This window comes from Streptomyces sp. NPDC007896, assembly GCF_042959425.1.
GTDB lineage: Bacteria > Actinomycetota > Actinomycetes > Streptomycetales > Streptomycetaceae > Streptomyces.
In genome coordinates this window covers 524,661-579,938 of the sequence record NZ_JBIBKX010000001.1, presented here as the reverse complement: position 1 = coordinate 579,938, position 55,278 = coordinate 524,661, and the positions used below count along the sequence as shown (strand labels likewise).

Sequence of the window (55,278 nt, the reverse complement as noted above, 5' to 3'; positions counted from 1 at the left end):
CGGGCTGACGCTGCACATGTCCGCCGAAGTGCGCGAGCTCGACCCGTCGTACCGGAAGTACGTGCAGTAACCGCTATGAGGCGGCCGGGGGCGAGGCCAGCGCGATCAGCCGGACGGCGAGGTCGGTGAACGGCCCGTCGCCCGGGTCGCCCTCGAGAGCCTTGCGCAGCACCGCGCCCAGCTCCTCGTCGTGCGTGGCGCTCACCGCCGCCAGCGCCGCGAAGTCCTGCACGAGCTGCACCTCCAGCTCGCCGCGCGGAATCCGCCGCCCGTCCAGCCAGATCAGCGCCGTCGACTCGACGAGCGAGATCCAGGAGCGGATCACCAGCTCCAGGCGGGCGGGCGGGTCCTCGACCTTCAGATGCGCCAGGATCTGGACGTAGGCGGCCTGCCGCACCGCGTCGACGAGCGCGTTGGTCTTCGAGGAGCCGACCGCGGGACCGCCGCGCATCAACGCCGCGAAACCGGGCCCGTGGTCGTCCACGAAGTCGAAGAAGCGGCGCATGACCCGCAGCAGCCGCGAGCCCAGCGAGCCCTCGTGCGGCTCCACGAACCGGCTCGCGAGATCGTCCGAGGCGCGCTGCAACGCCGCCTCGTACAGACTGAGTTTGCCGGGGAAGTAGTGGTAGACCAGCGGTCGTGAGATACCCGCGGCCGAGGCTATCTCGTCGATGGAGACCTCGTCGGGTGAGCGCCGGCTGAAGAGGTCGAGGGCGACGCCGATCAACTGCTGCCGCCGCTCCTCGACACCCATCCTGCGGCGTACCCCGGTTGTCATACGAACACCTTACCGATCGGATCCGGCCTCGAACGGGCCGGTCCGGCCGTGGTCGTTCACATGTCCAACACGATGCGATCACCGCGCGCCCGCGAAACACAGATCAGCATCGAGTCACCACGCTCCGTGTCGGTGAGCAGTTCGTCGCGGTGCTCGATCTCCCCTTCCAGCACCCGCTGTTGGCAGGTTCCGCAGAATCCCTGCTCGCAGGAGTAGGCGGTGTCGGGCAGTTCGGCGCGTACGGCGGCGAGCACGGTGGTGTCGGCGGCGACGCTCACCGTACGTCCGCTGCGGCGCAGTTCGACCTCGAAGGCGCCGTTGCCCTCGGCGGAGGTGCTCGGCGTGAACCGTTCCAGGTGCAGCGCCGCGGGGTCGGGCAGTCGGCGTCCGACCGCCTCCATCAGCCCCTCGGGGCCACAGCAGTGGACGGCCGCGTCCTTCGGCGCGTCCGCGAACAGCGCGTCGAGATCGGGCCGTCCGTCCTCGTCCTCGGCCACGACGGTGACCCGGCCGCCGCGCAGCTTCGCGATCTCCTCCAGGAACGGCATCGACGCGCGCGTCCGGCCGCCGTACAGCAGCCGCCACTGAGCGCGGTCCTGGACCGCCCGCAGCATCGGCAGGATCGGTGTGATCCCGATGCCGCCCGCGACGAAGACGTACGCGGGGGCCGGCGCGAGGGGGAACCGGTTGCGCGGTCCCCGCACCTCGACCTCCATGCCCTCCCGGAGCTGTTCGTGGACCTCGCGCGACCCGCCCCGCCCGTCCTCGACCAGCCGGGTCGCGACGGTGTACGACGAGGTGTCCTCCGGGTCCCCGCACAGCGAGTACTGCCGTACGAGCCCCGAGGGCAGGACGAGGTCGAGGTGGGCGCCGGGCTCCCAGCGCGGCAGGTCGTGCCCCTCCAGGCGCAGTTGTACGACCCCGTCGGCGACCCGCTCGTGCCGGGTGACCAGCAGCCGCAGCGCCCGGGAGCGCGGCCGGCCGGAGACCGGCTCCTCCAGGGCGGGCAGCGGCCACAGCGGCGAGGCCTCGATCCGGCGGCGCAGCGCCCGCCGGACGAGCAGGGCCGTACCGGCGACGGCGACGACCGTCCGCAGCCGGGGCGTCATACGGCTCCCCTCTCGGCAGCCGTCGCGGCTGTCGCCGCCGGTGACGAGGCGAGATAGGCGACCGCCTGCTCGGTCGAACCCTCCTGGGAGGGGTGGTAGGTCCGGCTGAGATAGCGGGGAATGGACTTGAGCATGTCGCCGGTCGCCGGCAGCACGCCCCGCCTCCCGCTCAGGTAGAAGTCCTTGAAGCTCGCCCTGCCCGCCGTGAGGGTCGGGTCGTTCTCCATGAAGAACCGCACCCCGCGCTGCCACAGGAAGACCAGGGCGGTGAAGGCCGTGGCCCAGGTCCGGGCGCGGCGACGGTAGCTCCCGTCGACATGGAGGAACAGCTCGAAGGCCACGGACCGGTGCTCGACCTCCTCCGCTCCGTGCCAGCGCATCAGGTCCAGCATGGTGGGATCGGCGCCGCGCCGGTCCAGCTCCTGAGCGTTCAGGATCCAGTCGCCGAGGAAGGCGGTGTAGTGCTCGATCGCCGCGATGATCGCGACGCGCTCCATCAGCCACCACTTGCGGGCCCTGCCGGGCGGCAGGGTGCGGTCGCCGAGCAGCTTCTCGAAGAACCAGTCGACCTGGGCGGTGTACGGCGTCGGGTCGAGCCCCAGTTCCCTGAGGTGGGGGAGTACCTCGTCGTGGGCCTGCGAGTGCATCGCCTCCTGCCCGATGAACCCGATGACGTCCGCGCGCAGCCGCTCGTCCCGGATGTGGGGCAGCACCTGCTTGTACACGTGCACGAACCAGCGCTCACCGGCCGGCAGCAGCAGGTGCAGCACGTTCATGGTGTGCGTGGCGAACGGCTCCCCCGGCACCCAGTGCAGCGGTGTGTCCTCCCACGAGAACGACACCTTCCGTGCCTTGAGCGGTATCCGTTCGGACTCGACCGGCCGGGGCAGCCGGGCGGCATGCTTATTAGACATGCCGTCAATGTACTGACGGGTAGGTGCCGGGAGAACCCCCGTGCGCCCACTTGTTGACGCGAAGGTCGGCTCTGGCGAGTCCGGGGACCGGCTAGCGCAGTCCGCTGACCGCCCGTCCGTCCGTCAGGGTGCCCTTCAGCTCCGCCTGATCCCCCTGCTTCGTGCGTACGGCGAGCAGCGCGCCCCGGGCCGACCCGCTCACCCTGCCCGTCGTGCTGATCGAGGCGGTGTCCTTGCTGCCCGCCGCGAGGAGGTACCAGTCGCCCGTGCCCGACTTCCACAGCACGCCCGCCAGCACATGGGGGTCACGGCCGCCGCACGCGGGCGAGTTCTCGGCCTTCGCCGCGACCGCCCCGTACGCCCCGCCCGCGGTGTGGAACTGGGCCAGGACAAGGGTGCCGTCGCCCCGCCAGGTGTCGGCCCGGGTGCACACCCAGGCGGCCTGCCCGCTCGCGTCGGGCAGCGGCTGCTGCGCGTACTGCCAGGCGTTCACGGACCGCACGCCCTGGGAACGCACGGCGGACAGGGAGCAGGCGAACGGCGCCCAGTTCCGCAGCGCCGCCGGGCCCGCGGCCTCGTGCGGTGCCGCGGGCGGTCCCGAGGTGAGGTGGGCCGGGATCAGCTCGCCGAGATCGGTCAGCAGGTGCGGGCCCGAGGCGTCGGTCGCCTCCATGACGTTCCATGAAGTACAGGTGCCGGTCTGGGCCGGGCCGGCCAGAGGCGTGCTGACACCCTCGGCCGACAGGGTGAGGGGCGTCGGGTCCGCGGTCGGCTTCATCAGGTCGCGCTCGGCTGCCCCGGTCACCCAGGGGGCGGTCAGATAGCGGACGTTGCCGTCGGCCCGGTCCAGGACCAGCGCTTCCGCCTCGGCCCCGGTCGCGCCGTCGACCCGGGCGAAGTCGAGGGCGGCGCCGCCCGTGCCGGCGCGCGGCTCGGCGTAGCGGGCGATGCGCAGTCCGTCGTAGAAGAGCACCACGCGCGCCTGGTCCACGTCACCGGCGTAGAGCAGTTGCGGCGGCCCGGCCGGGGCGCCCGAGGGGGTGCCGGGCGTCGCCGAGACCTGCACGGACTCGCCGGGCCGGGCCCAGACGGCGAGTGCCCGGCGCAGCAACGCGGTGTCCCCGGCGAGGTTGCCGCGCGCGGGCCACACGGAGAAGTCCGTGCGCGCGGACGACCGCCACGCCGTCGGGGCGACCCGCGTCACCTTCCCGGGGTCGAGGGCGGCCTCGGCGGCCGGGTTCTGCGCGTACGACGGCGCGGCGGCGCCGTCGGGTCCCCAGCCGCCGCTGGGCAGGGCGAGCAGCGCGCCGCAGACGGCCGCCGCGACGCCGGCGGCGAGCGCGGCCTTCGTGTGCTGCCTGCGTCGCATCAGGTCGGTGGGCCGGGCGTGCAGCGAACAGGGGTCGAACTCGGGGGACAGGAGCAGGGCGTCCTTGGCCTCGACGCCGCCCGCCTCCTTGAGCGCCGCGCCCGGGTTGTCGACGCCCGCCGCCGTCAGCACCTTGCGTACGTCGGAGTCGGGCAGCTTCTCCAGGCCGCGCAGGACGTATGCCGCGCGGGCGGCACTGGACAGGGCCGACAGCCGCTGGTCCAGGGCGAGTTCGTCGGCGCCGCCCGAGCGCGGGAAGAGCCTCAGGCCCCACACCTGGGGCAGCAGCGGCGGCAGTTGGGACCGCTTGGGCCAGGCCGCGCGCCGCAGCGGCACGCCCGCCTCCAGCGCCGTACGCACGACCTTGAGGCGTACGAGGGCGTAGCCGGGGTCGCCGTCGCGGCCGGTGGCCTGGGCCGGGATCAGGGTGGCGGTCGTGCGGCCCCGGGGCAGGGCGCGCTGGGTGAGGGCATGCGCGGTCAGCACCCGCCGGTTGCGGCCGAGGCTCGGCGGCAGCACCAGATAGGCGAGCCGGACGAGCCGCGGGTAGTGCTCGACGAGGGCGGCCTCGGCCTGCTCGACGTCGACGACCGGTCCTGGGGAGGCTGCGGAGCGCTGGGCTACATCCTGTGACTGCACGTTCAGCAAAACGAGCGAATCGGTGGATGGTCACCCCGGGGGCCGGAAGCCCGGAGGGGGCGTGTTCCGCCTCCGGGTCCAGCACAGGCGTGACTTTCCGCCCGTCCGGCGGTAGGTCCGCCAGCTGTGCTGATCGGACAACGTGACCGTAGCGCGAGTTGATCGACTCCGGAGCCTACGGGCCTACGGGTGTGGCGGTTTCCGCTCCAGGGTGTGACGCGGTGGGCTTAGGTTCGACTGAACTGTCCGTCCGTAACGGGGGAGATTGAGCACTTGGCGCGCCACAGCCGTATCGAAGACCAGGGCCCTCGCCGGGGCTCTCGACGGCGTGGGCGCCGACAGGCACCGGAGGAACGTATGAGGTTGACACGCGAAAAGCTGAGCGGGCACGGCCTTGTGGTCGTCGCGGCCGCGGCCCTGCTGGCCCTGACCGGCTGCGGCGGGTCGGGTGGGGGAGGGGCCAAGAGCGACTCGGCCGGCCAGGTCCCGGCCACCGCGACCGGCAGTCTGGAGGATCTGGCGGCCGAGGTGAAGTGCAAGCCGGACATACAGACGGACGCCGACGAGATCCGCCAGGCGATCTGCAAGAACACCGACGGCAAGTTCGTGCTCGCCACCTTCGCCACCGACCGCGGGCAGCGCGAGTGGATCAACGACGCGAAGGACTACGGCGGGTTCTACCTCGTCGGCGCCAAGTGGGTCGCCGTCGCCGACCAGAAGGTGGTCACGGAGCTGCGTGGCACGCTCGGCGGTGACATGGAGGTCGGGACCGACCACCACCAGCACTCCCACACCGGCTGAGCCGCACGCACGGCACACACGCAGAAGGCCGGTGGCGGGTTCTCCCGCCACCGGCCTTCTCAGTACCTTGCTAATTCTTCGGCGAAGCGACTACTGCCCTCGGTGAAGAGGCTGTTACCTGCACTGCTTGCCGGTGTTGATGCAGTTGGCGATCTTGTTCGCCAGGCCACCGGTGGTGACGCTGATGAAGTCGTCGTGGTCGGTCGCCGACTTGTGGAGCTGCTCCGGGAAGCCGTCCACCGCGAACGCGTTCTTCACCACGCCGTTCTGGAGGACCGGCGGCGTGATCTTGTAGACCAGGCGCATCGTCAGCTGCGGGATCGCCTTGAAGCCGTTGCCGCAGACGCCGCTCGCCGGATCGGCGAAGGCCACGTGCGTGCGGTGGTTGGCGCTGTCGATGTTCTGGCCGTCCCAGCAGCTCTGGAAGGCGAACGTGCGGACCACGTTGCTGCCCTGCGGGCAGATCGGGTACTGCGACGTCAGCTGGACCTTGTTCTCGAAGCCGGTGCAGCTCCAGTGCGCGTTGGCGTTCGCCAGACCGTTGGTGGTGGTCTTGGCGTCACCGGTGATGATGCGCAGGAACTGCGGCATCGCGACGACCTTGCTGGCCGGGCTGCCGACGTACTTGATCTGTGCCTGTACGGGCGTCAGGATCTTGCCGACGTTGCCTTCCTTGCCACCGCCGTCCGCGTTCTGGTCGAAGTCCTGCGAGCCGTCCTGGAGACGGACCACGGGCCAGTAGTACGACGACAGGTCGTTCTTGTTCTGGCAGCTGGTCCCGCCCTGCAGGAACGTGTTGTTGCTGGAGAACGCGTTGACCTTCTGGTTGCCGACGTAGTCGTGCAGGTGGTGCGCGCCGTTGGTCACGCCGGGCGCCACGATCACGTTGTCGGTGTTGTGGTTCTTGTTCGCGTTCACACCGCACGCGGTGGTGAACGTACCCCTTGAGGCGTTGGCGGACTTCTGCGGCTTGCCCTGGACGTTCGCCGCCACCTTCGTGATGTCGACGAAGTCCGCGGCGACGGGACCGTTTCCGGCCTGGCCGCCGATGTTGGCCGGTGCGCTCGCGCTCGGAGCCGCGCTGGCCGCGGCGCCGCCGTTGTTCTGCTGGCCGCCGTTCTGCTGGCCGCCGTTCTGCTGGCCACCGTTGTTCTGGCCGTTGTTGTTCTGACCCCCGTTGTTCTGCTGGCCGTTGTTCTGGCCGCCGGCGGTGGTCTGGGCCTGGTTGGCGGTGGTGCCGGTGCAGGCGGCGAGACCGTCCAGCGTGGTCGGCGCGGCGGCGCCCACCCGAGTGAAGTCGATCTTGATTCGGCCGATGACCGCGGATCGCTTGTCCTTGAGCGGCGACAGGATCGCGTTCTGGACGAAGCCCGCGTCATTGGCCTGAGCCTGACGCGACGAGGCCAGCCGGGCGTACGCCTCGGTGATCTGCTTGTCGAGCGTGGCCAGCTCCGCGTCGACGTTCGACTTGGCGTTGGCGGGCACGCTGGTCAGTTTCTGCCCGACATCGGGGCAGGAGATGGTGGCGACCTGGGCGGCGGCGGCCTTGGTGGTGTTCGGGCTCGAGTTGGTCTCGTGCGCCGAGGCGTAGAAATTCGCCCAGATCAATCCGCCCCCACCGATCGCGAGCGCCGCGGATGCGGCAACGGCGCGAACAGCCAGTGGCGAACGTCGTTTGCGAGTGTTGCGTCCCATGGAACTCCTCTGACTTCCTTGCGGGGCATCGAGGCGCCCGACAGGAGTGAAGCGGCGTCCATCAGTACGCAGGTGACTCCTGAGGCGTTCAGAAACCCTGGAAAATCTTAGAAGTTCGTGAGGTCATTTCCGGCACAATGGGCTCAGAACCGCATGTTTTTCGGGTAGTTGATCTCGAAAAAAAGGTTTGAACTATATTCAACGGCGTCGACGGGCGCTCCTTCTTCACTGGCTGCCGTGATCCAAATACGCCAGTACGGCGAGTACGCGCCGGTTGTCATCGTCGGAGACCTCCAGCCCCAGTTTGGTGAAGATGTTGGAGGTGTGTTTGGCGATCGCCCGTTCTGTGACGACGAGTTGGGCCGCGATCGCCGCGTTCGAGCGCCCCTGTGCCATCAGTTCGAGCACCTCCAGCTCGCGCGGGGTCAGCCGCCCGAGGGGCTGCGCGGTGTGTGAACGCCGCGCCAGCAGCTGCTGGATCACTTGCGGATCCATCGCGGTCCCGCCCGCGGCGACCCGCCGTACGGCGTCGATGAACTGCTCCGCCTCGAACACCCGGTCCTTGAGCAGATATCCCACCCCGCCCGTGCCGTCCGCGAGCAACTCCCGTGCGTACAGCTGCTCCACGTGCTGGGAGAGCACGAGCACCGGCAGCCCCGGCCGCTCCCGGCGGGCCTGAAGCGCGCACTGCAGCCCCTCGTCCGTGTGCGAGGGCGGCAGCCGTACGTCGACCACGGCGACGTCCGGCGCCAACTCGGCCAGCGCCCGGGTGAGTTCGGGCCCGCTCTCGACGGCGGCGGCGATCTCGAAGTCGTACGCCTCGAGCATCCGGACCAGTCCGTCGCGCAGCAGGAACAGGTCTTCGGCTAGGACAACGCGCAAGGGATCTCCATGGTGACCATGGTGGGACCGCCCGCGGGGCTGCTGACGGCCAGGACGCCGTCGAATGTACCGAGCCGCCGCTCGACGCCGGTGAGTCCCGAGCCCGCGCCGACCCGGGCGCCGCCCTCCCCGTCGTCGGTGACGGTGATGCGGAGCATTCCGTCCCTGTGCTGGAGGTCGACCCAGAGGCGCTCGGCGCCGGAGTGCTTGACCGCGTTGGTCAGCACCTCGCTGACGGCGAAGTACGCGGCGGACTCGACGGGCGCGTCGGCGCGGCCGTCCATGTCGACGTCCACCTCGCTGACGAGAGGCAACCGCAGCACCAACGCCCTTACCGCGTCGCCGAGTCCACGCTCGGCGAGCACGGGGGGATGAATACCCCGCACGAGGTCGCGCAGCTCGGTGAGCGCCTCCGCGGAGGACCGGCGGGCCTGGGCGAGCAGCTGTCGGGCCTTGGCCGGGTCCTTCTCGATGAGGACCTCGACGGTCCCCAGGTCCATCCCCATGGCGACCAGTCGCGCCTGCGCCCCGTCGTGCAAGTCCCTCTCGATGCGCCGGAGTTCGGCCGCCGACGTGTCCACGGCGGTGCGCCGGGTCTCGGTGAGGACGCGGACCCGTTCGACGAGTTCGCCGTCGCCGGAGGCGAGGACGGAGCGGGTGAGGAGGAAATGGACCCGCAGGAGGGCGGGGGAGAGGGCGTAGGAGGCGACGAGGAGCGCCGCGCCCAGTGCCCCCGCGAGGAGGGCGGAGCCCTGTCCCGACACCGGCACGAAGCCGTACCACCACCCCACGTGCGTGCCGTCCGTGAAGACCCGCCACAGGCCGGCCGCCAGCGCGAAGCCCTCCAGGGGGTAGAGGAGGAGGGCGGCGGGCAGCAGTGCGGTCACGAACCCGGCGGTCATGTCGACCACCAGCCAGCCGAGGTCGCGCCAGGTCGCCGGGTCTCCCAGCATGCGGAAGCAGCGCGTCCACGGGGGTGTGTCCGCGGGCAGGCTCCTGTACGTGGACGGAATCCGGATCCCGCACCACTCGGCGGCGATGATCCGCCGCCGGTCCGCGAAGGCCCGTACGCCGGTCAGGACCCAAGGGGTCGTGACGATCCCCACCCCCGCCGGCACCAGCAGGATCGACACGACGGACAGCACGAAGAGAACAACCGCTCCGGTGAACCCCCCGACGGCCAGCACCAGCCCTCGCCCGCCGGCGACCAGTACCTCCGGCCCGCGCGCCCGTACGCCCCTGCCGCTCCACATCTCCATACCGCCAGTCTCACCGACCCGCCCCGCGAGGTCACTGGGCCGAGCACCAGGGTGGGGGTGGTGCCAAGTGCACCCCGGGGCAGGGCTTTCCTCGCCCCGCCGCCCCTACCCGTCCCATCCCCAGGGGCTCCGCCCCTTCAACCCCGCATCGGCCTGAACGGCCTGCTGAAGGCCTTCCGGGCGGGCGGGAAACGCGGGGCGAAGCCCCCGCCCTGGGGGCGCGGGGAACTGCGCGACCAGCCCCCACCGGCCAGCAGTCGAAAGACCACCCCGCGGGGACTGGGGCGGAGCCCCAGGAGGATGGGACGGGTAGGGGCGGCGGGGGCGAGAACAGGGGGCGGCGCTACTGGGCGAGTACCTTTGTCTCCAGGTCCGGCGGGAGGCCCACCGGTGGGCGGTCCGGGCGTTGGGGGGCCACCCCGCCGATGCCCTGGAGCCAGGTCCACGTGTCCGCGACCGTCTCCGAGACGGGCCGGCACCGCAGCCCCGCCGCCACCGCACGGGACACGTCCGCCCGATGAAGAGCGTCATGCATGTCGGACCCCACCGGCACCCACACGGGCAACTGCGTCCACGGCTGAATACCGGCGTCGAGAACCACGGAAGGCTCGGTCCAACGGAGTTCCGCCCGCGCCCCGGTGACCTGGACGCACGCGTCGAGCAACTCCCCCATCGTCGTGTGCCCCTGCGGACTCATCAGGTTGTACGCCCCGCTCACCCCCGCATCCGCCGCCCCGAGGATCCACTCCGCGAGATCACGGACATCGACGTACTGGAGGGGGAGGGACCGGGGGCCGGGCGCGAGTACGGGACCGCCCCGGGCGACCCGGGTCAACCACCACGGCAGGCGGCCGATGTTCTCGTACGGCCCGAGGATCAGCCCGGACCGCACGAGCAACGAGCGCTCCGCGCCGAACGCGGACACGGCTGCCAGTTCGCCGCCCAGTTTGTCCCGCGCGTAGTCGGTCTGTTCCGCGTCCTCGGACGCCCCTTCCACGAGCGGCGCGTCCTCGGTGTAGTCGGCGGGCGGAGCCCACGCGTAGACCGAGCAGCTCGACACGTACACATACCGCCCGGCCCGGTCGGCCAACAGCCGTGCCGTGTCGCGAACGGCCCGCGGCGCCGCCGACCAGGTGTCGACGACGACATCCCACTCAGCATCGGTGGACGCGTCGGCGAGCGCCGCGAGCCCGTCGGGGGCGGTGCGGTCACCCAGCAAGGACCGCACCCCGGCGGGCGCCTCGCGGCGTCCGCGGTGGAAGACGGTCACCTCCCAGCCACGGCCGAGCGCCGCCTCCACCACGGCCCGCCCCGCGAAGTCCGTACCGCCCAGCATCAGCAGTTTCTTGGGTTTCATACGGACGACTCTGCCCGCACGGCCCGCCGGACGGAACGGGAATCTGCTGACAGAAGAGTTCCTGAGCGGCGCAGTGGCTCAACGCCCCGTCGCAGGCGCGTACTTGTACCCCACCCGCCGTACCGTCTGGATCGACTGCCGGTGCTGCGCCCCCAGCTTGCGCCGCAACCGCGCGACGTGGACGTCGACGGTCCGCCCGTCGCCCACGTGCCCGTAGCCCCACACGGTGGTGACCAGCTGGTCGCGGGTGTGCACCCGGTGCGGGTACGCGACGAGGTGCGCGAGCAGCTCGAACTCCAGATAGGTGAGGTCGAGCGGCCGCCCGTCGACCTCGGCGGTGCGCTGCACGGGGTCGATGCGGACGAGCGGGTCGTCCCCGACGGCGGCGTGGAGGGGGGCCGGGGAGTCCGGGACGGCGACCGGCAGCGGGGGCTGCTGGTCGGCCGGTACGAGGACCAGGTAGCCGATCATCGGCGGCTGGCCGGGGAGTACGGGCAGGGTGTGCGGGGGAGCGGGCAGCCAGGTGGCGCCCGGCGGTAGGAAGTCCGCGACGTCGACCACCTCGTCCCGGTGGACGGCACGGAGTCGGTGCCGCGCGGGGACGGGGGCGGGTGCCGGTGCGGGGGTGGTCGCGACGGACGAGAAGGAACGAGTGGTCGCCATGAGAGGTCAGCTCTTTCGCGCGAGAAGTTCGTCGGGAAGGTCGACGACCGCGAGTTCGTGGTCGGGGCCGTCGAGGACGTACGTCGTGCGCGCTGGCCGAAGGCCGGGGTGTACGGCTTTAGAGGGCCGGCGCGTTCGTCGCGCGGCAACACACCCGGTCGAAGTCGTGATGCTGACGGGAAGGCCAGAAGGGCTCCAGGTCGGGGCGACCCGTCGCGGTGTACTTCTGGAAGCTGGCCATACCCCCATTGAAGCAGAAGCCGGAGCCGGGCAGGAGACTCCTCTCACAGGTCGGACGCGTCCTTGGCGTGAACTTGACGTCGTACGACGAGGCTGACCTCGTACGACCGGGAACGGCCTCGTACGACGAGGCTGATGTCGCACAACGAGAGGAGGCGCCCACCGTGACGGTGGGCGCCTCCTCGTTCGCGTGTGGGGCGGATCAGACCTGGCCGGCCTTCTCCAGGGCGGTGCAGCAGGTGTCGACGAGCAGGCGCGTGACGACGTACGGGTCGACGTTGGCGTTCGGGCGGCGGTCCTCGATGTAACCCTTGCCGTCCTTCTCGACCTGCCACGGGATGCGGACCGAGGCGCCACGGTTGGAGACGCCGTAGGAGTACTCGTTCCACGGGGCGGTCTCGTGCAGACCCGTCAGGCGGTCGTCGATGCCGGCGCCGTAGTTCTTGACGTGGTCGAGCGGCTTCGAGCCCTCGCCCAGCGACTCGCACGCGGTGATGATCGCGTCGTAGCCCTCGCGCATCGCCTTGGTGGAGAAGTTGGTGTGCGCGCCGGCGCCGTTCCAGTCGCCCTTGACCGGCTTGGGGTCGAGGGTCGCGGAGATGTTGAAGTCCTCGGCGGTGCGGTAGAGCAGCCAGCGGGCCACCCACAGCTGGTCGGAGACCTCCAGCGGCGCCAGCGGGCCGACCTGGAACTCCCACTGGCCGGGCATGACCTCGGCGTTGATGCCGGAGATGCCGAGGCCCGCCTTGAGACAGTTCTCGAGGTGCGCCTCGACGACGTCACGGCCGAAGATCTCGTCCGCGCCGACGCCGCAGTAGTAGCCGCCCTGCGGGGCCGGGAAGCCGCCGACGGGGAAGCCGAGCGGGCGCTCCCCGTCGAAGAAGGTGTACTCCTGCTCGATACCGAAGATCGACTCCTGCGCGGCGAACTTCTCCGCCACCTCGGCCAGCGCGGCACGGGTGTTGGACTCGTGCGGCGTCATGTCGATGTTCAGGACCTCGCACATCACGAGGACGTCGTCGCCGCCGCGGATCGGGTCCGGGAAGGTCGCGACGGGCTTGAGTACGCGGTCCGAGGCGTGACCCTCGGCCTGGTTCGTGGAAGACCCGTCGAAGCCCCAGATCGGCAGCTCGGCACCCTTGGCGTCGTCGCCCAGAATCTTCGTCTTGGAACGGAGCTTGGCCGTCGGCTCGGTGCCGTCGATCCAGATGTACTCAGCCTTGAAGGTCACGGGCCACATCCTTCGGGGTGTGTCTTGGGCGCACTGCGGGTGCTGCGGCGCTGCGGCACTGGGGCGCCGCGGTAATGCCCGGCAGCCTGTCAACAGGCGATTTCCCGATCATTGCTCGAATGTGAACCCCGTGTTACCTGGTGTCTCTGTGCCGCGACTCACTCGCCGAGAGCGATTCGCGACCGCTATCGGCGGCCCGCTCGCGAAGTCCGCGCGCACATGCGTCGGCCCACCGTGATCCTCCCGGTCCCGGTGGCGGCGGCTCGTATGCGATGGGTTTGCGGGCGCGCACCGGGCTCCGTGACCGCCGGGTGCGGTATCGAACTCGCTCTACGTGCCGGTCCTGCTGTTCGTGGCCGCGAACAGCAGGACGCACGACCCGCTTCGAGGGCGGTCCGGGCCGCGGGGCTGCTGCCGTACGCGGCCCGGCCGGTACCGCCGTCCGGTCGGCGGAGTTCCTCAGTCGTCAGGTGTGGGCGCTCACCCCACCTTCTCGATCCGGGCCCGGCGGATCAGGAACTTGCCCGGCTCCCGGACCTGCTCGAACGCCGCGTTGTTGAGCAGTACGCAGCTGCCCGACACGGAGGTGACCTGCACGGTCGTGGACTTGTTGTTGTCCAGGTTCGTGACCTTGAGCTTGGTCCCGGCCGGGAACTGGTTGCTGGACGCGGCCGGGGCGCCGCCCTCACCCGAGAGGGTGACGGTCGAGCCGTTGCAGACCTGCTGACCGGTGGCGGCGCCACCACCACCCGTCCCCTGCGCGGGTGCGGTGGTCTGCTGCTGCGCGGGCGGGGTCTTCGCCGGCTGGGCGGACTGCGCGGGCTGCGTGGTCTGGGAGCCCTGAGCCGACTCCCCAACCGCGCAACCGGACGCCTTCTGCTGCACCTTGATCTGCGCGATGACCGCCTCGCGGTTGGCGATCCGCGCCGCCGACTGCGCGTCGGGATTGGCCCGTTGGCCGTCGATGAACTTCTGGTTGTTGCTGAGGGCGGTGGTGAGCCCCTGGCAGACCGTCGAGTCCGCGGCGGACAGGGTCCGGCCGTTCTCGGTCTGCGCCGCGTTCGAGGTGGCCGCCATGGCGAACGCGCCACCTCCGGCCACGGCAGCGGCACTGACCAGCAACGCGAGCTTCTTCTTGGGACTGAGAGTCCTTCTACGCGACATGCGCGCCTCCTGTCCGTGGCCGCCTCGTGCGGCGGCCGGATGCGATCCGTGTGCCGCTATGTACGAGATGCCGAACAGGGTTACTCAATGGTTAACACGAGTCAGCGAAGTGGCGTGGGTCACATGCGAGTCAAGGCGTCACGCACCGCTTCCTCCGTGCGTGCCACGACGGCCGTCCCGTCGTCCGCCGTGATGATCGGGCGCTGGATGAGCTTCGGGTGCTCGGCCAGTGCCTTGATCCACTGACCGCGCGAACTGTCGTCCCGCGCCCACGACTTCAGGTCGAGCTCCTTGGCGAGGGCCTCCTGTGTCCGCGTGATGTCCCACGGTTCGAGGTTCAGCCGCTCCAGTACGGCCCGGATCTCGTCCTCCGTGGGTACGTCCTCCAGGTAGCGGCGGACGGTGTATTCCGCACCCTCCGCGTCGAGCAGGCTGATGGCGCTGCGGCACTTCGAACAGGCCGGATTGATCCAGATCTCCATGCCGCACACGTTACGCGTGACTCCCTTTTCCACTGGCGTCACGCTCGCAAGCGCGTGGGGGCGGCCGGGATCCTCCTGTTCGGTCTGGGGGCCATGGGCGGTTCCCAGAGCGCGCAGGACGAGGTGAACGCGGCGAAGGCCGCGGCGGCCAGCCCCCGTCCGACGGTCACGGTGACCGCCGCCGCCGCCACCGCCACCGCCACCGTCACCGCGACGCCGAAGCCGCGGGTCACCGTCACCAAGACGGTGCGGACGCCGGGCCCGACCAGGACGGTCACCGAGGTCGCGCGGGATGCCGGGGCGGACACAAGCGGGAGCAGCGACACCGGCACCTGCTCGATCGTCTCCAACTCGGGCAACTGCTACGAGGCGGGGCAGTACTGCCGGAACAGCGACCACGGCGCTTCGACGACGGATGCCGGCGGTGCGGGCATCACGTGCGCCTACCGCAACGGGTGGCGCTGGACCTACTCCTGACGGCGCGAGCCGCGTCCTTCCCGGTGGGTGGTGGGCGGCTCCCCGTCGTTCCCACCGGAGGGTCTGTTCGAATTTGCCGCCGTCTCACGCACATCTCGCGGAACTGCTGTGACACGGCGGCAACTCCCTTGCTCACCTGGACGTTTGCCGGACTCTGTGGACTCCCTGGATGTCAGTGCCGGGCAGTAAACTAGAAGCAGTGTTCGAGGGTGTCGCCGGGGGGTCCGGATGGCGCCCTGACCGCGACAGGAGGATGCCTGTGCCCGCTGCCGCACTGAAGCCGCTGCCCACTCAGTCCACGTCCAAGAGGGCGGTCCTGATGGACCTGCCGTACGAGCCCGTGGCGAAGCGCCCGTTGCCGCCGGGGCGGCCTCGCGAGTGGTACGTCACGCACAACCGCCGGCTCAAGGCGATGCGTCTCGCGATCGCTCTGCTCGACTCCGGTGTGTACGTTCCGAATCAGGCCCGCGACGAGAAGATCCGCAGTACTGCGGAGGCGATCGGTGTTCATCCGCCGTCGGACACCACGTGCCACATGGTGCGCGCGCTGATGCGTTACGCGCGCTGAGCGGCGGGGGCGGCGGGGGTGACGTTCTTCGCCCCCGCCGCCCCTACCCGTCCCATCCTCGCTTGGGGGCTCCGCCCCCAAACCCCCGATCGGCCTGAACGGCCTCGTCCTCAAACGCCGGACGGGCTGAGTGATGCGGGCCGGGGTGGGTGGGGCCCCTCGAACGCCGACCAGGCCAAGGCTTTTAGGGGCGCGGGGAACTGCGCGCCCAGCCCCCACCGGCCGGCGGCCAAACGAATCGGGCGCCCGGCGGACGCGGGGCGAAGCCCCGCCCCAGGGGCGCGGGGAACTGCGCGAGCAACCCCCACCGGGCCCGCAGTCAAACGAATCGGGCGGCCGGGGGACGCGGGGCGAAGCCCCCGCTCCAGGGGCGCGGGGAACTGCGCGAGCAACCCCCACCGACCCGCAGCCAAACCAATCCGGGCGGCCCGGGAATGCGGGGCGTAGCCCCGTGCCCTTCGTTCCTAAGCCGTCGTCAGTTCCTTCTCCAGGGGGGTTCGGAAGCGCGGGGTGATCCGGGTCGGGCCCAGCCAGGCCCGTAGGCGGGCGGCCTCCGTCTCGATGGCGGTCAGTGCCTCCCGCCCCACCCCGGCAGGGTCCAGCACCCGCCACACCAGGGCCCCGTCGGCCCGCTGCGCCCACCCTCCGACCACCCGCCCGTCCCACCACACCGTCGGCCCGACATTCCCGCTGCCGTCGAAGAGGGCGGGGCGGAGGGAGGGGGAGAGGTACCAGTCCCGTTCCTGCCATCCCATGGCCGTCGGATCGAGCCCGGGGAGGAGCGCGGCCCACGGCGCGCCGGGGCCGGGGACGGGGGCGGTGTCGTCGGCGGTCACATATCCGGTGGCTCCGTCGTCGAGCGACACGGCCACCGCCCCGATCGCGGTCAGCGCCCGCCGCACATCGGTGACCTTCCACCCCGTCCACCACTTGAGGTCGGCCTCGGTGGCGGGCCCGCACACCGCGAGCCAGCGGCGCAGCAGCTCGGGCTGGGCCTCGGAGGTCGGGAGTTCGGGATGCGGCGGCGCCACGGCCCAGCGGAACTGGGTCGACGTCCAGGACCCCAGCGGGCGCCCACGCACCACCCGCCCCTCGACCCCGAGCACCCGCATCAGCCGGGACGACACGGTCTGCGCGCTCTCGTAACTGCGCCCCGCGCCGTACGTGAACTGCTCCCTCAACCGCGGCTCGTCCTGGGTGAGTTCGTTCACCGTGGCCTGCCCGCGCCGCGCCAGCGCGGCGAGCGCGGACGCCTCCACCTCGGTGAGCCACTCCTCGGTCAGCCGCCCGTCGCTGCCGCTCACCATGTCCTTGACCAGCCCGGCCCGGGCCTTCGCGGCGATCGCGAGCCCCGTCGAGGCGTGCACCACCGCGGCCAGCTCGGTGGGGAACACGAACACGGTGTGCCGCATGCCGTGCATCCGTACCAGCGTCCGGTCCTCGTACAGCGCCCGGTCGAGCTCCGCCACCGTCTTCCCGGCGTCCGCGAGCCGCGCGCCCACCGCCAGGTACACCGTCGCCGGATCGGTCCCGTGCAGTGCGACCAGGGACCCGGCGACCTCCTCGGGGCTCGCCGCGCGCGCCGTCCCCGCGAGCCGGTGCCGCAGGGCGAGCCGGGCCCGCCGCTCCGCCACTGTGATGTGCCGCCGCTCCTCGCCCACGCCGCCTCCCTCTCGTAGCTGTCGTCCCCGCATCTTCTCGCGCCTCACCCGATCGGCGCCCCCGCCATGCGTACGCCCTGCTCACGGCCTTGACTGAAACGGGAATCCGCAGCGGAACGTCGGGAGACGACATGGCGCGGCACGCGAGGCAAGGGATACGCGGGACAGGCGGGGTACACGGGGTGAGCGGGATACGAGCGCCCGGCGCACGAGGGACCGGCCCGGGAGCCGTGGCTGTCGTGCTCCTCCTGGCCCTCGGCGCCGCCCTGGCCGGGTGTTCCAACGGCACCACCCCGTCCGACGTGGCCTCCGCCGCCTCCTCCCTCGCGTCCGAGGCCGGCGGCACCCTCGCCTCCGCGACCGCCGAGGCCGGGCGGAAGTTCGAAGAGTTCAAGAACGGTCTGAATGCCAAGGACGAGGTGAAGCTCGGCGGCCAGGTGACCATCGACTCCGCGGGCCGGGCCACCGTCAAGGCCACCGCCACCAACCCGACGTCCGGGGCGAAGAGGTACGCGGTCCAGGTCGACTTCCGGGACAAGGGCGGCAACCTCCTCGACACGGTCGTCGTCACCCTGGACGACGTCCCGGCGGGCGCCGCCAAGGACGCCACCGCCCGCAGCAACCGCGCCCTCTCCGGAGACGTCACCGCCGACGTAGCCCGCGCCGTGCGGACCTGACACCCGCAAACGCGCCTCCCGCTCCGGCGACCGTCTCGCCGTCGCCGTCGCCGTCGCCGTCGCCTTCAGCCGTACAGCTCGAACAGTCCGGTCGCATACGCCGTCAGCCGTTCGCCCAGCAGCTCGGGGGTCAGATCCGTGCGCCCCAGTTCCCGCCACGGCACCGCGAGCTTCTCGGCGTCGGGGGAGTAGGCCAGCGCGTCCAGCAGCCGCCAGTACAAGTGGTCCTCGGCGTCGGCCGGTCGGCGTCCGCCGTGCGCCTCGTACCGCGCGCGGAATCCCAGGCCGTACGCCTCCCCGTGCAGCAGCGCGAGGGCCGTGGAGCAGTGGGCCACGTCCAGGTCGGCGGGCCCCCACGAGGTCTCCACCCAGTCGACCACCCCGCTGATCCGCAGTGTGTCGCCCGCGCCGGTGAAGAGCACATTGCCGGGATGGAAGTCCCGGTGCAGGAAACACCCTTCGTACGCCGGGGGTTCGCGCCGGATCACGTCCACGGCCCGCTCCCACAGCGCGCCCCGGGGCGCACGGACGCGTTCGGGCGAGGTCCATGCCTGGTAGGGGCGCGGGCGGTCGGCCGGAACCACCGCGTGGATACGGGCCAGTTGGCCGGCCAGCAGGTCGATGCGCCGGTCCAGATCCTCCTCGTCGACCCGTACCCCGCCCGGCAGCGAGGACATCAACAGCGAGGGGTGGTCGCAGTGTTCGGCGGCGGCGTCGACGGCATGGAGCTCGGGCGTGGGTACGCCCTCGTACGGGGCGAGCAGGGTGAGGACGGACGCCTCGCGGGCCAGCAGGCCGGGCGCATGACGGCGGTAGAAGGGCTTCACGAACGACCGCAGCACCAGACCCGTACCGTCGTCGAGGGTGAGTCGGCGCATCTGGGAGCTCCAGCCGCCGCGCAGGGCCGTGGACTCCCGTACGCTCCTGCCGGCCGGAAGCTGTTCGGCCACCCAGCCGCGGGTCGCTGTCCACCCCCGCTCACCCGGTCCCACGAGTACGGCGTCCACGAACCGTGCCCGGTCGGCGGCGTGTTCGCGCAGCCACAGGCCCAGCATGTGGTCGGCATCGGGGAATTCGAGCCGGGTGAACTGGGCACGGGCGGTGAGCGCGTCCGTCACGGCGTTGGTGACGGCGGGCGGGATGACGGCGTCCGTACCGGGCACGGCGAGGACCGCACGGCCGTCGTACCCGCGCAGCACATCGAGCGCGGGGGCCTGCCGCCAGCTGTCCGGCGCCCGGATGATCTCGCTGAAGCGCCCTCTCCCACTCTCCCCGAACGGAACCTGCCACGCCTCGGCGCCGTACACCGCGGGCGCGCACAGGCCCAGCGCCACCACGCGCCGCCCGTAGTGCCCGGCGAGATCGGCCACCGTCTGGCCGCTCATGCTGAACCCGACGAGGATCAGCGGTCCGTCCGCCGGGACCGACGCGTCGATGACGGAGACGGCCTGCTCGAAGCGTCGGCGCAGGCTCAGGTCCTTGAGTTCGCCCGAACTTTCGCCGTGTCCGGAGAAGTCGAGGGCGAGGCCCCGGCAGCCGCGTGCCACGAACTCCTCCAGCAGCGGCAGCAGACGCTCCTTGTTGCCGAGGCCCGCGCCGTGCAACAGGACGACGGTGGCCGTGGCGCCACGGCCATCGCCATGGCCGGTGCCGTGGCCATCGTCACCGCCGCCGCTGACGCAGCTCAGTCGTTCACCGTCGTGGTCGTGTGCGAAGGAGGCGAGCATCCGCCCATTTACCCATGACCCCCGATGACCCACGCCCGCTTTTCAGCCACGTCTGCTTTTCGTCGGACAGGCATCAGGAGGCGGACTCGGGGCTACTCTCTACGCACCGACGGACGGGGACCCACCCCCCAGTGCCCTGTCGGCACACAGCCACCCACGCACACAAGGAGTCCCGTCATGGGAACCTTGATCGTTTCCGCGACCGTGACCCTGGTCGTCCTGGGCTTCTCGAACCACGTCCTGTGGCTCGCCGCGATCGCCCTGCTCTTCGTGTACGCCCGCTACGGCCGTACCTGGGGCAGCACGTCCGCGGCGGCGCCCTCGGGCACGTCCGGTTCCCCGGCCCGTCCGGACACCAGCTACCGCGCCTACCGTCAGCGCCGTGACCAGCAGGCCAAGTGGGAGCGCCGCTACCGCCGCGAGCGTCCGCTGGAGGCCCGCCGCCAGGAACGCCGGACGTAGCCACCCGGACGTAGCACCCGTACGTCGGTTCCCGGGAGGTCACAGACCCGGGGCGCCCCAGATGGGGAACCAGCGGCTGAGGTCCTGCTCGATCCGCAGATCGTCCGCGAGCGCGGCCTTGACCTGCAGTTCCAGCGCGTTGTCGCGCCGTTGGGCCTCCCCGGCCAGCGGCGCGAAGGGATAGAAGGTGCCGCGCTTGTAGAGGTAGACGAGCCCGAGCCGTCGCTGCCCGGCGTCCTGGAAGCCGGCCACGGAGCAGAGCAGCTGCGGTCCGAAGCCGCTGCCCTCCAGCGCGCTGTTGACCGCGTGCAGATCACCGACCAGCGCGGGCAGATCGTCCGGTTCCCGCCGCGAGACCAGCCACGAATACCCGTACTCGTCCCGGCTGACCTCCACCGGTGGACCCGTGCGTTCGGCATCCGCGTCGAGCAGCTCCTGCACCTCCTGGTGTGCCTGGGCGAAGGCCCCGCCCTCGACGCTCGCGAAACACACCGCGCCCGTCCCGGTCGGGGTGAACCCGGCGGCGGCCTGCAGGGTCACGGCCGCCGACGGCAGCCCGAAGAGCTGGTCGAGATCGGGCGCGACGGCCTTGGTGCGCCCGAGCAGGATGTCCAGGAACCCCATGCAGTCGGCTGCCTTTCCGGAAGGGACGAAGGGCCATGGCCCAGGAGGGACAGGAGGGACAGGAGGGACAGGAGGGACAGGAGTCAGGAAGCGGCAGGAAGAGTCAGGCGGTGCTCTCCGGAGTCGCCGCCTCACCCAGCTCCGCCGAGATCCTGGCCAGTTGTTCGAGCCGCTGCTCCAGGCTGGGGTGGGTCGAGAAGAGCTTCGCGATCCCCGGTTCGGCACCGAGGGCCGGCGTGAAGTAGAACGCGTTGAACGCCTGTGCCGTCCGCAGGTCCTTGGTCGGGATCCGCGCGATGTCCCCGGAGACCTTCGTCAGCGCGGACGCCAGCGCCGAGGGCCGGCCGGTGAGCAGGGCGGCGGACCGGTCGGCGGCCAGCTCGCGGTACCGGGACAGGGCCCGGATGAGCAGGAAGCTGATCGCGTACACGGCCGCGGAGACGGCCATCACCGCCATGAAGATCGCCACGGTGTTCTGGTCCTTGCGGCCACGCCCGCCGAAGAGCTGCGAGTAGAAGGCGAACCGCACGATCAGCCCGGCGATCACCCCGAGGAACGAGGCCACGGTGATCACGGCGACGTCCTTGTGCGCCACGTGCGACAGCTCGTGCGCGAGCACGCCCTCCAGCTCGTCGGGCTCCAGCCGCCGCAGCAGCCCGGTGGTCACGCAGAGGACCGCGTGATCGGCGTTCCGCCCGGTCGCGAACGCGTTCGGCATGTCGATGTCCGAGACGGCGACCAGCGGCTTCGGCATGTCGGCGACGGCACACAGCCGGTCGACGACCCCGTGCAGCTGTGGATACTCCTCGCGCTCCACGATCCGGCCGTGCATCGCGTAGAGCGCGATCCGGTCGGAGAACCAGTACTGCGCGCCCAGCAGCAGGGCCGCGACGACCACGACCAGCACCCAGGACTTCAGCAGCACGATCAACGCAGCGACGAAGGCCACGTACAGCAATCCGAGCAGGAACAGCGTGACCGTCATGCGTGCGGTCAACCGCGGATCGCTCCGGAACCGGCTCTGCATCTGCATCACCCCCGCAGTAAGGCACTCGTCCCGCTGTCCAGTGTGCACCTGCGGATGCCCATGAAGCGGTTCCGAACAGCCCTAGGAGGTGCAAAGGCAACCTGTGGGATTCCGTGCGAGATCTGGGGGATTCCGCCCAAGATGCTGAGTGGTCGATCGCCGACTAGCCTTTATTCGCGAGCAGCTCTTAATGAAAAGAGCCGCCACCGGAGTACGCCCGCTGCACGCGGCGGCGGTTTGAACGTACTCCCTGTACTCGGGCGAGCATCGCGCCGGACCCGCTCCGCCGCGGTCACGGCCATCTGCCATCCGTCTCGTGCCTCCGAAAGACCGCACGAGGGGTGCAAGGAGGATTCATCCATGAAGGCACAACGTGCGAGGCGCTTCTTCGCGGTATCCGCCATCGGCGTTCTGATGGCCGGAGGCGCCGCGATCGGCGCAGCAGGTACGGCCTCGGCAGCTGCCCCGGCCCAAGCCCAGACCCATGTCACCCATGGCTGTTCCAACTGGGGTGGCCGTGGCTTCGGGAACTGCGGGTTCGGCTTCAACAACGGCTTCAACACGGGCTTCAACCGTTTCGGCTTCAACAACGGGTTCGGCTTCAACAACGGGTTCGGCTTCAACAACGGCTTCAGCAACGGCTTCGGTGGTGGAGTCGTAGTCATCGTGGTGCCCTGACGGACCACGGCCGAGGGCCGCCACCTGTACTCACAGGTGGCGGCCCTCAGTTTTTCAGGCGTCTTTTGGCGTCGTGATCTTTAGACGTCGTAGTACAGCTCGAACTCGTGCGGGTGCGGACGCAGCTGCAGCGGCGCGATCTCGTTCGTGCGCTTGTACTCGATCCACGTCTCGATCAGGTCGGACGTGAAGACGTCGCCCGCGAGCAGGAACTCGTGGTCGGCCTCGAGACGGTCGAGGACGGCCGGGAGGGAGGTCGGGACCTGGGCGACGCCCGCGTGCTCCTCGGGGGCGAGCTCGTAGAGGTCCTTGTCGATCGGCTCGGCCGGCTCGACCTTGTTCTTGATGCCGTCGAGGCCCGCGAGCAGCAGGGCCGAGAAGGCCAGGTACGGGTTGCCGGAGGAGTCGGGCGCACGGAACTCGACGCGCTTGGCCTTCGGGTTCGAACCGGTGATCGGGATACGCATGGCCGCGGAGCGGTTGCGCTGCGAGTACACCAGGTTGACCGGGGCCTCGAAGCCGGGGACCAGACGGTGGTACGAGTTCACCGTCGGGTTCGTGAAGGCGAGGAGCGACGGGGCGTGCTTGAGGATGCCGCCGATGTAGTAGCGGGCGGTGTCCGAGAGGCCCGCGTAACCGGCCTCGTCGTAGAACAGCGGGTCGCCGTTGGCCCACAGCGACTGGTGGACGTGCATGCCCGAGCCGTTGTCGCCGAAGATCGGCTTCGGCATGAAGGTCGCGGTCTTGCCGTTGCGCCAGGCGACGTTCTTCACGATGTACTTGAAGAGCTGGAGGTCGTCGGCCGCGGCGAGCAGCGTGTTGAACTTGTAGTTGATCTCGGCCTGGCCGGCGGTGCCCACCTCGTGGTGCTGGCGCTCGACCTGGAGGCCGGACTTGGCCAGCTCCAGGGAGATCTCGGCACGCAGGTCGGCGAAGTGGTCGACCGGCGGGGTCGGGAAGTAGCCGCCCTTGTAGCGGACCTTGTAACCACGGTTGTCCTCGAGGGCACCGGTGTTCCAGGCGCCGGCCTCGGAGTCGATGTGGTAGAACGCCTCGTTCGACTTGGTGTCGAAGCGGACGCTGTCGAACACGTAGAACTCGGCCTCGGGGCCGAAGTACGCGGTGTCGGCGATGCCGGTCGACGCGAGGTAGGCCTCGGCCTTCTTGGCCACGTTGCGCGGGTCACGGGAGTACTGCTCGCCCGTGATCGGGTCGTGGATGAAGAAGTTGATGTTGACCGTCTTGTCGCGGCGGAAGGGGTCGACGCGCGCGGTGGACAGGTCGGCGCGGAGCGCCATGTCGGACTCGTGGATGGCCTGGAAGCCGCGGATCGAGGAACCGTCGAACGCGAGCTCCTCGGCCGGGTCGAAGGCCTCGGCCGGGATCGTGAAGTGCTGCATCACGCCCGGCAGGTCGCAGAAGCGGACGTCGACGAACTTGACGTCCTCGTCCGCGATGAACTTCTTGGCCTCGTCGGCGTTCTGGAACATCCAGCTCCTCCTACTCCCGCCCACAGTGGACCGGGGTGGTAGTTCGTTCGTGCGGCCAGTGCGGTGGCACACGCTGGAGCCGACCATAGGGATGGGGGATTTCTCCAGCGTGACCCATTTGTTTCGCCCAAGTTAACCGACGTGGGGCGGTCGGGCCCCTCCTGTCCGTATGCCAAAACGGGCGCAGTACCGTGGACGGGTGGACAACAGGCAAGCAATCGGATCGTGGCTCTCCGGACCCCGCGCGGCCCTGGAGGACGCCGGTGCCGACCTCGGATACCGAGGCGAACAGCTGGGTCTGCCGGAACAGGGCCCCGGCTCCATCGCCCGCCCCGGCCGCAGGCTGGGCGCCCTCGCCATCGACTGGGCCCTGTGCCTGTTGATCGCATACGGACTGCTCACCCACGGCTACAAGCCGGGGTCGACGGGCAACTGGGCCCTGCTCGTCTTCTTCGTCCTGGGCGTCCTGACCGTCGGCACGGTCGGCTTCACCCCGGGCAAGCGCCTCCTGGGCCTGCGGATCGTCCCCGAGGGCGGCGGCCGTCTCAACCCGCTGCGTGTCCTGCTGCGCACCGCCCTGCTGTGCGTGGCCATCCCCGCCCTGATCTGGGACCGCGACGGCCGGGGCCTGCACGACCGCATGGCCCGCACGATCGAGGTCCGGGCCTAGGGCCTGTCCGGCGGATCATGCGAGCGGGCACCAGGCCGTACGACGAGTGGGGTGCCGCGAACGGTACGACGATGGGGGCGTCCGGAGTGATCCGGGCGCCCCCATCGTCGTAACTCTGCTCAGAGGAGTGTCAGCGGGCCTTCGGTCCGCCGCGCGGCATCCGCATGCCCTTGGGCATCGGACCCTTCGGAAGGGGCATGTTGCTCATCAGGTCGCCCATCGCGCGCAACCGGTCGTTGGTGGCCGTCACCTGCGGGCCGGTCAGGACGCGGGGGAACTTCAGCATCGTGGTGCGGAGCTTCTTCAGCTCGACCTGACCCTCACCGGTGCCCACGAGCACGTCGTGCACGGGCACATCGGCGACGATCCGCGCCATCTTCTTCTTCTCGGCCGCCAGCAGGCTCTTCACCCGGTTCGGGTTGCCCTCGGCCACCAGCACGATGCCGGCCTTGCCGACCGCTCGGTGCACCACGTCCTGGCTGCGGTTCATCGCCACTGCCGGAGTCGTGGTCCAGCCCCGGCCGATGTTGTCCAGCACGGCCGCGGCTGCGCCCGGCTGGCCCTCCATCTGCCCGAACGCGGCTCGCTCGGCCCTGCGCCCGAAGACGATCGCCGTCGCGAGGAAGGCGAGCAGGAGGCCGAGAATGCCCAGGTAGTACGGGTGGTCGATCAAGAGGCCGATCGCGAGGAAGACACCGAAGGTGACGATTCCGACTGCCGCGAGTACAAGACCGATCTTGGAGTCGGCCTTGCGAGTCATCTTGTAGGTCAGAGCGATCTGCTTGAGTCGCCCGGGGTTCGCAGCGTCCGCTGCAGTTTCCTTCCTCGCCATGCCACGAAGTCTACGTGGCCCGACAAGCGCCGACGACGGCAGTGTCCGGGCGGGCGGTGGCAGTGCCCGCACGGGGGTCCGGCGACGGCTACGAACGCGTCGCCACGGACTCCAGCACGCGCTGCGCCTCGACCCGGTCCTTGGCGCGGCGGCGGTCCTCCAGCACGGAGGTCCAGGCGTTGCGGCGGGCGGTGCGCTGACCGCTGCTCATGAGCAGCGACTCGACGGCACGGAGTGCATCGGTGAACGACGGGATGGCTGTGGCGCGTACGGGCGCGGCCTGCATGATGGAGGTCCCCCCTCGGGATGACGGCTCTGGACGGGGCGGTACGTGGCGTAAGACCAGGGTCACTGATTGGTGTTACCAGGGCGTGACCGACCGGTCAAACACCAATGAAGCCTTGATGCGGCGGGCCTCCAGCCTGACGCAGTCCTGACGCCTGTTCCCATCTGCGTGGACAGTCGGCAGCGCGGTGAATTGGCCACATTGTGGGGGGAGTTGCTTGTGCGCCGATTCACACGCGAGCGGTGGCACTGAGTGCCACCGCTCGCGTTGTACGGCGTTTCAAATTGTGTCGCCCGCACTGCTCCGTACGGGTGTTCAGACCGCCTGCGAGGCGACGTACGCGCCCCGCTTCTCGATGGCCATCTGGTACAGCCGGCCGGCGCGGTACGAGGAGCGCACCAGCGGGCCCGACATGACACCGGAGAAGCCGATCTGCTCGGCCTCCTCCTTCAGCTCCACGAACTCGTGCGGCTTGACCCAGCGCTCCACGGGGTGGTGGCGCACGGAGGGACGCAGGTACTGCGTGATGGTCACCAGCTCGCAGCCCGCCTCGTGCAGCTGCGTGAGGGCCTCGCTGACCTCCTCGCGGGTCTCGCCCATGCCGAGGATGAGGTTCGACTTCGTGACCAGACCGTAGTCGCGCGCCTCGGTGATGACCTTCAGCGAGCGCTCGTAGCGGAAGCCCGGGCGGATGCGCTTGAAGATCCGGGGGACCGTCTCGACGTTGTGCGCGAAGACCTCCGGGCGGGACGAGAAGACCTCGGCGAGCTGGGCGGGCTCGGCGTTGAAGTCGGGGGCGAGGAGTTCGACCTTGGTGCGGCCGGCCTCCCGCTCCGCCGTCTGCCGGTGGATCTGGCGGACCGTCTCGGCGTACAGCCACGCTCCGCCGTCCTCCAGGTCGTCGCGGGCGACGCCGGTGATGGTGGCGTAGTTCAGGTCCATCGTGACCACGGACTCGCCCACGCGACGGGGCTCGTCGCGGTCGAGTGCCTCCGGCTTGCCCGTGTCGATCTGGCAGAAGTCGCAGCGCCGGGTGCACTGGTCGCCGCCGATCAGGAACGTGGCCTCGCGGTCTTCCCAGCACTCGTAGATGTTGGGGCAGCCCGCCTCCTGGCAGACCGTGTGCAGGCCCTCGCTCTTCACGAGGTTCTGCATCTTCGTGTACTCGGGGCCCATTTTCGCCCGGGTCTTGATCCACTCGGGCTTGCGCTCGATGGGGGTCTGGGCGTTCCGGACCTCCAGGCGCAGCATTTTGCGTCCGTCGGGTGCGACTGCGGACACATCGGCTCCCTGTAGCTTCGATTCTTCGGCGTACACCAGGGTACGCCCGTACGGTTCTCGGCCCCCGGGGTGGGCAACCTTGCGGACCGGGGGTGCATTCCCGGGGTTTCCTCGCCCCCGCCGCCCCTACCCGTCCCATCCCCACTCGGGGGCTCCGCCCCCAAGCCCCCGTTCGGCCTGAACGGCCTCGTCCTCAAACGCCGGACGGGCTGAAAGATGCGCGCCAGCGCCGTTGAGGGGCGCGGGGAACTGCGCGCCCAGCCCCACCGGCCCGCAGCCAAACGAATCGGGCGGCCAGGGGATCCGGGGCGCAGCCCCGGCCCCAGGGGCGCGGGGAACTGCGCGAGCAACCCCCACCGGCCCGCGGTCGGGCCACTTCGGACAGGCGGGGGATCGGGGCGAAGCCCTGCCTCGGGCGGCGCGGGGAACACCCGCAGCCGACATCCGTCAGGCCGAGGCCCGTTCGACCTCGCGGGGGCGCAGGTCCGCGTTCTCCAGGACGTCGCGGAGGTGCCTCTCGGCGACCGGCAGGACCTCGGCGATGGTGACGTCGCGCCCCAGCTCGTACGCCAGGGACGTCACCCCGGCGTCCCGGATCCCACACGGGATGATCTTGTCGAAGGAGGATGTGTCCGGATTCACATTCAGGGCGAAGCCGTGCATGGTGACGCCCTTGGCGACCCGGATCCCCATGGCGCAGATCTTTCGGTCCTCGCGCCGCTGCCCGGCGTTGGAGGGCGCGTACTCGGGTCCGTTCAGGCGGGGGTCGAACTCCTCGTCCGTCAGCCGCGGGTCGAAGTCGAGGGAGAGCCCGCCGAGGGAGGGGCGCGAGGCGACGGGGTCGCCCAGGACCCAGACGCCCGCCCGGCCCTCCACCCGGCTGGTCTCGACGCCGAACTCGGCGCAGACCCGGATCATGACCTCTTCGAGCCGCCGCAGGTGCGCCACCACGTCCACCGGGCGCGGCAGCTTCTGGATCGGGTAGCCCACGAGCTGCCCGGGCCCGTGCCAGGTGATCTTGCCGCCGCGGTCCACGTCGACCACGGGGGTGCCGTCGAGGGGCCGTTCGCTGTCCGCCGTACGCCGGCCCGCCGTGTAGACCGGCGGGTGCTCCAGGAGCAGACAGGTGTCGGGGACCTCGTCCAGGAAACGGGCGGCATGCACGCGGCGCTGCTCGTCCCAGGCCTCTTGGTACTCCACGGCCTCGGCACCGAATCCCATGCGGACGAACCGCAACTCACTCACGGCAAGCGCCTCCCTAGAAGCCTCAGAACCTTCAGAACCTGTGGTGTGGCAACCGGCGGGCCCGTTGTCCGGCAGGCGAAAGAACCTTTCGTCAGGTACGTAACGCGCCCACGCCACTGTACGTCCGGGCCGCGCGCGTCAGCCCGGCGGTCAATCCTCACACGATCGGATGAATGTACGTCGAAGAGTGCGATCACGTGCTTACTCTCCGCTACATTCGCGCCGTCCATGAGGCCATAAGGGCTGCTCACAGGCAATCCGGGCACCCAGTGATGTCCGGAAGGCAGGAGACCGCACCGCAGATGACGGAACGACCCGCGCAGCGCACGCCCAATCGCCAGCTCGCCGCGCTCATCGCAGAAGCGGGGTTCTCCAACGCAGGTCTCGCCCGTCGCGTGGACCAGCTCGGCCTCGAACACGGACTTGACCTGAGATATGACAAGACATCGGTGACGCGGTGGCTGCGCGGGCAGCAGCCCCGCGGCACCACACCCGCCCTCATCGCCGAGGTGTTCACGCGGCGCCTCGGCCGCCGCCTCACCGCGCAGGACCTCGGGCTCGACGCCTGCGCACCCGTCTACGCGGGCCTCGAGTTCGCCGCGAGCCCAGAGGAGGCCGTGGACATCGTCAGCGGGCTGTGGCGCAAGGACTCCGGCAGCCACGCCGAGCTCCGCAAGATCGCCTTCACTCCGGCGGGGCTCGTCGTCCCCAGCCGCGACTGGCTGATCGGACGGGCCGACGACCGGGTGAGCCGTGGCGACCAGGCCGCCGCGCGCATCCCCGCCCAGGGGCGCCCCGCGGTCCCCCGCCAGCGCAGCCAGACCGAACGCGGCCCCGGCCAGAAGGTCACCGGCGGGGACATCGCCGCCCTGCGCTCGGTGGGCGAACTGTTCCGCGCCCTCGACCACGCCTACGGCGGCGGCCACGCCCGCCAGGCCCTGGTCCGCTACCTGGAGCACGAGGCCGAGCCCATGCTGCGCGGCGTGTACGGCGAGCAGACCGGGCGGCGCCTGTTCGCGGCCGCCGCCGACCTCACCCGCCTCGCCGGCTGGACCTCGTACGACATCGGCGCGCACGGGCTCGCGCAGCGCTACTTCGTGCAGGCGCTACGGCTGTCGCAGGCGGCCGGCGACCGGGCGTACGGCTCGTACGTCCTGGTCACCATGAGCCGGCAGGCGGTCTACCTCGGCCACGGGCGCGAGGCCGTGCAGCTCGCCCGCGTCGCGCAGCAGGGCGTCGGCTCGTCCGCGCCGCCCGTCGTCCAGGCGCTGCTGCACTCCGTGGAGGCGCGCGGGCACGGCGTACTCGGGGAGGTGCGGGCCTGCACGGCGTCGCTGGTGCGCGCCGAGCGGGCCCTCGAATCCGCCCGGCCGGGGGACGAGGCCCCGCACTGGGCGCGGTTCTTCGACGAGGCGCAGCTCGCCGACGAGTTCGGTCACTGCCACCGGGATCTGCAGCAGTACCGGGCCGCGGCGCAGCACGCCGAGCGCTCGCTGCAGTTGCGGGCGCCCGGCTTCGCGCGCAGCCGGCTGTTCTGCCGGGTGGTGCTCGCCTCGGCACGGCTCGGGCTCGGGGAGCTCGACCAGGCCTGCCTGTTGGGTGCCGAGGCCGCGGGACAGGCGGCGGAGATGCGGTCGGTCCGGGCCGTCGAGTACGTACGGGACTTCGAGCGACGGCTCGAACCGTACCGGGACGCGGCACCCGTACGGGGCTACCGGGACCGGGTGGCGGCCCTGGGCTGACTCAGGCGGCCGTCTCCAGATGCTCCTCCGTCGCGGCCGGACGGGCGCCCAGGTCCAGCATGAGGGCGTGGGCGGCCCGCCGGCCCGAATGCAGGGCGCCCTGGACCGTGCCGGTGTCCCGGTGGTCCCCGCAGACGTACAGGCCCGCCAGGAGGCGTACAGGGCGGCGCAGGTCGTGCGGCGGGGGCATCGCGGGGACCGCGTCACGGGTGTGGTGGACCGCGAGGAGTTCCCAGCGGGTCGTCGACGTGCCGTAGAGGCGGGCCAGTTGGGCGCGGACCGCGGTGTCCAGATGGGTGGCGGCCGGGGGCGTGCCCAGCACCATCGAGGAGACGAGCGCCCGTCCGGCGGGCGCGCGGGACGGGTCGACCTGGCTGATGACCGCCGTCTGCGCCACCGGGCCGCTCCGGTCGGCGTCCAGCAGCAGGGCCGGGTCGGTCAACGGGGGCTCGTCCGTGGTGTGGTGCAGGACCGTCACCGGATGGAAGGCCGGAACGCGCAGACCGGGCAGCAGCCGGGCCGCGGCGCGGGCTCCGTTCGCCAGCAGGATGGCCCGGCAGGTGAGTTCGCCGTGGTCCTTCGTCGTCACGGTGGTCGTGGAGACCGCGGTGACCTCGACGCCGGTGTGGACGGTGCCCGGGGGCAGGGAGGCGGCGAGGAGCTCAGGCAGGGTGTCCGCGCCGCCCTCCGGCAGGCACAGCCGGCCCGACGCGAACGAATGCAGAGCCAGGTCGGCGGCGCGGCTGGAGGTGGTGAGGGTCGGGTCGCACAGGAGTGCGGTGAGCAGGGGGCGCAGAAAACCGTCGACCGTACGGGGCGGCAGACCACGGGTGGTCAGGGCCTGTGCGGTGGGGAGGTCGGGGCGGGTGAGGAGACGTTCGGGTGGTGTGACGGCGAGGCGGGCGAGGGCGGTGGCCAGGCGGGTCTGGTCGAGGTGGCCGCCGAGGGGGCCGGGGCGTGAGGCCTGGCTCCGGGGGAGGCGGGGGGCGCTTGCGAGGGCGCGCGCGGCGGTGAGTGCGCCCCTTGCGCTCCGGGGGGTGGCGGGGGCGGCGGCGCGGTGGTGGCGGCCGTCGCTGTGCAGCAGCACGCCCGGGGAGAACGGGCGCAGGGTCAGGGCGTTCAGGCCCGGGGTGCGGTGCAGTTCGGGGTACGAGGTGGACAGGAGCCGGCCGATGCGGTCGAGCCGGAAGCCGTCCACCTTCTCCGTAGTCATGCGGCCGCCCACGGTGGGGGCGGCCTCCAGAACCTTCGTCGTGAGGCCCGCCCTGGTCAGGTGCTGGGCGGCCGCGAGTCCCGCGGCTCCGGCCCCGACGATGACGACGTCCACGTCCGCCTTGCTTACGGGCTCTAGCACGTACCCCTCCTCGAGGTTGCGCGGCCGGTGGGAACGTCATGCCCCCAACGGGCCCTGGGGATACCCGAGTTCGGGTCGAGGGTAGGTGCGTTGGGGGCCGTGGACAGTCGCGCGTCGGGCGTGCACGGTCGCATGGGGGTGCACGGTTTCCTTGTCCGCGGGTGAGTGGGGGCTGGTCGCGCAGTTCCCCGCGCCCCTGACGGGGCGCTCTTGTCGGCGCCGGTTCACATTTTCAGCCCGTCCGGCGTTTGAGGACGAGGCCGTTCAGGCCGAAGCGGGGGGCTGGGGGCGGCAGCCCCCAGGGATGGGACGGGTAGGGGCGGCGGGGGCGAGGGACGTCTGTCAGTGCAGCGCCGCTCGCAACGCCCCCTCGATCGACGGGAAGGCGAAGGTGAAGCCGGAGGACAGCAGACGGGTGGGGTGGACGCGTTGGCTGCCGAGGATGTCGCCGGACATGTCGCCGAGGGCGAGCCGGAGGAGGGGGGCCGGGGTGGGGAAGACGGTGGGCCGATGCAGGACGCGCCCCATCGCCTCGGTGATCTCCCGGTTGGTGAGGGGCGTCGGCGCGGTGAGGTTCACCGGCCCGGACAGCGACGACGTGTCGATGAGATGCCGGATCGCGGCCACCTCGTCATGGAGGGAGATGTAGCTCCAGTACTGGCGGCCGTCCCCCATCCGCCCACCGAGCCCCGCCTTGAAGAGCGGAAACAGCTTCCCCCACGCCCCACCCTCACGGGCCACCACCAGCCCCGTACGGGCGAAGACGGTACGGACACCCGCCTCCCGCGCCGGTGCCGCCGCCCCCTCCCACGCCACGCACACGGAGGGAAGGAATCCCTCCCCGGGCGGCGCCGACTCGTCCACCACCCGGTCGCCCGTCTCGCCGTAGAACCCGATCGCACTCCCGTTGACGAACACCCGCGGCCGCTCGTCGAGAGAGGCCACCGCCGCGGCCAGCGTCGCCGTCCCCCGCACCCGGCTGTCCAGGATCTTCCGCTTGTACGCCTCCGTCCACCGCCGCGAAGCGACCCCCGCCCCCGCGAGATTGACGACCGCCGCGCACCCGGAGAGCCCCGCGGCGTCCATCCGCTGCCCGTCCGGATCCCACCGCACCTCGTCCTTCCCGCGGGGCGCACGCCGTACGAGGCGGACCACTTCGTGTCCGTCCGCGGTCAGGGAGCGCGTCAGCGCCGAGCCGATCAGGCCGGACGCACCGGCGATCGCGATACGGGACCTACGGGAATCCGGAGCGAGCGGTGAGTCGTTCATGCGTCCATCCTGCCGCGCGCGCCGGGAAAGTACGGGACGGAACTGCGCGGGGCCGCCGTAAAGTGACCTTCATGCCGGTACCGCACATACGCATCGCCACCCTCGACGACGAGGACGCGCTCGGCCGTCTCGACCGCGCCACCTGGTCCACCCTGCACGCTGTCATGCCGCGCCCCCAGCCGCCGTACGCACCCTTCTACAACGAGCGGTTCGGCCCCCGGGACCACCACGTCGCCGAACTCGACGGCGTCCTCGTCGGCTACATCCGGTTGGGCTATCCCACGCCCCTCGCCTGCAACTCCCACGTCCGGCAGATCCAGGGACTTGTCGTCGCCGAGGAGGCACGCCGCGCGGGCGTCGGACGAGGGCTGCTGCGGGCCGTGATGGACGGGGCCCGACGGCAGGGCGCCCGGCGGATCACGCTGCGCGTCCTCGGGCACAACGCCCCGGCACGGAAGCTCTACGAGTCCGCGGGCTTCGAGGTGGAGGGCGTCCTGCCCGAGGAGTTCCTGCTCGACGGCGAGTATGTCGACGACGTGTTCATGGGCCGCTCTCTCTGAGCGGCCCCGACCCCGACCGACACGGGGTCACCGGCTACGAGGTGATCAGGTCGCCGGTGTCCACCGGTGTCGTCGCGGCCGCCGCCCGCCGGGCGTCGCCCGCGACCTCGTCGGCCGTCAGGACGTAACCCGTCTCGTTGTCCGAGGTCGAGCGGGCGAACACGACGCCGTACACCCTGCCGTCGGTGGTGAGGAGCGGGCCGCCGGAGTTGCCGGGGCGGACGGTGGAGCGGATGGAGTAGATCTCCCGGGTGACCATGCTCGAGTTGTAGATGTTCTGGCCCCGTGCGTTGATCCGGCCTGCGACCGTGGCCGCCTGGAGATCCAGACCGCCGTCCTGCGGATACCCCGCGACGACCGCCGAGTCGCCGCGCTTGGCGCTGTCGTCGAAGCGCAGGAGGGGGACCCTGAGGTCCGGTACGTACAGGACCGCGACGTCCTTGCGCGGATCGAAGAACACCACCCGCGCCGAGTACACGCGGCCCACACCGCCCACCCGCACGGTCGGGTTGTCGATGCCCGCCACCACATGGGCGTTGGTCATCACGTGCTGCGCCGCGTACGCGAACCCGCTGCCCTCCCGGCCCTGGTTGCCCGCGGCGCCCTCGATCTTCACCGTGCTGCGCTTGGCGGCGCTCGTCGCGGCCGCGGTGACGCTGTCGCCGGAGGGCTTCGCGACACCCGCCGTCGGCTCGTTCTCGAACGGGTTGAAGACCTGCGGGAAGCCCGCCTCCGTCAGCGCCGAGGTGGCCCGTGAGAACCAGGTGGGCGTCGTGTCCGGCATCGCCGTCTGTACGGCGCCCAGCAGCGCGGAGTTGCGGATCGACTGGGTGATGAGGGTGGACGAGGAGGCTCCCAGGACGCTCGCGGCGACCCAGGCCACCAGCAGCACCGCCACCGTGTTCGCCGCCGCCCCGCCGACCCCGTCGGCCACCCGCAGCGGCCCCTGATCCAGCTCGCGGCGCAGCTTCAGCGCCAGCCGGCCCGCCAGCTCGTGGCCCACCACGGCGGGCACCAGCACCGTCAGCACGGCCGTCACCGTCGCCGCCGACGTCCCCGCCGTCACCAGGTCCATCATCCACGGCAGCACCCATACGCCGATGACGGCACCGCCCACGAAACCGGCCAGCGAGACACAGCCGGCGACCAGCCCGCGCCGGTAGCCGGACGCCGCGTAGGCAAGGATCACCAGCAACAGCAGGATGTCGAGCAGGTCCACGGAGCCGCCTTTCTCTTGGGCCCCTTAGTACGCGTGGGGCAGGCCCAGTGATCAGGCACGCGCGCGTGGAGCCGGGAAACGGCCACGTGTGCGTGGACCTGTAAAAACGTCCCGGACCAGGGCGATGGTTCCACCAGGTGGCACAGCACACATCGCGGGGGGATCGGAACCGGGCCAGGGTGGCTCCATGCGTGTCTTCCGAAAGGCGCGGGGGGCCTGGGCGCGGCTCGCGCGGAGGGTGTGGACGCGGCGTGCCGTCGTCGTCGTGCTCGGGTGCGTGCCCGGTCTGCTCGCCGTGCTCGCGCTGGTGGTGTGTGCGGCGGGGGTCGACCGGACGGTCGTCGAGCGCGAGCGGCCGGTGGCCGCGCCCCTGCCCGCGGGTCCGCATCGCGCGGCGCGGCCGGTCATCGTGCCCCGGTCGCGGTGGCTGGACGCCAGGAGCACGCACGCGCAGCCACCCGCCCGCTACGACGACCAGGTCGTCGCGGTCTTCGTGCACCACACCGACTCGCCGAACGCGTACAGGTGCGCCGACGTGCCCCGCATCATCCGCTCCCTCTACGCCGGTCAGACCGGTGTCCGGCGGTGGGACGACATCGGGTACAACTTCCTCGTCGACCGCTGCGGCACGATCTACGAGGGGCGGGCGGGTGGGGTCGACCGGGCCGTCACCGGTGCGCATACGCAGGGGTTCAACCATGGCACCGCGGGGATCGCGGCCATCGGTACGTTCGGGGCGGGGACGCCGGTGCCGCGGGCGATGACCGAGGCGATCGCCGTGTTGGCGGCGTGGAAGCTGGGGCTGTCCGACGTGGATCCCCGTGCCACGGTGCGGCTCGTCTCCAGCAACGACCTCAGCCGTTACACCGCCGGTACGAGTGCGGTTCTGCCCACGCTGGCCGGCCACGACGCGGGCTTCATGACCAACTGCCCCGGCGCGGCGCTGACGTCCCAACTCCCCGGAATCCGCTCCCGAGCCGCCCACCTCCAGGGCCGCTGACCGCTCACGCGGTTCCCCGCGCCCCGGAAAGCCTCAGCCCGTCCGGCGTTTGAGGACGAGGCCGTTCAGGCCGATAGGGGGGCTGGGGGCGTAGCCCCCAGGGATGGGACGGGTAGGGGCGGCGGGGGGCGAGGAACCGTTCACAGACAGCCCACAGTCGAGTCAACGGTGTCTCAGATCGCCGCTCCCTAGTGTCCTTCTCGTAACAGCCGACTGGAGGTGGGGAAGATGAGCAGCAGGCGTACTGAGAAGGCGGGCAAGGCGAACAAGGCGGCCGGCGCGGGCGGTTGGAGCACCGCTTTGCGTACCCCGTGGACCGTGGCCTGCGCTGTGGTGACGGTCCTCGTGGGACCCGCCGCCGCCACCGCCTCGGCACTGGACCGAGCCAACGCCGCACCTCCGTACCACGCCCACGAGAATCACGAAAACCACAAGAACCACGAAAACCACAAGAACCACAAGAACCACGAGGCACACCTGCCGTACGTCACCCCGTACGCCACCTTGCCTCAGTCTCTGAAGCGCTCCCACAGCTTGGGATAGCGCTCGGCCAGCACGGACTCGTTCTCGAAGTCCAGCGGCGTCCCCTCCGGCTCGGGCGACGCCGGCGGAATGCCCAGGTCGGGCGCGACGACCCCGGTCAGCTGCTCGTACGCCTCGTCCGCGGCGTACCCGAGCTCCTCACCGTCCCCGTCGAGCTCCTCGTCGAAGTCGTCCAGGAGATCGGCGAGCGCGTCGGGGTCGTGCATCGCGCCCTCGAAGACCTCCCGGCCCTGGCCGATCAGCCAGCACCGGAAGAAGTCGAAGGCGTCGTCGCTCACCCCGTCGAGCAGAACCCACGCCGCGCCCCACAGATCCCAGCGGTAGGCGCGGTTGTAGCGGGCCTCGAAGTGACGGGCGAAGTCGAGCACGGCGTCCGGGTCCCGCTGGACGAGCCGCTCGACGAGCAGGTCGGCGTGGTCCTCGGGGTCGCCCTCGACGGCCTCGCGGGTCGTGTCCACCAGCTCCCAGAACTCCGTCTCGTCCATCACGGGTCCAGCATCGGGCCTGAACGGGAGTGACGCACGCGGAGTGCCGCAGATTGTTATGCGTGCACATGCCGACGGTAAGACCGCCAGCTACGAGCCGCTTTCCCGAGGCACTCCCCAGTCACCGGTACAGCGCCGCCAGCCGCACCGCATCCCCCGCGAAACGGTCCCGCAGCGCCGCGGGGGAGACCACCTCCACCTCGGGCCCGAGCCCCGTCAGTTGCCCATGGGCGACCTCCTCGGACTCGACGGGGAGAACGACCGTCACCCAGCCCCGCCCGTCAGGGGCACCGCACTCGCCCAGCACCTCTCTCGCCGACGCGGGGTCGACGACGTACGGAAGTCTCCTCACGCCCTCCGGAGACAGCCGTACGACGGCCTCCGCCCGCAGGATGGACCGTGCGAACTGCTCGGCCCGCTCCGCCCAGAACCCGGGCAGGTCGAACCCGTCCTCCCGGGTGAAGCGCTCCGTGGCGGGCTTCACCTCCGTGAAGCGGTCGATCCGGTAGACCCGGAAGGGGCCGGATCCGGCGGACCCGGGCTCGGGCACCCGCGCGCACAGGTACCAGACGCCCGCCTTCAGCACGAGCCCGTACGGTTCGAGCACCCGCTCCACCTCGGCCGTCCCGCGCCGGTACCCCGCGGTGATCCGGCGGTCGTCCCAGACCGCCTCCGCGACCGCGGGCAGCAGCTCGGGCGTCTCGGGCTCGTTGAACCACGCGGGCGCGTCCAGATGGAACCGCTGTCCCGCCGCCCGCGAGGCGTCCCGCAGGGAGGGGAGGAGGGCGGCGGACACCTTCAGGCGCGCGGCGGAGGCCGCGTCCTGCAGACCCATGTCCCGCAGGGCCCCCGGCACCCCGCTCAGGAACAGCGCCTCCGCCTCCGTCCGGGCCAGGCCCGTCAGCCGGGTGCGGTAGCCGCCGATCAGGCGGTAGCCCCCGGCCCTGCCCCGGTCCGCGTACACCGGAACCCCCGCCTCCGACAGCGCCTGCGCGTCCCGCGTGATCGTCCGTTCGGAGACCTCCAGCTCCCGCGCCAGCTCGGCGGCGGTCATCGACGGCCGCGACTGGAGCAGCAGCACCATCTTGATCAGGCGGGCAGCACGCATACGGCCATGATGCCGGGCCCCACTGACAGCGAAGGGGCGCGCCGCAACGCCGAAGAGCGTGCGGGAACGCCGAAGAGCGCGCGGGAACGCCGAAGGGCGCGGCGGCCGTAGCCACCGCGCCCCTCATGCAACAGGCGGACCGTCAGAGCCCGTAGCGCTCCCGCGCTTCCTTCACCGCGGACGCCTTGGCCTCGCCCCGTCGTGCCAGCTGCGCCAGCGCCGCGACGACGATCGACTGCGCGTCGACGCCGAAGTGGCGGCGGGCCGCCTCACGGGTGTCGGAGAGGCCGAAGCCGTCGGCACCGAGCGAGGAGTAGTCCTGCTCGACCCACTGCGCGATCTGGTCCGGGACCTGGCGCATGTAGTCGGAGACCGCGAGCACCGGGCCCTCGGCGCCGTGCAGCGCCTGACGGACGAACGGCACCCGCTCCTCGCCGCGCAGCAGGGCCGCGTCGGCCTCCAGCGCGTCGCGCCGCAGCTCCGTCCAGGAGGTCGCGGACCACACGTCGGCGGCCACGCCCCACTCCTCGGCGAGCAGCTTCTGCGCCTGGAGGGTCCAGTGGATCGCCGTGCCGGAGCCCAGCAGCTGGATGCGCGGGGCGTTGGCGACGGGGGACAGGCCCGCCGACTCGGCCGTGTTGAAGCGGTAGAGGCCCTTGACGATGCCCTCGTCGATACCGAGGCCGGCCGGCTTGGCGGGCTGCGGCATCGGCTCGTTGTAGACCGTCAGGTAGTAGAAGACGTTCGAGTCCTCGCCCGGGGCCGCCTCGCCGTACATCCGGCGCAGACCGTCCTTGACGATCGTCGCGATCTCGTACGCGAACGCCGGGTCGTAGGACAGGGCGGCCGGGTTGGTCGCCGCGATGACCGGGGAGTGGCCGTCGGCGTGCTGGAGGCCCTCGCCCGTCAGCGTCGTACGGCCTGCCGTGGCGCCGACCAGGAAGCCGCGGCCGAGCTGGTCGCCGAGCTGCCACATCTGGTCCGCCGTGCGCTGCCAGCCGAACATCGAGTAGAAGATGTAGAAGGGGATCATCGCCTCGCCGTGCGTGGCGTACGCGGTGGACGCGGCGATGAAGTCCGCCATGGAGCCGGCCTCGGTGATCCCCTCGTTGAGGATCTGGCCGTCCTTGGCCTCCTTGTAGTACATCAGCTGGTCGCGGTCGACCGGCTCGTACGTCTGGCCCTTGGGCGAGTAGATGCCGAGGGAGGGGAAGAGGCTCTCCATGCCGAAGGTGCGTGCCTCGTCGGGGACGATCGGCACCCAGCGCTTCCCGGTCTCCTTGTCGCGGACGAGGTCCTTGATCAGGCGGACGAAGGCCATCGTGGTCGCCACGTTCTGCGAGCCGGAGCCCTTGTCGAAGGACGCGAACGCCTTGTCGGCGGGGGCGGGCAGCGGGGCGAGCGCGTGCGTACGGCGGGCCGGGGCCGGGCCGCCGAGGGCCGCGCGGCGCTCCTGGAGGTAACGGACCTCGGGGGAGTCGGCGCCCGGGTGGCCGTAGGGGACCTGGCCGTCGACGAACTGGCTGTCGGAGATGGGCAGCTCGAGCAGGTCCCGCATCTGCTTGAACTCGTCCGTCGACAGCTTCTTCATCTGGTGGTTGGCGTTCTTGGACGCGAAGCCCTCGCCGAGCGTGAAGCCCTTGACCGTCTGGGCCAGGATCACCGTCGGCGCGCCCTTGTGGGCGAGGGCGGCGCGGTAGGCCGCGTACACCTTGCGGGACTCGTGGCCGCCGCGGGAGAGGTGGAAGCACTCGGTGATCTTGTCGTCGCTCAGCAGCTTCGCCATCTCGACGAGCGCCGGGTCGGCGCCGAAGAAGTCCTGGCGGATGTAGGCGGCGTCGCGGGTCTGGTACGTCTGCACCTGCGCGTCGGGTACCTCGCGCAGGCGGCGTACGAGCGCGCCCGTGGTGTCGAGCTGGAACAGCTCGTCCCAGGCCGAGCCCCACAGCGACTTCACGACGTTCCAGCCGGCGCCGCGGAACTGGGCCTCCAGCTCCTGCACGATCTTGAAGTTGGCGCGGACCGGGCCGTCGAGGCGCTGCAGGTTGCAGTTGATGACGAAGGTCAGGTTGTCCAGGCCCTCGCGGGAGGCGAGGGCGAGTGCCGCGGTCGACTCGGGCTCGTCCATCTCGCCGTCGCCGAGGAACGCCCACACGTGGGACTGCGAGACGTCCTTGATGCCGCGGCTGGTCAGATAGCGGTTGAAGCGCGCCTGGTAGATCGCCGACAGCGGGCCGAGGCCCATGGAGACGGTCGGGAACTCCCAGAGCCAGGGCAGGCGCCGCGGGTGCGGGTACGACGGGAGGCCGTTGCCGCCCGCCTCCTGGCGGAAGTTGTCGAGGTGCTGCTCGGTGAGCCGGCCGTCGAGGAAGGCGCGGGCGTAGATGCCGGGGGAGGCGTGGCCCTGGATGTAGAGCTGGTCGCCGGAGCCGGGAGCCTCCTGGGACTCCTTGCCCTTGAAGAAGTGGTTGAAGCCGGTCTCGTAGAGCCAGGCCGCGGAGGCGAAGGTGGCGATGTGGCCGCCGACGCCGTGTTTCGCGCCCCGGGTCACCATCGCGGCCGCGTTCCAGCGGTTCCAGGCGGTGATCCGGGCCTCCATCGCCTCGTCGCCGTCCACGACGGGCTCGGCGGCGGTGGGGATGGTGTTGACGTAGTCGGTCTCAAGCAGCTTGGGCAGCGCGAGACCGTTGCCCTCGGCGCGCTCCAGCGTGCGGCGCATCAGGTACGCGGCACGGTGCGGCCCGGCCGCCTGGGTGACGGCGTCCAGGGAGGCCTGCCATTCGGCGGTCTCCTCGGGGTCGCGGTCCGGGAGCTGGTCGAGCTCGCTCGGCTGGATTGCGGTGGGGTCGGTCATTGCGCCGCCTTCCGGATGCGGAGGGGGGTTCCCTCATCGGCAAGGGGTTTTCGGGGGTGCCCTTATGTCTTTGGCAGGACAGGGCGGCGGGCTCTGGTGGGAGCCCAGCGCTGACTGTAACTCCCTGATCGATGATCGATCAAAGGGTGGAAGGCGAAAACCTCTTCGTATCGCAAAAGTCGGCACGGGGTGCCTTGACGACAGGCACCGGGTGCCTTGGATTCCCAGGGTTTCCCCAGGTGAGCATGGGTGTGCTCGGTTGTGTCACGGGCGCGGCGCGCAGCCCAGCACGTGTGCCTTCACCAGGTCGGCGATCAGCGGATCCCGGCGCCGGAAGGCGTCCACGAGCGCCTCGTGCTCCTCCGCGTACGACTGCTGGACGGTTCCCAGCCAGCGGATGGACAGGGCGGTGAAGACCTCGATGCCCAGACCCTCCCAGGTGTGCAGGAGGACGGAGTTGCCCGCGGCGCGCACGAGTTCGCGGTGGAAGGCGACGGTGTGACGGACCTGGCCGGTGCCGTCCGACAGTCGGTCGGCCTCGTACAGCGCCGTGACGTGCGGCTCCAGGGCCGAGCAGTCCTGGGCGAGCCGCTCGGCCGCCAGCTCCGCCGCGATGGCCTCCAGACCGGCCCGTACGGGGTAGCTCTCCTCCAGGTCGGCGGCCGTCAGGTTGCGCACGCGCACACCCTTGTTGGGTGCCGACTCGATCAGCCGCAGCGACTCCAGTTCGCGCAGTGCCTCCCGCACCGGGGTCTGGCTGACCTCCAGCTCGGTCGCGATCCGCCGCTCGACGATCCGCTCACCCGGCTTCCAGCGCCCGCTGACGATCCCCTCCACGATGTGCTCGCGGATCTGTTCGCGCAGCGAGTGGACGACGGGCGCGGTCATGAGGGGCTCCTTCGTTGGGGGTGGGCCGGCCCCAAGGGCGTTTGACCTTTAGACAATAAGGCCGCATCCCCGTCGGAGAGAGGCGTACGGGGGCGCTTTCATGCAGGTGAGACGAGACTTACACGCTGTCAGAGCGGCCGCGGACGTAAAGAGCCGTACCGGGTGGGGCCCGGAGGCGTCACGTCCGTGTCACCCGGAGAACCCGCGGGCCCCGCACGGTGTGTGGGTCGGCACAGGGGTTTCGGCGCGGGGGTTCCCACGGGGGCTCCCGCGAACGCCAGGGGGTTGGCATGGGCGGATGGGGACGGAAGCGGGCGTTTCGCTGGGCTCTGGTGGCCGGGGCGGTCGCGGCCGTGGCGGCGTGCGGGCCGGTGGACACGGGGGCGGCCGCGCGGCCGGGTGCGACGCGGGCCCACGGCACCTCGGTCGCCTCCGGCGGAGCGTGTGTCTTCGTCAAGCCGGACGGCGCGCAGAAGTTCGGGCACGTCGGCTGGGGTTTCCGGATCACCGGCACCGACCGCTGGGTGTACGGCGCGGTGGAGAACCCGTCGAACGCGCTCTACACCCCGCCCGGCGGCGACATCGGCGCCTGGCACGCGGAGGGCACGTACGCGCGGATGTTCGGCGACATGTCACGTGACGCGCTCCCCCAAGCTCTCGGCTTCGCTCGAGCAGGGGGGACCCCCATTCCAGGGAAGTCCACCCACCCGTACAGCCGCTACCGCTGCACCGACTCGTCGACCAGTGACGTGAAGGCCGCCCGCGCCATGATCCGTACGGTCGAGGAGCGGGGCTTTCTCGTCGGCGTCGACCCGCAGACGGGGGACCTCGGCTCGCGCGACTGTCTGGACGCCACGTACGACGTCCTCAGGGCGTACCGGACGCGGCACCTGACACCCGCCTACCCGACGGAGATCCCGAACATGTGGGTGGAGACGCTGGTGCTGTGGTCGGACAGCGCTCTGAAGCCGCGGTGACCCGTCCGCGCACACGCGAAGCCCCCGCCCGGAAGGTTCCGAACGGGGGCAGCGCGCGAGCGGGGTTGGTTACAGGCCGAGCTCGACCTCGAACTCGCCCGCCTCCAGGATCGCCTTGACCGCGGTCAGGTAACGGGCCGCGTCGGCGCCGTCCACCAGACGGTGGTCGTAGGAGAGCGTCAGGTAGGTCATGTCGCGGACGCCGATGACCGTACCCTCCTCCGTCTCGATGACGGCCGGACGCTTGACGGTGGCACCGATGCCGAGGATCGCGACCTGGTTCGGGGGCACGATGATCGTGTCGAAGAGCGCGCCGCGCGAGCCGGTGTTGGAGATGGTGAAGGTCCCGCCGGACAGCTCGTCCGGAGTGATCTTGTTCGCCCGGACCTTGCCCGCCAGGTCGGCGGTGGCCTTGGCGATGCCGGCGATGTTCAGGTCGCCCGCGTGCTTGATGACCGGGGTCATCAGGCCCTTCTCCGAGTCCACCGCGATACCGATGTTCTCGGTGTCGAAGTAGGTGATCGTGCCCTCGTCCACGTTGATCCGGGCGTTGACGGCCGGGTGGGCCTTCAGCGCCTGGGCCGCCGCCTTCACGAAGAACGGCATCGGGGAGAGCTTGACGCCCTCGCGGGCCGCGAAGGAGTCCTTCGCCTGCGCGCGGAGCTTCATCAGGCGGGTGATGTCGACCTCGACGACCGAGGACAGCTGGGCCTGCTCGTGCAGGGCCTTCACCATGTTGTCGCCGATGACCTTGCGGATGCGGGTCATCTTGACGGTCTGACCGCGCAGCGGGGAGACCTCGAGGGCCGGCGCCTTCTTGGCCGCATGGCCACCGGCAGTCACAGCGGCAGCGGCCGGAGCCGGGGCAGCGGCGGCGGCCTTCGCGGCCTCGGCGGCGGCGAGGACGTCCTGCTTGCGGATACGGCCGCCGACTCCGGTGCCCTTGACGGAGGCCAGGTCGACGTAGTTCTCCGCGGCGAGCTTGCGCACCAGCGGGGTCACGTACGCGCCCTCGTCGGTGGCCTGCGCGGCCGGAGCCGGAGCCGGGGTGACAGGGGCGGGCGCGGCGACCGGCGCGGGAGCCGGAGCGGCGGGTGCGACCGGGGCCGGAGCCACGGGCTGGACCGGAGCCGGGGCGGCAGCGGCCGGGGCGGCCGGAACAGCGGGGGCCGGAGCCGGAGCCGCGGGCGCGGCGGGGGCGGCCGGAGCGGCGGCGGGGGCAGCCGGAGCCGCGGGGGCTGCGGCGGCCGGAGCGGCGCCGGGCGCGCCGACGACGGCGAGCTTCGCGCCGACCTCGGCGGTCTCGTCCTCGGCGACCAGGATCTCCAGCAGGACGCCGGCCACCGGCGACGGGATCTCGGTGTCGACCTTGTCCGTGGAGACCTCGAGCAGCGGCTCGTCCTCCGCGACCTCCTCGCCGACCTCCTTCAGCCAGCGGGTGACGGTGCCCTCGGTGACCGACTCGCCCAGCGCGGGCAGCACGACGTCGGTACCGGAGGCGCCACCGGCCGGAGCGGCGGGGGCGGCGGGGGCCGGGGCGGCCGGAGCCGCGGGGGCCTCGGCGACCGGGGCGGGAGCGGCCGGAGCCGGAGCCGGGGCGGCCACGGGCTCGGCGGCCGGAGCGGGGGCGGCGGCGGGCGCGCCCGTGCCGTCGTCGATGACGGCCAGCTCGGCGCCGACCTCGACCGTCTCGTCCTCGGCGACCTTGATGGAGGCGAGCACACCGGCGGCGGGGGAGGGGATCTCGGTGTCGACCTTGTCGGTCGACACCTCGAGCAGCGGCTCGTCGGCCTCGACGCGCTCGCCCTCGGCCTTCAGCCAGCGAGTGACAGTGCCCTCGGTGACGCTCTCACCGAGCGCCGGAAGGGTTACGGAAACCGCCATGGTTTCTGTTGCTCCTTACGAATGGTGCGGAAGTCTGTGGTCGTCGTCGCGCCCAGGGGCGACGCGGTGACTGAAAACAGCCGGGGCTCGATCAGTCGTGCGAGTGCAGCGGCTTGCCCGCGAGGGCGAGGTGGGCCTCGCCGAGCGCCTCGTTCTGCGTCGGGTGGGCGTGGATGAGCTGGGCGACCTCGGCGGGCAGCGCCTCCCAGTTGTAGATCAGCTGGGCTTCGCCGACCTGCTCGCCCATACGGTCGCCGACCATGTGGACGCCGACCACGGCACCGTCCTTCACCTGGACGAGCTTGATCTCGCCCGCGGTGTTGAGGATCTTGCTCTTGCCGTTGCCCGCGAGGTTGTACTTCAGGGCGACGACCTTGTCCGCGCCGTAGAGCTCCTTGGCCTTGGCCTCGGTGATGCCCACGGAGGCGACCTCGGGGTGGCAGTACGTCACCCGGGGCACGCCGTCGTAATCGATCGGAACGGTCTTGAGGCCGGCCAGACGCTCTGCCACCAGGATGCCCTCGGCGAAGCCGACGTGCGCGAGCTGGAGCGTGGGGACCAGGTCACCGACGGCGGAGATGGTCGGGACGTTCGTCCGCATGTACTCGTCGACCAGGACATAGCCGCGGTCCATCGCGACGCCCTGCTCCTCGTAGCCGAGGCCGGCCGAGACCGGGCCGCGGCCGACGGCGACGAGCAGGACCTCGGCCTCGAACTCCTTGCCGTCGGCGAGGGTGACCTTGACACCGTTCTGGGTGTACTCGGCCTTCGAGAAGAAGGTGCCCAGGTTGAACTTGATGCCGCGCTTGCGGAACGCGCGCTCAAGAAGCTTGGAGGAGTTCTCGTCCTCGACCGGGACGAGGTGCTTGAGGCCCTCGATCACCGTCACGTCGGTGCCGAAGGACTTCCACGCGGAGGCGAACTCGACGCCGATGACACCGCCGCCGAGCACGATCGCGGACTGCGGGACGCGGTCCAGGACCAGCGCGTGGTCGGAGGAGATGATCCGGTTGCCGTCGATCACCAGGCCCGGCAGCGACTTCGGCACGGAGCCGGTCGCGAGCAGCACGTGGCGGCCCTGGATGCGCTGGCCGTTCACGTCGACCGAGGTGGGGGAGGACAGTCGGCCCTCACCCTCGATGTACGTCACCTTGCGGGACGCGATGAGACCCTGCAGGCCCTTGTAAAGGCCCGAGATGACCCCGTCCTTGTACTTGTGGACGGCCGGGACGTCGATGCCCTCGAAGGTGGCCTTGACGCCGAACTGCTCGCTCTCGCGGGCCTGGTCGGCGATCTCGCCCGCGTGCAGCAGGGCCTTGGTGGGGATGCATCCCCGGTGCAGGCAGGTGCCTCCGACCTTGTCCTTCTCGATCAGGGCGACGTCCAGGCCCAGCTGCGCCCCGCGGAGCGCCGCGGCGTAACCGCCACTGCCACCGCCGAGGATCACTAGGTCGAAAACGGTGCTGGCGTCGTTCGCCACGTCACGTCCTCCATGCATGTGCGCCACGCCGGTCTCCAGTGACCGGTCGGCGGCTGGTGTCCGGCCGCTCTTCTTCGGCCCTGTGGTGGGGGCCCTGTCCTGCCGAGAACCCATCTTCGCACTTGTCCGGAGCGTTCGAGACGCCGGGCCGGTGTGTGAGAAGTCGCACTGTCCGAATACAGGGGGTACCTCCGCGCCGTGACAGGGACGCGGAGGTACTGCGCGATCGGCCGCGAATCACCCGCGGCCGCGACACATCCCTAGCCGAGATCGCCCGCGGCGGTCAGCTCGGCGAGCCGCACCAGCGTCCGCACCGCCGACCCCGTACCACCCTTCGGCGTGTAGCCGAAGGGGCCGGACTCGTTGAACGCGGGCCCGGCGATGTCCAGGTGCGCCCACGTGATGCCCTCGCCCACGAACTCCTTCAGGAACAGACCGGCGACCAGGCCGCCGCCCATCCGCTCGCCCATGTTGGCGATGTCGGCGGTCGGGGAGTCCATCCCCTTGCGCAGGTGCTCCGGCAGCGGCATCGGCCAGGACTCCTCGCCGACCTCGTCCGCGGCCTCGACGATCGCCGTACGGAACGCGTCGTCGTTGGCCATCACGCCGAAGGTGCGGTTGCCGAGCGCGAGCACCATCGCTCCGGTCAGCGTCGCCACGTCGATGATCGCGTCCGGCTTCTCCTCGGACGCCTTCCACAGCGCGTCGGCGAGCACGAGACGGCCCTCGGCGTCGGTGTTGAGGACCTCGACGGTCTTGCCGCTGTACATGCGCAGCACGTCACCGGGGCGGGTGGCGGAACCGGAGGGCATGTTCTCGGCGAGCGCCAGCCAGCCGGTGACGTTGACCTCGAGGCCGAGGCGCGCCGCGGCGACCACGGCGGCGAAGACCGCCGCCGCGCCGCTCATGTCGCACTTCATCGTCTCGTTGTGCCCGGCGGGCTTGAGGGAGATGCCGCCCGAGTCGTAGGTGATGCCCTTGCCGACGAACGCGAGGTGCTTGGTCGCCTTCGGCGAGGTGTACGACAGCTTCACCAGGCGGGGAGCGGCGGCCGAGCCCGCGCCGACGCCGAGGATGCCGCCGAAGCCGCCCTTCTGGAGGGCCTTCTCGTCGAGCACCTGCACCTTGATGCCGTGCTCCTTGCCGGCGGCGGTGGCGACGGCGGCGAACGCCTCGGGGTAGAGGTCGTTCGGCGGGGTGTTGATGAGGTCGCGGGCGCGGTTGAGCTCCTCGGTCACGGCGGTGGCGCGCGCGAGGGCCGCCTTGTACGCCGCGTCCCGGGGCTTGCCGCCGAGCAGCGTGACCTCGGCGAGCGGGGCCTTGCCGTTCTTCGCGTCCTTGCCGTTCTTGCCGGTCTCCTTGTAGGCGTCGAAGGCGTACGCGCCGAGCGCCGCGCCCTCCGCCAGGACACCCGCGTCGGCGGCGTCGGTGATCGGCAGGGCGAAGACGGCCTTCTTGGCACCGGCGAGCGCGCGGGCCGCGGCACCGGCCGCGCGGCGCAGCGCCTCGGCACTGAACGTGTCGTCCTTCTCCGGGACGGCTCCCAGTCCGACGGCCACGACGACGGGCGCCTTGAAACCGGTCGGTGCGGGCAGCTTCGTCACCTCGCCCTCGCCGCCGGATGCGCCGAGGGTCTCCAGGATTCCGGCGAGTGCGCCGTCGTACGCCTTGTCCACGGCCTCGGCACCCGGTGCGACGACCGGGCCCTTGGCGCCCTTCGCGACACCGACGACGATCGCGTCGGCCCGCAGGCCGGACGCCGCGGCGGTGCTGAGAGTCAGAGCAGTCACTGTGGTGAGATCTCGCTTCCATTGTTTTGCTGCGGCCGAGTAGGGATGGGTCGACCGGGCCCTGACGAATGACCCTAGATCCGGCCTCAGGGAGTGTCGTTACCTGGGTGGCACATAGTCGGGACGAGCCTACGCGCGCCACCGGGTTTCGCTCATTTCCACGCTCGCTGGAAGTTCAGCCGAGGGAGAGCGCCACGAGGGCGGTGGTCGCCGCCGTCTCGGCGAGGCCGCCGAAGACATCGCCCGTGACGCCGCCGAAGCGGCGTGTGCAGTGGCGCAGGAGCAGTTCGGCACTCGCGCAGGCGGCGAGGACGGCCAGGGGGGCGCGTACGAGGTCGTACGTGCCGAGGAGCGCGCCGGCGCCGGCCGCCGCGACGGCGACGGCGAGGGCCACCAGCAGGGCGCCGCGCACGGGCACCGTGCCCGCGACCGCGGCACCCAGGCCCTCGGGGCGGGCCGGGGGCACCCCGGTGCGCGCGGCCAGGGTGAGGGCGAGACGGGCCGCGGTCGCCGAGACGACGGCCGCGAGCACACCCCGCGCCCACGAGGCCTCGTAGGCCTGGAAGAGCGCGGCGACCTGTGCCAGCAGCACGAAGAGCAGGGTGATCACGCCGAACGGGCCGATGTCGGACTGCTTCATGATCCGCAGCGCGTCCTCGGCCGGCTTGCCGCTGCCGAGGCCGTCCGCGGTGTCGGCGAGTCCGTCGAGATGCAGACCACGGGTGAGCGCGGCGGGTACGGCGGCGGTGGCGACGGCGGCCAGCAGCGGGCCCGCGCCCATCGCGAGCAGCGTTACGCCCACCAGGGCCGCGCCCGCCCCGACGACCAGCCCGGCGACGGGGGCGCACAGCATTCCGCCGCGCGCCGCCTCACGGTCCCAGCGGGTGACCGTGACCGGGAGCACGGTCAGGGTGCCGAAGGCGAAGCGGAGGCCGTGGGGGAGAGGGGTCCTGGACACCGGCGCAGGGTACCCGGGGCGGTGGCGGGCCCGCCGAGGACGGGTGCGGCGGCCGGGCACGAAGCCACGGATAAAGTGCGCAATATGGGTCATTGGTTGCAGAGGAACATCATCGAACCGGGAAAGCTGCCGCTTCTGCTGGCACTCGCCTCCTTCGTGCTGACCTTCGTGATCACCCGTGTCATCGTCCGCCTCATCCGCGCGGGCAAGGGTCCGTTCGGCAACGTCAAGGCGGGTGGTCTGCACATCCACCACGTCGTGCCCGGCGTCGTCCTGACTGTGATCGGCGGCTTCGGCGCGGTGGCCAGCTCCCGGCACGGCGGCTTCGGCGCCGCCCTGTTCGCGGTGGTGTTCGGGATGGGCGCCGGGCTGGTGCTCGACGAGTTCGCGCTGATCCTGCACCTCGACGACGTGTACTGGAGCGAGGAGGGCCGCAAGAGCGTCGAGGTCGTCATGGTCACGGCGGCCCTCGTCGGTCTGGTGCTCGGTGGTTTCCTGCCGTTCGGGGTCAACGACATGACCCAGGAGGAACTCCAGGACCGCGGCGGGGTCATCGTGAGCGTCGCCGTGAACTTCCTCTTCGCCCTGCTCGCCCTGAGCAAGGGCAAGGCCCGCATGGCGATCTTCGGCGTGATCGTCCCGTTCGTCGCCCTCATCGGCGCCGTCCGGCTGGCCCGCCCGGTCTCCCCGTGGGCCAGGCGCTTCTACCGCCGCAGGCCGCGCGCCCGGGCCAGGTCGATCCTGCGCGCCTACCACCACGACCGCCGCTGGTTCGGCCCGCGCCGCAAGCTTCAGGACTGGATCGGCGGAAAACCGGATCCCGTCCGGTCCCTGCCCGGCCGCCGGTGACGGTGGTGGTGGTGACGGTGGCGGTGTTGGTGGCGGTGGTGGTGACGGTGACGGTGACGCAGGATCGAGATCCCGTACAGCACGAAGACCGCGGCGAGCGCGGCGATGTGCTCCTTGCCCGCGAGGTTCCCCTTGAGCGCCACCTCGATCACCATCGCCGCGGCCACCCCCCACCCCGTCCAGTACGCCCGATAGCGCCAGGCGACGAACACGGCGAGGCCGACCACGGCCGCCGAGGGCCCGGTGTCCACGACCTGCGCGTCCGTCGGGGGCAGCCCCAGGGGGTTGTCCGGGCTCAGCGAGATCGCCACGCGCGCGTAGAGCGTGCCGGCCAGCGTGGCGGCGTACGCGATGACGAGCATCCGCCACCAGCCCAGACAGATCTCGGCGATCCCGAACACGATGAGGAGCTGCAGCAGCGCACCCCACACCGGCAGGTCGAGGGCCGGCACGAACAGGGAGAGCGGGGTGCGCAGCAGGGCGAGCCAGAGCGGCTCCTCGGCCCGCACGGAGCCGATGTCCTGCACGAACTGGAAGCCCCAGGGCTGGTTCTGCACGAACTGGAGGAGGGCCGTCAGTAAGACGGCCCCGAGCGTCACCGGCATCGCCCGCCAACGCTGTCCGGCGAGTGCCTCGCGCACGGTGACGTACAGCAGTCCCCATTCGGCGCGGGCGAGGCGGGCGAGGGTGTTCATGCAGTGGTCTCCATCTGTCCTGCTGTCCCGGTCCCCGTCCGGCAGGCTCGCCCCGTCCGTCCGGTCGCCGTCATCGATGCGACTCCAGGTGCCTGCGGTGCAGCCACTTCGGCAGTCCGGGTGCTTCGAGAAACCCCTCGGCGCGCGCGGCCGCGAGGCCGATACGCAGCAGGTCCGCGCTCTTCTCGAAGAGCAGGAACCGGGGTTCCCAGATCGGCCGGTACTTGGCGTTGGCCCGGTACAGCGACTCGATCTGCCACCAGCGCGAGAAGAAACTGAGCAGGGAACGCCACAGCCGCAGCACCGGCCCGGCGCCGAGCCGTCCACCACGTTCGAAGACGGAACGGAACATGGCGAAGTTGAGCGAGACCTGAGTGATCCCGATCTCCTGGGCGCGGCGCAGGAGTTCGATCACCATGAACTCCATCAACCCGTTCTCGGCGTCCCGGTCACGCCGCATCAGATCGAGCGAGAGCCCCTGCGGCCCCCACGGCACGAAGGACAGCAGCGCCCGCAACTCTCCCTCCCCATCGGTGCATTCCAGCATCACGCACCGTCCGTCGTCCGGGTCGCCGAGCCGTCCGAGCGCCATGCTGAACCCGCGTTCGGTCGCCCCGTCCCGCCAGTCGTCGGCACGCCGCAGGAGGTACGTCATCTCGTCGGCCGGGATGTCCTCGTGCCGGCGGATGCGCACCTCGTACCCGGCCCGCTTGACCCGGTTGTAGGCCTGCCGGACCGTGCGCATGGCGCGTCCATCGAGGGTGAATTCGGCGGTCTCGACGATCGCCTCGTCACCGAGTTCGAGGGCGTCGAGCCCGTGCCGTGAGTAGACGGTCCCCGCCTCCTCGCTCGCTCCCATCACCGCCGGGATCCAGCCGTGCGCGCGGGCCTCGGCGAGCCAGGGCTCGATGGCGCCGGGCCACGCCTCCGGGTCGCCGATCGGGTCGCCGGAGGCCAGTGAGACCCCGCCGACGACGCGGTACGCGACCGCGGCCTTGCCGGTCGGCGACCAGATCACGCTCTTCTCCCGGCGCAGCGCGAAGTAGCCCAGCGAGTCGCGGTCGCCGTGCCGGTCGAGCAGGGTGCGCAGCCGGTTCTCGTCGTTCTCGGTGAGCGGGTCGACGGCGCGGCGGGAGCGGAAGGCGGCGTAGAACACGGCGAGGACCAGCAGGGTGCTGAGCACGTTGATGGTGACGTTGACCCAGTTGGCGATCTCCAGGCCGGGGAAGCGGGAGTCGTCGGCGGCGACGGAGACCAGTCGCAGGGCGCCGTAGCGCCAGCGGTCCCAGAAGGTCGAACGGTAGGCGTCCTGCGCGCTGTTGGTGACGGTCACCAGCAGTGCGGCGAGCAGGGAGGCGACGAGCAGTCCGCCGACGGCGACGGCCGCGGCGAGCTTGGGGTTCGACCGGTCGCCCTTCGCGTAGAACTCCCGGCGGCCGACGACGAGCGAGACGACGAAGGCGGCGGTCAGGGCGATCGAGACCCAGTTCTGGGCGTACTGGCGGATCTCCGGGAAGGTCATCGCGACGGCGAACAGCATCAGGAACAGTCCGCTGAGCACGAAGTTGAGGATCCACGCGGCCCGTTTGCGGCGGCGCATCGTGATGGCCAGGAACATGGTGAACACACCCGACGCGAATCCTGCCGTCAGCAGGTACGGGGTGAAGAAGTTCTCGGTGTTGTGGCGCCGTACGTCCTGTCCGAGCGACACCCACGCGGCGCTCAGGAAGTTGATGAACGCGACGGCCCGCAGGTACCAGACCGCGAAGGCGGCGGCTCTGCGTGACGCGCCTGTGGACAGGTGGTCCCCTTCACCCTGACGGGCCGGGACTCGCTCCTGGTCAGCGGCAATTCGGGCATCTCCCATAAAGGGCGATGATATGGGGCAGGGTGTGTCGTGCGGGGGAGGGGCGGTACGGGTGATGCGGTCCGGGATTCTGTTGCGGGGTGGGTTTCGCGCGCGGTTCTTGGCTGCCGGTCGGTGGGGGCCGGGCGCGCGGTTCCCCGTGCCCCAAAGGGCTTCGGGGCGGGCGGCGTTTACGGGCGAGGGCGCGGGGCGTGCCCCACTCGCCCCCGCCCGCGTCTTTCAGCCCGTCCGGCGTTCGAGGGCGGGGCTGTTCACTCGTTCTGGTCGGAGGCCTCGGCCTCGGGCTCGGCCGCGGGCTCGGGGGCCGGCGTCTCCGGGAGTTCGGCGGAGAGGGCGGCGGCGGCCTGGACGAGGGGGAGGGCGAGGAGGGCTCCCGCACCCTCGCCGACCGTGACCCCGTGGTCGAGCAGGGGTTCGAGGGCCATACGGTCCAGGGCCTTCGCCTGGGCCGGCTCGCCACTGTTCTGGCCGGCCAGCCACCAGTCCGGCGCCCGGAAGGCGACGCGCTGCCCCACGAGGGCGCACGCGGCCGAGACGACCCCGTCGAGGATCACCGGCATCTTCCGCACCGCGCTCTGCAACAAGAACCCCGTCATCGCCGCGAGATCGGCGCCGCCCACCACCGCGAGCAGCTGCAGCTGATCCCCGAGCACCGGCCGGGCCCGCCGCAAGGCGTCCCGCACGGCCGCGCACTTGCGCATCCACGCGAGGTCGTCGATGGGCCGCCCGCCCCGCCCGGTGACCACGGAGGCGTCGGTCCCGCACAGCGCCGCGACCAGCACGGCCGCCGCGGTCGTCCCGCCGACGCTCACATCGCCGAGCACCACCAGATCCGTACCGGAGTCCGCCTCCTCGTCCGCGACCGCGACCCCCGCCCGGAACGCGGCCTCCGCCTCCTCCAGGGTCAGCGCGTCCTCGACGTCGATCCGCCCCGACCCGCGCCGCACCCGATGCCCTGCGACCTCGGCGGGCAGCTCCTGCGGATCGCAGTCCAGCGCCATGTCGACGACCCGTACCGGCACGCCGAGCCGGCGCGCCAGCACCGCCGCGGGGCTCGCGCCCTCCAGGACCGCCCGCACCAACCGGTCGGCGGTGCCCGCGGGCCGCGCCGACACACCGAGTTCGGCGACCCCGTGGTCGCCCGCGAACAGCACCACACGCGGGTGCTCGATCGGCCGCACCGGCACCGCGGACTGCGCCGCCGCCAGCCACTCACCCAGTTCGTCGAGGCGGCCCAGCGCCCCGGGCGGCACGATCTGGCGCTCCCGGCGCGCCTCGGCGTCCCGGCGCACGCCTCCGTCGGGGCGCTCGATCAGATCGGTGAAGTCGTCGAGATTAAGCGAGCTCATTCGCCGAACAGTACCGGCAGCGATCGAACACGTCCGCGCCACGTCGTTGCACCCCGGATCACGATCCGATACGTACGGTTTGTGTCGGATTGTCGTACGGCTCGATCGCGCGCCCCGCCGTCCCCCCCACCCTGCCGTCCCCAGGAGCGTCCATGCCCCCCACGCCACCCCCGAGCGCCGAGCGCCGCGCCGCCTACGCGGCCGAACTCGCCCAAGGCACCGACCGGTTCCATGAGCCGCGCCGGGAGGACTGTCCCTGGTGCGGCTCGAAGCGGCTGCGCACCCGGTTGCGGACGCCGGACCAGGTGCAGCGCAAGCCCGGCACGTTCGTCGTCGACGAGTGCGCGGACTGCTCGCACGCCTTCCAGAACCCCCGGCTCAGCGCGGAGGGGCTGGCCTTCTACCACCGGGACTTCCACGAGGGACTCGACGGCCTCACCGACCGGCTCCTCGGCGCCCGCGGCAGCAGAGGGCGCCACCGGGCCGCCGCCCGCGCGCTGCTCCGGTACGCCGAGCCGGAGAGCTGGCTCGACGTCGGCACCGGGCACGGGCACTTCCCGGCCGTCGCCCGGGAGGTCCATCCGTACACGTCCTTCGACGGCCTCGACCCCACCCGGCGGGTCGAGAAGGCACGGGCGGCCGGACACATCGAGGAGGCCCACCGCGGCCGGCTCACCGACCCGCGGATCATCGGGCGGCTGAGCGCCCGCTACGACGTCGTGAGCATGTTCCACCATCTGGAGCACACCCGCGACCCGCGCGAGGAACTGCGCGCCGCCCTGACGGTCCTGCGGCCCGGCGGTCACCTCCTCGTCGAAGTGCCCGACCCCGACTGCGCGTTCGGCGCGCTGCTGGGCAGGTGGTGGGTGTCGTACGGCCAGCCGCGCCATCTGCACCTGATGCCGCTGTCCAACCTGCTGGGCGAACTGGAGTCCCTCGGCTGCGAGATCGTCGCGACGGACCGCCGCGAACCGCACATCCCGTACGACCTCGCCGGCGCCCTCGCGCTGGCCCTCGGCCGCGTCCTGCCCGACCTCGACGCCCCCTGGCGCCCCGCCCCGCCGACCCCGCTCCAGCGCATCCTGCACACGGCCCTGGCCCGGGTGAGCGTCCCGCTGCTCGCCTCGGTCTCCGCCCTGGACCACGCGATGGCCCCGGTCTTCCGCCGCACCCGCTTCTCGAACGCCTTCCGGATCATCGCCCGCAGGCAATCCTGAGACCCGGTCAGCCCCGGTCGGTCCCGGTCAGCCCCGCAATGCCAGCGCCTGCCCCGCCACCACCAACAGCACGTGCTCGCACTCCGCCGCGAACCCCGCGTTCAGGCGGCCGAGTTCGTCGCGGTAGCGGCGTCCGGAGGCGGTGGCGGGGACGATGCCGGAGCCGACCTCGTTGGAGACGGCGACGAGGGTGCGGCGCGTGTTGCGGACGGCGGAGGTGAGTTCCTCGACGCGGGCGCGCAGCGCGCGTTCGCCGCCGCCGGCCCACTCCGCGTCGTCCCACGCGTTCACGGAGTCCATCGCGTCCGTGAGCCAGAGGGAGAGGCAGTCGACGAGAAGGGGAGGACCGGAGCCCTCCAGGAGCGGCACCAGGTCGCAGGTCTCCACCGTGCGCCAGGAGCCGGGCCGCCGCTCACGGTGGGCGTGCACGCGCGACGCCCACTCGTTGTCCCCGTTGCGAGATCCGCCCGTCGCGACGTACAGCACCTCGGGGAAGGACTCCAGACGTCGTTCCGCCTCCACCGACTTGCCCGAACGCGCCCCGCCGAGCACGAGGGTGCGGCGCGGTACGTCGGGTACGTCCTCGTAGACGCCCAAGTCCAGCGTCGTCCCGTCCGGCACCGCCCGCGCGCCCGCCGCAGCGAGCCGCCGCCGCAGTTCGGGGCCCGGCGGCACGTCGTGGTCGAGGTGGACCGCGATCACGTCCGTCGTCGGCCCGACGGCCCCGACCGCGCGCAGCTTCGCCAGGGCGTCCGGCCGCCCCACCACATCGGCGACCACCATGGCGTACGAGTCGCCGTTCTCGTCCAGTCCCGCGGGCGCCGCGCCCGGCGGCAGATACAGCAGCCGCTGTCCGTCCGGCCCGGTCACCGCGTACCCCGTGCCGGGCGAGTCCATCGGCA

General features: G+C 71.3%; 50 protein-coding genes and 1 pseudogene (2 of these 51 running past the window's edge). 15 read left to right on the top strand and 36 right to left on the bottom strand.

Annotated elements, in window-relative coordinates; all coding sequences use genetic code 11:
- On the top strand, nt 1-70 hold the 3' portion of the coding sequence (locus ACFZDJ_RS02655) for a 5-carboxymethyl-2-hydroxymuconate Delta-isomerase (protein WP_384904917.1). The gene continues 290 nt to the left of window position 1, outside the view; only the last 70 of its 360 coding nucleotides appear in the window; its start codon lies off the left edge, out of view; the stop codon is at nt 68-70.
- Between the two features lie 3 nt (nt 71-73).
- Here the strand turns inward: ACFZDJ_RS02655 and ACFZDJ_RS02650 are convergent, their stop codons facing one another.
- The 4 genes from ACFZDJ_RS02650 to ACFZDJ_RS02635 all read right to left on the bottom strand — a co-directional run bounded on the left by ACFZDJ_RS02650 (nt 74) and on the right by ACFZDJ_RS02635 (nt 4,809).
- Complete coding sequence (locus tag ACFZDJ_RS02650; protein WP_384904914.1) at nt 74-778, bottom strand: TetR/AcrR family transcriptional regulator; 705 nt, start codon at nt 776-778, stop codon at nt 74-76.
- 56 nt (nt 779-834) lie between these two features.
- A complete protein-coding gene (locus ACFZDJ_RS02645) occupies nt 835-1,887 on the bottom strand; it encodes a 2Fe-2S iron-sulfur cluster-binding protein (RefSeq protein ID WP_391055545.1) in 1,053 nt (350 codons plus the stop codon).
- A complete protein-coding gene (locus tag ACFZDJ_RS02640; RefSeq protein WP_385379012.1) occupies nt 1,884-2,801 on the bottom strand; it encodes a metal-dependent hydrolase in 918 nt (305 codons plus the stop codon). Before ACFZDJ_RS02640 ends, ACFZDJ_RS02645 begins: the two co-directional genes overlap by 4 nt.
- Nucleotides 2,802-2,892: 91 nt before the next feature.
- Entirely contained in the window at nt 2,893-4,809 is a 1,917-nt protein-coding gene (locus ACFZDJ_RS02635) for a hypothetical protein (protein ID WP_391055543.1), read from the bottom strand.
- A gap of 357 nt (nt 4,810-5,166) precedes the next feature.
- Here ACFZDJ_RS02635 and ACFZDJ_RS02630 point away from each other — a divergent pair, with 357 nt between their 5' ends.
- The gene (locus ACFZDJ_RS02630) at nt 5,167-5,610 is read left to right on the top strand and encodes a hypothetical protein (RefSeq protein ID WP_384904902.1); all 444 of its coding nucleotides are present in this window, start codon (nt 5,167-5,169) and stop codon (nt 5,608-5,610) included.
- A gap of 114 nt (nt 5,611-5,724) precedes the next feature.
- On the opposite strand, the gene ACFZDJ_RS02625 is transcribed toward ACFZDJ_RS02630, so the two are convergent.
- From ACFZDJ_RS02625 to ACFZDJ_RS02590, 8 genes are all read right to left on the bottom strand, one after another.
- On the bottom strand, nt 5,725-7,305 hold the full coding sequence (locus ACFZDJ_RS02625) for a DUF1996 domain-containing protein (protein WP_391055541.1): 1,581 nt from the start codon (nt 7,303-7,305) through the stop codon (nt 5,725-5,727).
- Between the two features lie 225 nt (nt 7,306-7,530).
- Nucleotides 7,531-8,187 (bottom strand): LuxR C-terminal-related transcriptional regulator, encoded by a 657-nt coding sequence (locus ACFZDJ_RS02620; RefSeq protein ID WP_384904897.1) that lies wholly within the window; start codon nt 8,185-8,187, stop codon nt 7,531-7,533.
- Nucleotides 8,172-9,440, bottom strand: coding sequence for a sensor domain-containing protein (locus ACFZDJ_RS02615; protein ID WP_391056803.1), 1,269 nt, complete (start codon nt 9,438-9,440; stop codon nt 8,172-8,174). The genes ACFZDJ_RS02620 and ACFZDJ_RS02615 overlap by 16 nt, the downstream gene beginning before the upstream one ends.
- A gap of 349 nt (nt 9,441-9,789) precedes the next feature.
- Nucleotides 9,790-10,782, bottom strand: coding sequence for an NAD-dependent epimerase/dehydratase family protein (locus ACFZDJ_RS02610; protein WP_391056800.1), 993 nt, complete (start codon nt 10,780-10,782; stop codon nt 9,790-9,792).
- Nucleotides 10,783-10,881: 99 nt separating this feature from the next.
- Nucleotides 10,882-11,466 carry a winged helix-turn-helix domain-containing protein gene (locus ACFZDJ_RS02605; RefSeq protein ID WP_391055538.1) on the bottom strand — a complete coding sequence of 195 codons (585 nt, stop codon included), beginning with the start codon at nt 11,464-11,466 and terminating at the stop codon, nt 10,882-10,884.
- A 442-nt stretch (nt 11,467-11,908) separates the two neighbouring features.
- Nucleotides 11,909-12,937: a glutamine synthetase gene (gene glnII / locus ACFZDJ_RS02600; protein ID WP_101405551.1), complete on the bottom strand. Its 1,029-nt coding sequence runs from the start codon at nt 12,935-12,937 to the stop codon at nt 11,909-11,911.
- Nucleotides 12,938-13,417: 480 nt separating this feature from the next.
- The gene (locus ACFZDJ_RS02595) at nt 13,418-14,101 is read right to left on the bottom strand and encodes a hypothetical protein (protein WP_391055535.1); all 684 of its coding nucleotides are present in this window, start codon (nt 14,099-14,101) and stop codon (nt 13,418-13,420) included.
- A gap of 119 nt (nt 14,102-14,220) precedes the next feature.
- Nucleotides 14,221-14,583, bottom strand: a complete 363-nt coding sequence (locus ACFZDJ_RS02590) for an ArsC/Spx/MgsR family protein (RefSeq protein ID WP_390927980.1) — start codon at nt 14,581-14,583, stop codon at nt 14,221-14,223.
- 93 nt (nt 14,584-14,676) lie between these two features.
- Between ACFZDJ_RS02590 and ACFZDJ_RS02585 the strand changes: the two genes are divergently transcribed.
- Both ACFZDJ_RS02585 and ACFZDJ_RS02580 read left to right on the top strand, forming a co-directional pair.
- Nucleotides 14,677-15,060 (top strand): hypothetical protein, encoded by a 384-nt coding sequence (locus ACFZDJ_RS02585; RefSeq protein WP_391055532.1) that lies wholly within the window; start codon nt 14,677-14,679, stop codon nt 15,058-15,060.
- Between the two features lie 259 nt (nt 15,061-15,319).
- Entirely contained in the window at nt 15,320-15,628 is a 309-nt protein-coding gene (locus ACFZDJ_RS02580; RefSeq protein WP_101405555.1) for a hypothetical protein, read from the top strand.
- Nucleotides 15,629-16,092: 464 nt separating this feature from the next.
- On the opposite strand, the gene ACFZDJ_RS02575 is transcribed toward ACFZDJ_RS02580, so the two are convergent.
- The gene (locus tag ACFZDJ_RS02575; protein ID WP_391055530.1) at nt 16,093-17,322 is read right to left on the bottom strand and encodes a DNA glycosylase AlkZ-like family protein; all 1,230 of its coding nucleotides are present in this window, start codon (nt 17,320-17,322) and stop codon (nt 16,093-16,095) included.
- Nucleotides 17,323-17,519: 197 nt separating this feature from the next.
- On the opposite strand from ACFZDJ_RS02575, the gene ACFZDJ_RS02570 reads away from it, so the two are divergent.
- Nucleotides 17,520-17,966, top strand: a complete 447-nt coding sequence (locus ACFZDJ_RS02570) for a hypothetical protein (RefSeq protein WP_391055527.1) — start codon at nt 17,520-17,522, stop codon at nt 17,964-17,966.
- A 65-nt stretch (nt 17,967-18,031) separates the two neighbouring features.
- Here ACFZDJ_RS02570 and ACFZDJ_RS02565 read toward each other — a convergent pair whose 3' ends face one another.
- A complete protein-coding gene (locus ACFZDJ_RS02565; RefSeq protein WP_391055525.1) occupies nt 18,032-19,693 on the bottom strand; it encodes a phosphotransferase in 1,662 nt (553 codons plus the stop codon).
- Between the two features lie 177 nt (nt 19,694-19,870).
- Between ACFZDJ_RS02565 and ACFZDJ_RS02560 the strand changes: the two genes are divergently transcribed.
- Entirely contained in the window at nt 19,871-20,155 is a 285-nt protein-coding gene (locus ACFZDJ_RS02560) for a hypothetical protein (RefSeq protein WP_101405559.1), read from the top strand.
- Nucleotides 20,156-20,194: 39 nt separating this feature from the next.
- On the opposite strand, the gene ACFZDJ_RS02555 is transcribed toward ACFZDJ_RS02560, so the two are convergent.
- A complete protein-coding gene (locus ACFZDJ_RS02555; protein WP_168508263.1) occupies nt 20,195-20,779 on the bottom strand; it encodes a hypothetical protein in 585 nt (194 codons plus the stop codon).
- A gap of 103 nt (nt 20,780-20,882) precedes the next feature.
- Nucleotides 20,883-21,806, bottom strand: a complete 924-nt coding sequence (gene htpX, locus ACFZDJ_RS02550) for a zinc metalloprotease HtpX (protein WP_391056798.1) — start codon at nt 21,804-21,806, stop codon at nt 20,883-20,885.
- 360 nt (nt 21,807-22,166) lie between these two features.
- On the opposite strand from htpX, the gene ACFZDJ_RS02545 reads away from it, so the two are divergent.
- On the top strand, nt 22,167-22,484 hold the full coding sequence (locus tag ACFZDJ_RS02545) for a hypothetical protein (RefSeq protein ID WP_391055522.1): 318 nt from the start codon (nt 22,167-22,169) through the stop codon (nt 22,482-22,484).
- An 80-nt stretch (nt 22,485-22,564) separates the two neighbouring features.
- Here ACFZDJ_RS02545 and glnA read toward each other — a convergent pair whose 3' ends face one another.
- A complete protein-coding gene (gene glnA / locus ACFZDJ_RS02540) occupies nt 22,565-23,974 on the bottom strand; it encodes a type I glutamate--ammonia ligase (RefSeq protein WP_390927990.1) in 1,410 nt (469 codons plus the stop codon).
- A 199-nt stretch (nt 23,975-24,173) separates the two neighbouring features.
- On the opposite strand from glnA, the gene ACFZDJ_RS02535 reads away from it, so the two are divergent.
- On the top strand, nt 24,174-24,644 hold the full coding sequence (locus tag ACFZDJ_RS02535; RefSeq protein ID WP_168508260.1) for an RDD family protein: 471 nt from the start codon (nt 24,174-24,176) through the stop codon (nt 24,642-24,644).
- Between the two features lie 130 nt (nt 24,645-24,774).
- Here ACFZDJ_RS02535 and ACFZDJ_RS02530 read toward each other — a convergent pair whose 3' ends face one another.
- From ACFZDJ_RS02530 to lipB, 4 genes are all read right to left on the bottom strand, one after another.
- The gene (locus ACFZDJ_RS02530; RefSeq protein ID WP_168508259.1) at nt 24,775-25,476 is read right to left on the bottom strand and encodes a DUF4191 domain-containing protein; all 702 of its coding nucleotides are present in this window, start codon (nt 25,474-25,476) and stop codon (nt 24,775-24,777) included.
- A gap of 88 nt (nt 25,477-25,564) precedes the next feature.
- Nucleotides 25,565-25,762 (bottom strand): hypothetical protein, encoded by a 198-nt coding sequence (locus ACFZDJ_RS02525; protein WP_054229278.1) that lies wholly within the window; start codon nt 25,760-25,762, stop codon nt 25,565-25,567.
- Between the two features lie 315 nt (nt 25,763-26,077).
- The gene (gene lipA, locus ACFZDJ_RS02520) at nt 26,078-27,043 is read right to left on the bottom strand and encodes a lipoyl synthase (protein ID WP_054229279.1); all 966 of its coding nucleotides are present in this window, start codon (nt 27,041-27,043) and stop codon (nt 26,078-26,080) included.
- A 447-nt stretch (nt 27,044-27,490) separates the two neighbouring features.
- Entirely contained in the window at nt 27,491-28,288 is a 798-nt protein-coding gene (gene lipB, locus ACFZDJ_RS02515) for a lipoyl(octanoyl) transferase LipB (protein WP_168508258.1), read from the bottom strand.
- A 302-nt stretch (nt 28,289-28,590) separates the two neighbouring features.
- On the opposite strand from lipB, the gene ACFZDJ_RS02510 reads away from it, so the two are divergent.
- The gene (locus ACFZDJ_RS02510) at nt 28,591-30,030 is read left to right on the top strand and encodes a regulator (protein ID WP_390927995.1); all 1,440 of its coding nucleotides are present in this window, start codon (nt 28,591-28,593) and stop codon (nt 30,028-30,030) included.
- A 1-nt stretch (nt 30,031) separates the two neighbouring features.
- Here ACFZDJ_RS02510 and ACFZDJ_RS02505 read toward each other — a convergent pair.
- Both ACFZDJ_RS02505 and ACFZDJ_RS02500 read right to left on the bottom strand, forming a co-directional pair.
- Nucleotides 30,032-31,390: pseudogene (locus ACFZDJ_RS02505) on the bottom strand (NAD(P)/FAD-dependent oxidoreductase); the annotation flags it as partial.
- A 336-nt stretch (nt 31,391-31,726) separates the two neighbouring features.
- A complete protein-coding gene (locus ACFZDJ_RS02500; protein WP_391055518.1) occupies nt 31,727-32,653 on the bottom strand; it encodes a TIGR01777 family oxidoreductase in 927 nt (308 codons plus the stop codon).
- Between the two features lie 71 nt (nt 32,654-32,724).
- Here ACFZDJ_RS02500 and ACFZDJ_RS02495 point away from each other — a divergent pair, with 71 nt between their 5' ends.
- Nucleotides 32,725-33,213 carry a GNAT family N-acetyltransferase gene (locus ACFZDJ_RS02495; RefSeq protein ID WP_391055515.1) on the top strand — a complete coding sequence of 163 codons (489 nt, stop codon included), beginning with the start codon at nt 32,725-32,727 and terminating at the stop codon, nt 33,211-33,213.
- 34 nt (nt 33,214-33,247) lie between these two features.
- Here the strand turns inward: ACFZDJ_RS02495 and ACFZDJ_RS02490 are convergent, their stop codons facing one another.
- Nucleotides 33,248-34,432 (bottom strand): MarP family serine protease, encoded by a 1,185-nt coding sequence (locus ACFZDJ_RS02490; protein ID WP_384926432.1) that lies wholly within the window; start codon nt 34,430-34,432, stop codon nt 33,248-33,250.
- Nucleotides 34,433-34,619: 187 nt separating this feature from the next.
- Between ACFZDJ_RS02490 and ACFZDJ_RS02485 the strand changes: the two genes are divergently transcribed.
- A complete protein-coding gene (locus ACFZDJ_RS02485) occupies nt 34,620-35,432 on the top strand; it encodes an N-acetylmuramoyl-L-alanine amidase (RefSeq protein WP_390928001.1) in 813 nt (270 codons plus the stop codon).
- A 228-nt stretch (nt 35,433-35,660) separates the two neighbouring features.
- The gene (locus ACFZDJ_RS02480) at nt 35,661-35,975 is read left to right on the top strand and encodes a hypothetical protein (protein WP_391055512.1); all 315 of its coding nucleotides are present in this window, start codon (nt 35,661-35,663) and stop codon (nt 35,973-35,975) included.
- On the opposite strand, the gene ACFZDJ_RS02475 is transcribed toward ACFZDJ_RS02480, so the two are convergent.
- The 4 genes from ACFZDJ_RS02475 to ACFZDJ_RS02460 form a co-directional block, all read right to left on the bottom strand.
- Nucleotides 35,942-36,460, bottom strand: coding sequence for a DUF4240 domain-containing protein (locus ACFZDJ_RS02475; protein ID WP_168517175.1), 519 nt, complete (start codon nt 36,458-36,460; stop codon nt 35,942-35,944). The genes ACFZDJ_RS02480 and ACFZDJ_RS02475 overlap by 34 nt on opposite strands.
- 121 nt (nt 36,461-36,581) lie before the next feature.
- Nucleotides 36,582-37,568: a WYL domain-containing protein gene (locus tag ACFZDJ_RS02470; RefSeq protein WP_391055510.1), complete on the bottom strand. Its 987-nt coding sequence runs from the start codon at nt 37,566-37,568 to the stop codon at nt 36,582-36,584.
- 142 nt (nt 37,569-37,710) lie between these two features.
- Entirely contained in the window at nt 37,711-40,422 is a 2,712-nt protein-coding gene (aceE, locus tag ACFZDJ_RS02465) for a pyruvate dehydrogenase (acetyl-transferring), homodimeric type (RefSeq protein WP_384926436.1), read from the bottom strand.
- Nucleotides 40,423-40,686: 264 nt separating this feature from the next.
- Nucleotides 40,687-41,310, bottom strand: a complete 624-nt coding sequence (locus ACFZDJ_RS02460; protein ID WP_054230749.1) for a GntR family transcriptional regulator — start codon at nt 41,308-41,310, stop codon at nt 40,687-40,689.
- Between the two features lie 290 nt (nt 41,311-41,600).
- Between ACFZDJ_RS02460 and ACFZDJ_RS02455 the strand changes: the two genes are divergently transcribed.
- Nucleotides 41,601-42,287, top strand: coding sequence for a hypothetical protein (locus ACFZDJ_RS02455; protein WP_391055507.1), 687 nt, complete (start codon nt 41,601-41,603; stop codon nt 42,285-42,287).
- 69 nt (nt 42,288-42,356) lie between these two features.
- Here ACFZDJ_RS02455 and sucB read toward each other — a convergent pair whose 3' ends face one another.
- The 4 genes from sucB to ACFZDJ_RS02435 form a co-directional block, all read right to left on the bottom strand.
- Nucleotides 42,357-44,171 carry a 2-oxoglutarate dehydrogenase, E2 component, dihydrolipoamide succinyltransferase gene (gene sucB, locus ACFZDJ_RS02450; protein ID WP_391055504.1) on the bottom strand — a complete coding sequence of 605 codons (1,815 nt, stop codon included), beginning with the start codon at nt 44,169-44,171 and terminating at the stop codon, nt 42,357-42,359.
- Between the two features lie 91 nt (nt 44,172-44,262).
- Nucleotides 44,263-45,651, bottom strand: a complete 1,389-nt coding sequence (gene lpdA / locus ACFZDJ_RS02445; protein ID WP_168490671.1) for a dihydrolipoyl dehydrogenase — start codon at nt 45,649-45,651, stop codon at nt 44,263-44,265.
- 260 nt (nt 45,652-45,911) lie between these two features.
- A complete protein-coding gene (locus tag ACFZDJ_RS02440; RefSeq protein WP_384923977.1) occupies nt 45,912-47,441 on the bottom strand; it encodes a leucyl aminopeptidase in 1,530 nt (509 codons plus the stop codon).
- Between the two features lie 175 nt (nt 47,442-47,616).
- The gene (locus tag ACFZDJ_RS02435; RefSeq protein ID WP_384923979.1) at nt 47,617-48,399 is read right to left on the bottom strand and encodes an adenosylcobinamide-GDP ribazoletransferase; all 783 of its coding nucleotides are present in this window, start codon (nt 48,397-48,399) and stop codon (nt 47,617-47,619) included.
- Nucleotides 48,400-48,483: 84 nt separating this feature from the next.
- Between ACFZDJ_RS02435 and ACFZDJ_RS02430 the strand changes: the two genes are divergently transcribed.
- Complete coding sequence (locus ACFZDJ_RS02430; protein ID WP_168508249.1) at nt 48,484-49,248, top strand: hypothetical protein; 765 nt, start codon at nt 48,484-48,486, stop codon at nt 49,246-49,248.
- On the opposite strand, the gene ACFZDJ_RS02425 is transcribed toward ACFZDJ_RS02430, so the two are convergent.
- The 3 genes from ACFZDJ_RS02425 to cobT form a co-directional block, all read right to left on the bottom strand.
- On the bottom strand, nt 49,191-49,943 hold the full coding sequence (locus tag ACFZDJ_RS02425) for a hypothetical protein (RefSeq protein ID WP_390928014.1): 753 nt from the start codon (nt 49,941-49,943) through the stop codon (nt 49,191-49,193). The genes ACFZDJ_RS02430 and ACFZDJ_RS02425 overlap by 58 nt on opposite strands.
- A gap of 70 nt (nt 49,944-50,013) precedes the next feature.
- Nucleotides 50,014-51,810: a phosphatidylglycerol lysyltransferase domain-containing protein gene (locus ACFZDJ_RS02420; RefSeq protein ID WP_384923985.1), complete on the bottom strand. Its 1,797-nt coding sequence runs from the start codon at nt 51,808-51,810 to the stop codon at nt 50,014-50,016.
- 251 nt (nt 51,811-52,061) lie between these two features.
- Complete coding sequence (gene cobT / locus ACFZDJ_RS02415; protein ID WP_391055500.1) at nt 52,062-53,159, bottom strand: nicotinate-nucleotide--dimethylbenzimidazole phosphoribosyltransferase; 1,098 nt, start codon at nt 53,157-53,159, stop codon at nt 52,062-52,064.
- Nucleotides 53,160-53,311: 152 nt separating this feature from the next.
- On the opposite strand from cobT, the gene ACFZDJ_RS02410 reads away from it, so the two are divergent.
- Nucleotides 53,312-54,376, top strand: coding sequence for a methyltransferase domain-containing protein (locus ACFZDJ_RS02410; RefSeq protein ID WP_390928020.1), 1,065 nt, complete (start codon nt 53,312-53,314; stop codon nt 54,374-54,376).
- A gap of 27 nt (nt 54,377-54,403) precedes the next feature.
- On the opposite strand, the gene ACFZDJ_RS02405 is transcribed toward ACFZDJ_RS02410, so the two are convergent.
- Nucleotides 54,404-55,278, bottom strand: partial view of a bifunctional adenosylcobinamide kinase/adenosylcobinamide-phosphate guanylyltransferase gene (locus ACFZDJ_RS02405; protein WP_391055497.1) — the 3' portion only. It continues 325 nt past the right edge of the window; only the last 875 of its 1,200 coding nucleotides appear in the window; its start codon lies beyond the right edge, outside the window; its stop codon occupies nt 54,404-54,406.

What these genes read in the sequence shown, in the direction of transcription:
- ACFZDJ_RS02610 (WP_391056800.1), bottom strand. Translation starts at nt 10,782, where the DNA reads ATGCTGGGCGGTACGGACTTCGCGGGGCGGGCCGTGGTGGAGGCGGCG.
- glnA (WP_390927990.1), bottom strand. Translation starts at nt 23,974, where the DNA reads ATGTTCCAGAACGCCGACGAGGCCAAGAAGTTCATCGCGGACGAGGAC.
- htpX (WP_391056798.1), bottom strand. Translation starts at nt 21,806, where the DNA reads ATGCAGAGCCGGTTCCGGAGCGATCCGCGGTTGACCGCACGCATGACG.
- ACFZDJ_RS02585 (WP_391055532.1), top strand. Translation starts at nt 14,677, where the DNA reads ATGGGCGGTTCCCAGAGCGCGCAGGACGAGGTGAACGCGGCGAAGGCC.
- ACFZDJ_RS02645 (WP_391055545.1), bottom strand. Translation starts at nt 1,887, where the DNA reads ATGACGCCCCGGCTGCGGACGGTCGTCGCCGTCGCCGGTACGGCCCTG.
- ACFZDJ_RS02650 (WP_384904914.1), bottom strand. Translation starts at nt 778, where the DNA reads ATGACAACCGGGGTACGCCGCAGGATGGGTGTCGAGGAGCGGCGGCAG.
- ACFZDJ_RS02575 (WP_391055530.1), bottom strand. Translation starts at nt 17,322, where the DNA reads ATGCGGGGACGACAGCTACGAGAGGGAGGCGGCGTGGGCGAGGAGCGG.
- ACFZDJ_RS02625 (WP_391055541.1), bottom strand. Translation starts at nt 7,305, where the DNA reads ATGGGACGCAACACTCGCAAACGACGTTCGCCACTGGCTGTTCGCGCC.
- cobT (WP_391055500.1), bottom strand. Translation starts at nt 53,159, where the DNA reads ATGAGCTCGCTTAATCTCGACGACTTCACCGATCTGATCGAGCGCCCC.
- ACFZDJ_RS02590 (WP_390927980.1), bottom strand. Translation starts at nt 14,583, where the DNA reads ATGGAGATCTGGATCAATCCGGCCTGTTCGAAGTGCCGCAGCGCCATC.
- ACFZDJ_RS02640 (WP_385379012.1), bottom strand. Translation starts at nt 2,801, where the DNA reads ATGTCTAATAAGCATGCCGCCCGGCTGCCCCGGCCGGTCGAGTCCGAA.
- ACFZDJ_RS02545 (WP_391055522.1), top strand. Translation starts at nt 22,167, where the DNA reads ATGAAGGCACAACGTGCGAGGCGCTTCTTCGCGGTATCCGCCATCGGC.
- sucB (WP_391055504.1), bottom strand. Translation starts at nt 44,171, where the DNA reads ATGGCGGTTTCCGTAACCCTTCCGGCGCTCGGTGAGAGCGTCACCGAG.
- ACFZDJ_RS02485 (WP_390928001.1), top strand. Translation starts at nt 34,620, where the DNA reads ATGCGTGTCTTCCGAAAGGCGCGGGGGGCCTGGGCGCGGCTCGCGCGG.
- ACFZDJ_RS02455 (WP_391055507.1), top strand. Translation starts at nt 41,601, where the DNA reads ATGGGCGGATGGGGACGGAAGCGGGCGTTTCGCTGGGCTCTGGTGGCC.
- ACFZDJ_RS02555 (WP_168508263.1), bottom strand. Translation starts at nt 20,779, where the DNA reads ATGGGGTTCCTGGACATCCTGCTCGGGCGCACCAAGGCCGTCGCGCCC.
- ACFZDJ_RS02460 (WP_054230749.1), bottom strand. Translation starts at nt 41,310, where the DNA reads ATGACCGCGCCCGTCGTCCACTCGCTGCGCGAACAGATCCGCGAGCAC.
- ACFZDJ_RS02630 (WP_384904902.1), top strand. Translation starts at nt 5,167, where the DNA reads ATGAGGTTGACACGCGAAAAGCTGAGCGGGCACGGCCTTGTGGTCGTC.
- ACFZDJ_RS02470 (WP_391055510.1), bottom strand. Translation starts at nt 37,568, where the DNA reads ATGCGTGCTGCCCGCCTGATCAAGATGGTGCTGCTGCTCCAGTCGCGG.
- ACFZDJ_RS02530 (WP_168508259.1), bottom strand. Translation starts at nt 25,476, where the DNA reads ATGGCGAGGAAGGAAACTGCAGCGGACGCTGCGAACCCCGGGCGACTC.
- ACFZDJ_RS02410 (WP_390928020.1), top strand. Translation starts at nt 53,312, where the DNA reads ATGCCCCCCACGCCACCCCCGAGCGCCGAGCGCCGCGCCGCCTACGCG.
- ACFZDJ_RS02605 (WP_391055538.1), bottom strand. Translation starts at nt 11,466, where the DNA reads ATGGCGACCACTCGTTCCTTCTCGTCCGTCGCGACCACCCCCGCACCG.
- ACFZDJ_RS02425 (WP_390928014.1), bottom strand. Translation starts at nt 49,943, where the DNA reads ATGAACACCCTCGCCCGCCTCGCCCGCGCCGAATGGGGACTGCTGTAC.
- ACFZDJ_RS02495 (WP_391055515.1), top strand. Translation starts at nt 32,725, where the DNA reads ATGCCGGTACCGCACATACGCATCGCCACCCTCGACGACGAGGACGCG.
- ACFZDJ_RS02420 (WP_384923985.1), bottom strand. Translation starts at nt 51,810, where the DNA reads ATGGGAGATGCCCGAATTGCCGCTGACCAGGAGCGAGTCCCGGCCCGT.
- ACFZDJ_RS02595 (WP_391055535.1), bottom strand. Translation starts at nt 14,101, where the DNA reads ATGTCGCGTAGAAGGACTCTCAGTCCCAAGAAGAAGCTCGCGTTGCTG.
- ACFZDJ_RS02430 (WP_168508249.1), top strand. Translation starts at nt 48,484, where the DNA reads ATGGGTCATTGGTTGCAGAGGAACATCATCGAACCGGGAAAGCTGCCG.
- ACFZDJ_RS02565 (WP_391055525.1), bottom strand. Translation starts at nt 19,693, where the DNA reads ATGCTCGCCTCCTTCGCACACGACCACGACGGTGAACGACTGAGCTGC.
- ACFZDJ_RS02525 (WP_054229278.1), bottom strand. Translation starts at nt 25,762, where the DNA reads ATGCAGGCCGCGCCCGTACGCGCCACAGCCATCCCGTCGTTCACCGAT.
- ACFZDJ_RS02615 (WP_391056803.1), bottom strand. Translation starts at nt 9,440, where the DNA reads ATGTGGAGCGGCAGGGGCGTACGGGCGCGCGGGCCGGAGGTACTGGTC.
- ACFZDJ_RS02475 (WP_168517175.1), bottom strand. Translation starts at nt 36,460, where the DNA reads ATGGACGAGACGGAGTTCTGGGAGCTGGTGGACACGACCCGCGAGGCC.
- ACFZDJ_RS02500 (WP_391055518.1), bottom strand. Translation starts at nt 32,653, where the DNA reads ATGAACGACTCACCGCTCGCTCCGGATTCCCGTAGGTCCCGTATCGCG.
- ACFZDJ_RS02480 (WP_391055512.1), top strand. Translation starts at nt 35,661, where the DNA reads ATGAGCAGCAGGCGTACTGAGAAGGCGGGCAAGGCGAACAAGGCGGCC.
- ACFZDJ_RS02560 (WP_101405559.1), top strand. Translation starts at nt 19,871, where the DNA reads ATGGGAACCTTGATCGTTTCCGCGACCGTGACCCTGGTCGTCCTGGGC.
- ACFZDJ_RS02510 (WP_390927995.1), top strand. Translation starts at nt 28,591, where the DNA reads ATGACGGAACGACCCGCGCAGCGCACGCCCAATCGCCAGCTCGCCGCG.
- aceE (WP_384926436.1), bottom strand. Translation starts at nt 40,422, where the DNA reads ATGACCGACCCCACCGCAATCCAGCCGAGCGAGCTCGACCAGCTCCCG.